The organism is Chryseobacterium sp. Y16C (genome assembly GCF_022488405.1).
GTDB classification, from domain to species: domain Bacteria; phylum Bacteroidota; class Bacteroidia; order Flavobacteriales; family Weeksellaceae; genus Chryseobacterium; species Chryseobacterium geocarposphaerae.
In genome coordinates this window covers 1,556,049-1,613,719 of sequence record NZ_CP092711.1, presented here as the reverse complement: position 1 = coordinate 1,613,719, position 57,671 = coordinate 1,556,049, and the positions used below count along the sequence as shown (strand labels likewise).

The 57,671-nt window shown below is 35.1% G+C and carries 49 protein-coding genes (2 of these 49 cut by a window edge); 41 read left to right on the top strand and 8 right to left on the bottom strand.

Going from position 1 to position 57,671, the window contains the following annotated elements; translation table 11 throughout:
* The 7 genes from MKS83_RS07080 to MKS83_RS07050 form a co-directional block, all read right to left on the bottom strand.
* Positions 1–1,004, bottom strand: partial view of a hypothetical protein gene (locus MKS83_RS07080; RefSeq protein ID WP_240582565.1) — the beginning only. It extends 1,402 nt beyond the left edge of the window; 1,004 of the gene's 2,406 nt are visible here — the first part of the coding sequence; it begins with the start codon at positions 1,002–1,004; the stop codon falls past the left edge of the window.
* 558 nt (positions 1,005–1,562) lie between these two features.
* Positions 1,563–1,982 (bottom strand): hypothetical protein, encoded by a 420-nt coding sequence (locus MKS83_RS07075; protein ID WP_240582564.1) that lies wholly within the window; start codon positions 1,980–1,982, stop codon positions 1,563–1,565.
* 2 nt (positions 1,983–1,984) lie between these two features.
* Positions 1,985–2,359: a hypothetical protein gene (locus MKS83_RS07070; RefSeq protein ID WP_240582563.1), complete on the bottom strand. Its 375-nt coding sequence runs from the start codon at positions 2,357–2,359 to the stop codon at positions 1,985–1,987.
* Between the two features lie 284 nt (positions 2,360–2,643).
* The gene (locus MKS83_RS07065; RefSeq protein ID WP_240582562.1) at positions 2,644–3,453 is read right to left on the bottom strand and encodes a hypothetical protein; all 810 of its coding nucleotides are present in this window, start codon (positions 3,451–3,453) and stop codon (positions 2,644–2,646) included.
* Between the two features lie 2 nt (positions 3,454–3,455).
* Positions 3,456–7,154, bottom strand: a complete 3,699-nt coding sequence (locus MKS83_RS07060; protein WP_240582561.1) for a hypothetical protein — start codon at positions 7,152–7,154, stop codon at positions 3,456–3,458.
* Positions 7,155–7,466: 312 nt separating this feature from the next.
* Positions 7,467–8,909, bottom strand: coding sequence for a contractile injection system tape measure protein (locus tag MKS83_RS07055; protein ID WP_240582560.1), 1,443 nt, complete (start codon positions 8,907–8,909; stop codon positions 7,467–7,469).
* A gap of 44 nt (positions 8,910–8,953) precedes the next feature.
* A complete protein-coding gene (locus MKS83_RS07050; protein WP_100376182.1) occupies positions 8,954–9,274 on the bottom strand; it encodes a hypothetical protein in 321 nt (106 codons plus the stop codon).
* Between the two features lie 533 nt (positions 9,275–9,807).
* Between MKS83_RS07050 and MKS83_RS07045 the strand changes: the two genes are divergently transcribed.
* The 17 genes from MKS83_RS07045 to MKS83_RS06965 all read left to right on the top strand — a co-directional run bounded on the left by MKS83_RS07045 (position 9,808) and on the right by MKS83_RS06965 (position 33,162).
* Complete coding sequence (locus MKS83_RS07045; RefSeq protein ID WP_240582559.1) at positions 9,808–10,389, top strand: DUF4255 domain-containing protein; 582 nt, start codon at positions 9,808–9,810, stop codon at positions 10,387–10,389.
* A 45-nt stretch (positions 10,390–10,434) separates the two neighbouring features.
* Positions 10,435–12,153, top strand: coding sequence for a phage tail sheath family protein (locus tag MKS83_RS07040; protein ID WP_240582558.1), 1,719 nt, complete (start codon positions 10,435–10,437; stop codon positions 12,151–12,153).
* Positions 12,154–12,232: 79 nt separating this feature from the next.
* A complete protein-coding gene (locus MKS83_RS07035; RefSeq protein ID WP_240582557.1) occupies positions 12,233–13,954 on the top strand; it encodes a phage tail sheath family protein in 1,722 nt (573 codons plus the stop codon).
* Positions 13,955–13,986: 32 nt separating this feature from the next.
* Positions 13,987–14,418, top strand: coding sequence for a phage tail protein (locus MKS83_RS07030; protein ID WP_100376177.1), 432 nt, complete (start codon positions 13,987–13,989; stop codon positions 14,416–14,418).
* A gap of 24 nt (positions 14,419–14,442) precedes the next feature.
* Complete coding sequence (locus MKS83_RS07025) at positions 14,443–15,783, top strand: phage tail sheath family protein (RefSeq protein ID WP_240582556.1); 1,341 nt, start codon at positions 14,443–14,445, stop codon at positions 15,781–15,783.
* 32 nt (positions 15,784–15,815) lie between these two features.
* Complete coding sequence (locus MKS83_RS07020; RefSeq protein ID WP_100376177.1) at positions 15,816–16,247, top strand: phage tail protein; 432 nt, start codon at positions 15,816–15,818, stop codon at positions 16,245–16,247.
* A 2-nt stretch (positions 16,248–16,249) separates the two neighbouring features.
* Positions 16,250–16,717, top strand: a complete 468-nt coding sequence (locus MKS83_RS07015) for a phage tail protein (protein ID WP_100376176.1) — start codon at positions 16,250–16,252, stop codon at positions 16,715–16,717.
* A gap of 202 nt (positions 16,718–16,919) precedes the next feature.
* On the top strand, positions 16,920–17,081 hold the full coding sequence (locus MKS83_RS07010) for a DUF5908 family protein (protein WP_240582555.1): 162 nt from the start codon (positions 16,920–16,922) through the stop codon (positions 17,079–17,081).
* Complete coding sequence (locus MKS83_RS07005) at positions 17,081–17,815, top strand: CIS tube protein (RefSeq protein WP_240582554.1); 735 nt, start codon at positions 17,081–17,083, stop codon at positions 17,813–17,815. The genes MKS83_RS07010 and MKS83_RS07005 overlap by 1 nt, the downstream gene beginning before the upstream one ends.
* Before the next feature lies 1 nt (position 17,816).
* Positions 17,817–19,562, top strand: a complete 1,746-nt coding sequence (gene vgrG, locus MKS83_RS07000; RefSeq protein ID WP_240582553.1) for a type VI secretion system tip protein VgrG — start codon at positions 17,817–17,819, stop codon at positions 19,560–19,562.
* 2 nt (positions 19,563–19,564) lie between these two features.
* Complete coding sequence (locus tag MKS83_RS06995; protein ID WP_240582552.1) at positions 19,565–19,855, top strand: PAAR domain-containing protein; 291 nt, start codon at positions 19,565–19,567, stop codon at positions 19,853–19,855.
* Positions 19,856–19,981: 126 nt separating this feature from the next.
* Entirely contained in the window at positions 19,982–20,395 is a 414-nt protein-coding gene (locus MKS83_RS06990; protein WP_240582551.1) for a GPW/gp25 family protein, read from the top strand.
* Between the two features lie 78 nt (positions 20,396–20,473).
* Positions 20,474–23,524 carry a baseplate J/gp47 family protein gene (locus MKS83_RS06985; protein ID WP_240582550.1) on the top strand — a complete coding sequence of 1,017 codons (3,051 nt, stop codon included), beginning with the start codon at positions 20,474–20,476 and terminating at the stop codon, positions 23,522–23,524.
* Positions 23,525–23,548: 24 nt separating this feature from the next.
* A complete protein-coding gene (locus MKS83_RS06980; RefSeq protein ID WP_240582549.1) occupies positions 23,549–26,374 on the top strand; it encodes a hypothetical protein in 2,826 nt (941 codons plus the stop codon).
* 13 nt (positions 26,375–26,387) lie between these two features.
* Entirely contained in the window at positions 26,388–29,372 is a 2,985-nt protein-coding gene (locus tag MKS83_RS06975) for a PKD domain-containing protein (RefSeq protein WP_240582548.1), read from the top strand.
* Between the two features lie 99 nt (positions 29,373–29,471).
* Positions 29,472–32,138, top strand: a complete 2,667-nt coding sequence (locus tag MKS83_RS06970; RefSeq protein WP_240582547.1) for a PKD domain-containing protein — start codon at positions 29,472–29,474, stop codon at positions 32,136–32,138.
* A 94-nt stretch (positions 32,139–32,232) separates the two neighbouring features.
* The gene (locus MKS83_RS06965) at positions 32,233–33,162 is read left to right on the top strand and encodes a hypothetical protein (protein ID WP_240582546.1); all 930 of its coding nucleotides are present in this window, start codon (positions 32,233–32,235) and stop codon (positions 33,160–33,162) included.
* A gap of 45 nt (positions 33,163–33,207) precedes the next feature.
* Here MKS83_RS06965 and MKS83_RS06960 read toward each other — a convergent pair whose 3' ends face one another.
* Positions 33,208–33,870, bottom strand: coding sequence for a S24 family peptidase (locus MKS83_RS06960; RefSeq protein ID WP_100376166.1), 663 nt, complete (start codon positions 33,868–33,870; stop codon positions 33,208–33,210).
* Between the two features lie 790 nt (positions 33,871–34,660).
* Here MKS83_RS06960 and MKS83_RS06955 point away from each other — a divergent pair.
* The 24 genes from MKS83_RS06955 to MKS83_RS06840 form a co-directional block, all read left to right on the top strand.
* On the top strand, positions 34,661–34,819 hold the full coding sequence (locus MKS83_RS06955) for a hypothetical protein (RefSeq protein ID WP_157798748.1): 159 nt from the start codon (positions 34,661–34,663) through the stop codon (positions 34,817–34,819).
* 296 nt (positions 34,820–35,115) lie between these two features.
* On the top strand, positions 35,116–35,277 hold the full coding sequence (locus tag MKS83_RS06950; protein ID WP_240582545.1) for a hypothetical protein: 162 nt from the start codon (positions 35,116–35,118) through the stop codon (positions 35,275–35,277).
* 47 nt (positions 35,278–35,324) lie between these two features.
* Positions 35,325–35,702, top strand: coding sequence for a hypothetical protein (locus MKS83_RS06945; RefSeq protein WP_100376164.1), 378 nt, complete (start codon positions 35,325–35,327; stop codon positions 35,700–35,702).
* Positions 35,703–36,107: 405 nt separating this feature from the next.
* On the top strand, positions 36,108–40,121 hold the full coding sequence (locus tag MKS83_RS06940) for a hypothetical protein (RefSeq protein WP_240582544.1): 4,014 nt from the start codon (positions 36,108–36,110) through the stop codon (positions 40,119–40,121).
* On the top strand, positions 40,118–41,242 hold the full coding sequence (locus MKS83_RS06935) for a hypothetical protein (protein ID WP_240582543.1): 1,125 nt from the start codon (positions 40,118–40,120) through the stop codon (positions 41,240–41,242). The genes MKS83_RS06940 and MKS83_RS06935 overlap by 4 nt, the downstream gene beginning before the upstream one ends.
* Positions 41,243–41,367: 125 nt before the next feature.
* Positions 41,368–41,778 (top strand): 5-fold beta-flower protein, encoded by a 411-nt coding sequence (locus MKS83_RS06930; RefSeq protein WP_240582542.1) that lies wholly within the window; start codon positions 41,368–41,370, stop codon positions 41,776–41,778.
* A gap of 266 nt (positions 41,779–42,044) precedes the next feature.
* Complete coding sequence (locus tag MKS83_RS06925) at positions 42,045–42,902, top strand: hypothetical protein (protein WP_240582541.1); 858 nt, start codon at positions 42,045–42,047, stop codon at positions 42,900–42,902.
* Between the two features lie 671 nt (positions 42,903–43,573).
* Positions 43,574–44,320: a hypothetical protein gene (locus MKS83_RS06920; protein ID WP_240582540.1), complete on the top strand. Its 747-nt coding sequence runs from the start codon at positions 43,574–43,576 to the stop codon at positions 44,318–44,320.
* A 1,490-nt stretch (positions 44,321–45,810) separates the two neighbouring features.
* Positions 45,811–46,044: a hypothetical protein gene (locus MKS83_RS06915; protein ID WP_240582539.1), complete on the top strand. Its 234-nt coding sequence runs from the start codon at positions 45,811–45,813 to the stop codon at positions 46,042–46,044.
* A gap of 11 nt (positions 46,045–46,055) precedes the next feature.
* Positions 46,056–46,970, top strand: a complete 915-nt coding sequence (locus tag MKS83_RS06910) for a hypothetical protein (RefSeq protein WP_240582538.1) — start codon at positions 46,056–46,058, stop codon at positions 46,968–46,970.
* 23 nt (positions 46,971–46,993) lie between these two features.
* On the top strand, positions 46,994–48,298 hold the full coding sequence (locus MKS83_RS06905; protein WP_240582537.1) for an ATP-binding protein: 1,305 nt from the start codon (positions 46,994–46,996) through the stop codon (positions 48,296–48,298).
* An 80-nt stretch (positions 48,299–48,378) separates the two neighbouring features.
* Positions 48,379–48,948 carry a hypothetical protein gene (locus tag MKS83_RS06900; RefSeq protein ID WP_240582536.1) on the top strand — a complete coding sequence of 190 codons (570 nt, stop codon included), beginning with the start codon at positions 48,379–48,381 and terminating at the stop codon, positions 48,946–48,948.
* Entirely contained in the window at positions 48,945–49,385 is a 441-nt protein-coding gene (locus tag MKS83_RS06895) for a lysozyme (protein ID WP_240582535.1), read from the top strand. Before MKS83_RS06900 ends, MKS83_RS06895 begins: the two co-directional genes overlap by 4 nt.
* Positions 49,386–49,516: 131 nt before the next feature.
* Positions 49,517–49,726, top strand: a complete 210-nt coding sequence (locus MKS83_RS06890) for a hypothetical protein (protein WP_240582534.1) — start codon at positions 49,517–49,519, stop codon at positions 49,724–49,726.
* Between the two features lie 367 nt (positions 49,727–50,093).
* Complete coding sequence (locus MKS83_RS06885; RefSeq protein WP_240582533.1) at positions 50,094–50,879, top strand: KGG domain-containing protein; 786 nt, start codon at positions 50,094–50,096, stop codon at positions 50,877–50,879.
* 81 nt (positions 50,880–50,960) lie between these two features.
* Positions 50,961–51,560, top strand: a complete 600-nt coding sequence (locus tag MKS83_RS06880; RefSeq protein ID WP_240582532.1) for a ferritin-like domain-containing protein — start codon at positions 50,961–50,963, stop codon at positions 51,558–51,560.
* Positions 51,561–51,624: 64 nt separating this feature from the next.
* Positions 51,625–51,930 carry a hypothetical protein gene (locus tag MKS83_RS06875; protein ID WP_240582531.1) on the top strand — a complete coding sequence of 102 codons (306 nt, stop codon included), beginning with the start codon at positions 51,625–51,627 and terminating at the stop codon, positions 51,928–51,930.
* Positions 51,931–51,938: 8 nt separating this feature from the next.
* Positions 51,939–52,310 carry a hypothetical protein gene (locus MKS83_RS06870; RefSeq protein ID WP_240582530.1) on the top strand — a complete coding sequence of 124 codons (372 nt, stop codon included), beginning with the start codon at positions 51,939–51,941 and terminating at the stop codon, positions 52,308–52,310.
* A 49-nt stretch (positions 52,311–52,359) separates the two neighbouring features.
* Complete coding sequence (locus tag MKS83_RS06865) at positions 52,360–54,495, top strand: catalase (RefSeq protein WP_240582529.1); 2,136 nt, start codon at positions 52,360–52,362, stop codon at positions 54,493–54,495.
* Positions 54,496–54,530: 35 nt separating this feature from the next.
* The gene (locus tag MKS83_RS06860) at positions 54,531–55,079 is read left to right on the top strand and encodes a CinA family protein (protein WP_240582528.1); all 549 of its coding nucleotides are present in this window, start codon (positions 54,531–54,533) and stop codon (positions 55,077–55,079) included.
* Positions 55,057–55,809, top strand: a complete 753-nt coding sequence (locus MKS83_RS06855; RefSeq protein ID WP_240582527.1) for an SDR family oxidoreductase — start codon at positions 55,057–55,059, stop codon at positions 55,807–55,809. The genes MKS83_RS06860 and MKS83_RS06855 overlap by 23 nt, the downstream gene beginning before the upstream one ends.
* Positions 55,810–55,828: 19 nt before the next feature.
* Positions 55,829–55,996 carry a hypothetical protein gene (locus tag MKS83_RS06850; RefSeq protein WP_240582526.1) on the top strand — a complete coding sequence of 56 codons (168 nt, stop codon included), beginning with the start codon at positions 55,829–55,831 and terminating at the stop codon, positions 55,994–55,996.
* Positions 55,997–56,012: 16 nt separating this feature from the next.
* Positions 56,013–57,539, top strand: a complete 1,527-nt coding sequence (locus MKS83_RS06845) for an FAD-dependent oxidoreductase (RefSeq protein ID WP_240582525.1) — start codon at positions 56,013–56,015, stop codon at positions 57,537–57,539.
* A 29-nt stretch (positions 57,540–57,568) separates the two neighbouring features.
* Positions 57,569–57,671: the 5' end (the start) of a DUF6766 family protein gene (locus MKS83_RS06840; protein ID WP_240582524.1), read on the top strand. The gene runs 551 nt beyond the window's last position; the window shows 103 of its 654 coding nt (coding positions 1–103); its start codon is at positions 57,569–57,571; its stop codon lies off the right edge, out of view.

Below are 57,671 nucleotides of genomic sequence, written 5' to 3'. Positions count from 1 at the left end.
TTATTAGGTTTGATAAAGCAAAGCCTTTGAGCGACTAGATTGTCCTGCTCATCGAAAATGGCTAATTGTAAAATACCGTTGGCTCCGTTGCTTATTTTGGTAGGAATAAGACTTGAAACTTCATTAATTAGCTGATTGATATTCGCTCTATATGCCAAATGGTTGTTGATGGTTCCTACAATTTTATAATTTTGAAGCTGCTGCTTTAAATTGACTCCTTTTAAACTGTACTTAATCCCGTCTTTAGAGCTGGAAACCTGCAGACTGACACCATTGTTTACGACTTCAGGTAAATCTATGGTTTGCTTTTTTCCTGCATTATCCTGAATGATAGCCTGGTATTTTTTTCCAGAAGCCGGAGTTATTGTAAATGAGGCAACATTTTTATCAAAAGCTGTAAAGGTAGTTACAGGGACATTCGGATTTTGTGTGTCTATTACTTTTCCGCTCCAGTTTTCCGGTAAAGAAGTATTGCTGGATAATCTTACGGCAAATTTTGTTGGTACTCCATTAATGAAAGTTCTTCCTTCCGGGAAAGCTTTTGCAGACCAGTCTGTACTTTTTGCAATTTCTAATGTTTTAGTAGAACTGGGATTGTAAACCGGAATGGTTTTAACGATCTGAAAATCTTCGTTAAAATTCGTCATATAAGGCGTATAAGCTCTTACAAAATAAATTTGCTCAGGAAGATCTTCTTTAAGTTTAAAATCTCCGCTGCCTTCACCATTCGTGAGAAGTACCGTTTTCCAGTCTATTAATTTTTTATCGACATCATATAATTCAACAAACAGAGTAGTAGACAATGCAGAACGATTGTAACCATCAAAAACAAAACTTTTGAACCATATGTGGTCACCAGCAGCATATTGTGATTTGTCGGTAAGGATGTATACTTTTTCCTGTTCATAATTATTTTCAAGACTGGCAATTGCTTTTTCCAGTTTGGTTTGTGCCAATGCAGGCTGTACCGCTGAAATGAGCAATAAAAAGAAGATGTTTTTCATAGAAAATCTTAACGCATTTTTTAATCCAATGCTAAATTACTCAATTAAAGACTTTAAAGTTTTCTAATTTCAAAAATTAAGGAGATTTTAACAATAATAACGGGAAAGCGTTACTTTAAATAAATAAACTTTGACCTTTTATAAGTAGTAAAAAATGGTAGTGACTTTTTTTATAAAAATAAACAAAACCGATTCGTAACAAAATTCGAATCGCTTTTGTTTATTTGCCATATGAAAAGATTGTCCAAATTGAATTTCACTTCGTATGATAGCTAAGCAAAAACAATTATAAAGAATTAAAATCGTTCTTTCAACTCTTCGATTATTTTGATTTTCATTAGGTAAATAGTTTTTATTTCTCCATTCACCAGTAAAACCTAAGGATTAACGCTTCCGTAAAGATAAATTTAAATCCTTTAAATTTAAAACGTTTCGCTAAAGTTTCACCTAACTCGTCTAAATTTTTAGCATGCTTACTTCAACCGATTTAAAAAAATTCCGCAATGTCAAAAACATTTGCGGAGTTTTTATGAGATTAACAACTGTATTCCCTATAATTTAATGAAAGCTCTTTACATCTTCTATCAAATCGTCATCTTCTCCTTTAATGAAAGGCAGGAAATAGGCTTGTAAAGTTATCATTGTATTTCTTAAATCTGTTTTCATATCTTCTTCATTAGGCCAAACGCTCAATCGCTTTGTCAAATTCAAATCTGCAGCCCTCAAATTTCTAACCCATAAAGCAACAGAAATATTAATCCTTAAATCCTCTCCTTTATATGATGTAAAATCTAAATCTGTTCCACCAAGACCATCATCTGATATTAGAAATGTACATTTAGGAAAAATAACCTCTGCAAAAAGGTTAAGGCCATTGTCAATTACTTTGTAAGATGTAGGCCATAGAAATTCTTTCATAATCTCTTCTACCAATGAGGCACTGAAGAATTCTTCTGTCTCAAATCGTTTTTCGTCCATTTTTATTTAATTTTTTTTGCAATATTACCTTCTATTTTATATCCATTTTTTAATAAAACATCAATTTCTTGACTAAAAATAGTGGGAATACGATTTCCTAATTCATCTAGTATAAAATCCTTATCTATCTTCACAAATAATTTATCAATTGATTTTGGATCACTAACAAATCGAACACTATTTTTACTTAAGTATTTTATAGCATTTACATTCTTCACAACACCAGTAATGGCGACAGTTGCATCAGGCTTAAGTGCTATTTTTGAACATCCAAATATCTCCTTTATTGCCTTTTTTTCAATTATTTCAAATTCTTTACCCCCTAATAAATTTGGCAACAATTTTCCTTCTGAGTAAATCCTGAGTTTTTGATTCAACAATATCATCAATCTTACCTCTTCCTAAAGGAATTTTAGGATTAATTATACCATAGAAAGTAAACCATCTTCTTTTTAATTCTAAAGAGAATTTTTTAAATTTAAAAGGTTTCGCTAAGTTTTCACCTAATTCATCTAAATTTTTAGCGCCTTTCGCTATTCTTTACTTTCATATAATGAAAAAATTATAAAAAAACTCCGCAAACGTCTTTTGACATTTGCAGAGCTTTTATGACAGTGTTTTTATAATGGTGTTTTTAACAGTACTTCTTATAAAATTTTGCTTATTCTATTTTCAAAGTTTCTAACGCTTCATCTAAGCTAAAAAAAAGTTTAGAATTTTTTACAAAACCATAAGTAGTATCTGTATCTTTATTGATTATATAGCTTACTTTAGCTGGATTACTATCAAAGTCTTGATAACTAGGCATAAAATCTTGTAAGTACTTATCTAAATATTGATACTTAAAATCTGTAATATCAATGATAACATGTTTTACCTCTGAAAATTTTAAAAATTTATTTAGAGTAGAATAAAACCTTTTTGTTTCTAATATATCGTCATCGAGATCGTTAGTAAATCCTGGATATTCTCCTTTTATTTTAAAGTAGCCTAACTCATTTTTTTTGTCGTGCATCATTTCAAAGGACAAGAAATGAATAAAATCTTTATATTTAAAGATTTTAGGAATGTCTTTTTTATAATCATAGGTTCTTATTTTCCCATCAAAATATTTTTTTCTCATTAACGAAGAACAATAATTAATACTTTCTATTGTATCATTAAAAATATGCTTAGCCTTAATATGATCAAGATCTCCAATAAAAATATATTTATCAAATGAATCATCTTTTAAATCTAAAATATAATTTTCTACTAAATTTAGTTCCAACAAATCAATAATAAAATAACTACTGTCATATAAATATGATAATTCTTCTTTTAAAAAGTGTAATAGTAAGTTTATTTCATTACTATGTAAGTTACCTTTGATTTCAATAAACAAAATACCATAATGACTCTTTGTCAATTTCCAATAATATTTCTCAATATTAAAAGGGTATTTTGGTAAATCATATGTGTGCAAACTCATATCTAAAATATTATTTCTTTACCTGTTAATACATTTTCTGATATAATACGAACAGAACTTTTTCTACCTAACTGTTTTTGAGATTCTTTAGAAAAGTCTTTAATCATTTCCAGGTATTTTTCGTCAATTTCTTTTAAATGATTTTCTTTTAATGAATTTGTAATATTATCCATTTTTTCAAATAAATTATGTTTGTTTATAAATTTAGTGTCTATGATGAAGAAATCTAAATCAGCATTAGGGTTAGAAAAGAAGTCTAATCCATTTTTGGAAGACGTTCCTGATAAGGAACTACCTCGTAAGCCTACTTTTATGTCTTCTCTTCCATAAATTTTCAATAAATTTTTTAATCTACCTAATCTTTCTACTAACTCTCCTGAAGATGTAAAGCCACGTATGATTTTTCCTTTTCCAAAGTCTATTTCTTTTGATCTTTTTTTAGCTTTTTGTAAAGCATCTTTTATTTCTTTTTCAACTGCATCATCATCAATTTTACCTTTCGCTAAAGGAATTTTAGGATTAATTATACCATACAAAGTAAACCATCTTCCTTTTAATTCCAAAGAAAATCCTTTAAATTTAAAACGTTTCGCTAAGTTTTCACCTAACTCGTCTAAGTTTTTAGCACCTTTAGCGATTCCTTTTCCTATACCTTGGACAAAGAACTTCGCTTTACCAGCCTGCTTCACAAATCCTTTTCCGGTAGCAACAAGAACATTTTTACCGGCTTTCAGAGTACTTTTAGCTCCTGCTTTGGCTAAATTGACCACTCCTTTTACTCCGCCTTTCGCTGCTGTTCTTAATACTTTAAACAATGCAGCAGAATCGAATAAAAGTATGAAAATTAATTCAACTAAAATAATCCCGATGGCTCTTGCTAAAGCTTTTCCTGCAGTAGCTGTTTTTCCTAGCCAGCCATCAGTCATAAATGTCTTGAAGAAACCACTGGCTTTTGCAACAGCTTGTGCCATCATTATAGCAGCAAAGATTTCGAGTGCAGGTGGAATCAATGCAAAAATAGCTCCTGCTGTAAGAATTGCCAATGCGGTTATCCCAAGAACAATTGCAGCTCCAATACCAATGTATTTCCATTTATTTTCTGCCCAGTTTTTCTTAATTCCTGCCCACATCTGCTCTTTTAAATAGTATAAACGAACACCCGGAGTCCATGGCCCAACCAGTTTCATTTCTTCAGGCATTGAATTTGCAGTTGCGGCCTGTTTTCCTGAGGAACTTTCTGTATCCGTACTCGGCGGGGATTGGCTGTTTTGATAATTGATAAACCAATCAGCCTGAGCATATGGATCTGCAGGAATATTTTGATTTCCTGTTGTCACTTCTTTATCTTCCGATGCTTCTGATCCAACAGCAGACTGTTTGAACATGTCAAGTGTATTTCCATTAGCTCCGAAATCAATTTCACCATTGCTGCTTTGTAATTGTGCAAGAATTTCCGGACTCAATTCCATATCATTGGCAACCGGGTCAACATGAAAATCGTCTTCATTGTAAGAGTTTCTTCCTAACAATTCAGAGTATTCTGAATCTGATCCTGAACCCGCTACCTCAGCCATTGCTGTTTTTTCAAACGGTAACGGTTGTGTTACATCCATTCCTAAAAACTCTTCAGAAATTTGCCCCATAAAGTTATCAGGCATTACCATGGCCGAACTCACTAAATTCGCTAGACCTTCCATTATTTTTAGAATTCCGGCTACAATAAAGTTGACCGCATCGAGAATTAAATTATAAAAATCCTGTAATGCACCAATCAATTTATCTACCACATCTGCCAAGAAATCAATTACTGCAATAACCGCTATTTTGAAGATTTCAAAGACTTGATTCACATATTTTTCGGCGACAGCTACATATTGGTCTATTTTGGCTTTCAGTCGGTCTCTGATACCAGGGAAAGCAGCTAGAGCAAAGTCTAAGAAACCTTTTAACAACGAAGCAAATCCTTTGATAAAACCTACAATTGCCTTTCTTGCGACCTCTAATGCTGCTAAAACTAATTTTTTGGCAGTATCAAAAATAACTTTTACAGCATCTCTTAGTTTTTTGAAAATATCATTCAAAGCGCTTTTGAGAACATCAATGAAATTTTTAGCTTTATCGGCAAGCCAACCAAAGAAGCCTCCGCTCTTTTTCTCTTCTTCATCCTTTTTTGCTTTGGCATCTTTATCTGCGACTTCTTTTTTCTTACGTGCTTCTTTATTAGCGTAATCAATATGCCCCTGAGCTGCAGATTCACCTTTACTCTTTTCTGCCTTTATATTTCCAAGAGTAGTTTTGGCCTGTTCCCCAGATTTTTTCGCAAAATCGGATTCTGTTTTATCAAGTGCATTTTGCCACTCAACTCTTGAATTGTGAACATCTGTTTGGGCATCTTTTACTGATTTTCGCTGCTTCTCTTGAGATTGGTCTTTTTCGGCTCCTATTTGTGTTTCAGCAGCTTTTTCCTGCTCAAGCACTTTTTGATCGTGTTCTAATTCAGCAGCCTGATATTTTTCATTTTCGGCACCTATTTTAGATTGAATAATTGGTTCAAACTGAGTATTGATATTTGCTTCATCCATACCTTCCAGCTTCAAAGCATCAATAGGCTGCTTTTTAATTGCTTTGGAGTTTATTTTTCGAGATGGTTTTAGCATTTCATCATTTGGCTTTTTGATAATGCTGTTTTCGCCATAATCTTTATGAATATCTTTTGCCGCCTGATTTTTTTTGATGTTCATGTCTTGTGCAACATCGTTTTGCTCAATCACCAGATGTTCTGTATCAGCTTCTCCCGTAAGATCTACTCTTGTATTCTGCTGCATTGTTGTAGGAATTGAAGAAGTATCCAGACTAATAGCTCTAAATTGCTGTGTGGCCTGTTTTTCCAGTTCACCATTTTTATTTCCTGCTGCATTGAAAGAGTAGCTTGTTTTTTTCAACGGTTCATTTTGTGGGAAGGAAATCTCTTTTTGCTTTGGTTTTAGCCCAGTAGATTTAACTGTTTTTTTACTTGATTTTGCTACCGTTTTACCCGCACCAGATTTACTTTTTGCTTTAAATCCTGAAAAAGCGCTACCTATCTTAGCATTCACTTTCGGAAGCTTTCCTGTTGCTTTTTCAGACTGACTATTTAAAAGTGAAGTACTATTATTCTGAACAGTATTAAGATGATCAGCCAGTTGTGTAGCCGGAGTAGCTGACAAATCAGCTAAAGATACATCAGCATTACCTTTACCAATCGGTTTTTGCTTTGCTTCTTGATTTTTTTTGTTTTTCTGATGAGCTACCGCTTGCTCTTGTACCGTCTGCGGAAGATACGTACCATATTTAACGTCATTATAATTATGTGCCTGATTGACATTTAAACTTGCTATATAATTTTTTTCGGTCTCTTTTGTATCAGGATGGTTGACATCATTGGTTTCGGCTAAACTTTCCTGATGTTTTTTATACATGAGCTCAGCACCTTGATCGTAAATAGTTTGAGAACCATGAACCGCTGCAATACTGCCATTAGTACCGAGACGGTTATTATCAGTGTTAGATGATCCAGGCTTAATAGGTGATGTTTCAGGATTTTGTGCCTTTACGTTGGTTATTTCTACCTCAGATAGGGGTACCACAGATTCTTGCTGCCTTTGCTTTCTGCTTGGGCTTTGGTGGGCATTGTCTTTTTCTACAGGAATTGCTGCTTTCATTGACTTAGTTTTTTAATTTCATATTGATTTTTTAAAGACATACAAAACGCAATTAATCTAATTGCGTTTTATACTACCTATTGAATGTGAAAAACAGATTGTGATGGTGGATTTTTTTAGAATCTGAGTAGCTGGGAGTAGTGTTCAGTTTTATTAGGAGAAACAGGCTGTGCTAAGCTATTTCTGGCTTTTCTTCTTACTTTTTTGATTTACAGATTCAAAGTTCAAGCTGGTAAGTTGGTTATACTTCAATAGTAAAGACATCGTTCCTGATTCAAAATCAGCCTTGAAGTATTTGAGAATAAGTGTCTATTACCAATTCACGAACATGAAATTTTCTTTCCATGGCAGTTTAACAAGACTTAATCCCCACGCAAGTTTATCAAGTAAAATATCCTGTGTTTTTCGTTCTACTGTGAGGGTATAATCCTGATCGGTAATCACTAATTTACCCGAACGTTGAAAAAATTCATTTTGTAATAGTGCTACAGATGATTTTTTCATTGGTTTCCAGTTTTGCTGAACACTTTCTATTAGATTTTTAACCTGTGTTTTGTGTTTTCGCGAAAGCTTGATATGTCTGTTAATACTTTGATTCATTGGAATATTACATAAGAATTTTTCAAAAACCATCTCATATTCCGGGGCATTTGCTTCTCCGGTAGCGATATAATGTAATAAGTGGGCGCATAATTCTGGATCTGTAAGTTGCTGGGTTTTCGGATGGACAAGATTACAATGTTCAAAAAAGGTTTTGAGGAAAGGATGTAGCATAATAAGTCCTGCATTTTGAATATACAGCCCTTCGTTCGGGCTTAAATCTTCGTGAATTGTTTTGCCCTCTTCATCAATTGTCCTAATTGAATTTTCCGCGTTTTCAGGATGGTTTATTACATTATTTTTTATGCTTTCAATAATTTCACTTTCTTTAATAAAAGGGAAAATTTTAATGATGGATTTTAAATTCTGACGGTTGGTTTTTATCTGTAAAAAATTAGCCGCTTCTAATTTTGATATTTGCTGTATAATATAATCCTGAAGGCTGTTATTTGATGAGGTCAGATATTCTGATACTACATTTAATATCAGGCTCCAAATAGTCAATCTGTTGGTATGATCCAGCTTTGATATATAATTGATGATATCGGATTCTAAGCTGATTTTTAATTCCTTATTTCTTAAGATTGTCAGACTTAACTCCGCAATCTGCTCATTGGAAAGCTGATTGATTATTCGATTTTGAACATATTGTTTTGGCAGAATATTTATTATGCTTTTTTCAAAATTAGTGGAGTGAATCATGGCATCAAAAACCTCAGGATCCAAAAAAGAAAAGCCTTTTTTATCAGGATTCCACCAGGGCATATCTCCTTTCTCTAAAAAATAGATGAAAGTCTTAACCATCTTCTCCTGATTGCTGATCCAATAAGCTTTTGAATCGTTTTCTGCTTCTTGATTTAAAATTTCAATAGGCCCGGTCATTTCTGACAGTTTTTCTTCAAAGAGCTGAACAATTTTATCTTTTAATTCGGCATTTAATGAACTGCTTTTTATATTCAGATCCAGTTCCAGCCGGGGAATTTGTAAGGTATAGTCCTCTAATTTATATTCTAAAGCATTGATATACTTTTCTATTTGTGGAAAGACATCAACAGACAAAAAGCTGTTAATACCTTCTTTGATACTCAGTGCTTTTTCTTTGTTGTTGACTGCAATTTCGACAAAAACTCTCTGAATTATATGATCCTGCTTCACATCAAATGGGTTTAATTATACAATATTTATAAATACTGAATTGCTTATTTTTTATCAAATTCACCTCCCCAAAAACCTGCAGGACAAAGACTCAGTTTTGATCTTTGTTTTGCGCTCAGTCTGCATCCGCAACCTCTTATAAACCCATCTTTTGAAGAATCCGAAACTTCCAGAGTCTCCGGATTCATCCATTTCATTGCGTTGCAATTATTACCACTTTTCAAAGGACACTGATTACAGATTTCTTCTCTTACAGAAAAAATAAATTCTTCATCCTGATTGGCCATACCCATTTTGGAGCGGAGTTCGTTGAAATGCCCGCCAATAATTTCATTACGCTTGCTAAAAAGTTTTTTGATATTCATGTGATTAAAGTTTTAAAATTATTGGGGTCAAAATTAGAAGAAGAAAAATCCTTTTACGAATTATGAGGTCTGTCTATTCAGTCTTTGCAGTAAAAGATAAAATAAAGTGTTAATATACAGGTCATAATTTAGGGTCCTCTGATTAAGGAAATATTCAAAGATATTTTGAGAACTAATATTTCACATAATACCTAATCTTGAAGTAAAATCATTGGAAATATATATTGGTTTCAAAAAACAAAAAATGACAATTAAATTATTGCCATGGGTGTACAGATATGCTTGTCTTTAATGACAAAATTAAACTTCAATAGGGAAGCTGTATTTCACTGAAATTAGATTATTTGAATATTGTATTTATTTTATTTAATTTTAAATATTTGATTTTCAGTATTTTGTTTAATTTAATTCTAATTTTTTTCATAAATATTGGAAATAATATTTACTGCAAAGACAGGTTTGACCCCTCAAAATATTTGTCTTTTGGATGGGGGCTATTGTATGTTTGCACCATAATAACAAAGAGCAAAATTATGATTAAAGAAGTATTGACGATTTTAAAAAATAAGCTGAATGATCCGTTAAAAGGCTTGATGGATGATGACGGCGAAATAGCAGTTGTTGATGACATAGCAAAACATGATGATGATACCTCAGAGCTTGATAATAAAGTAGTAATTACCCTACTAAACGTCGAGGAAGAATCAACATTGAAGAACAAATCTTGGTACACCAGAAAAACAGTAAGTGGAAATCCTCCTGTTTATGACATGAAAAAGCAGAATCCTCCGGCTTATTTGAACTTATACCTGATGATCTCCGCGAACAGAACTGCCTATGACAAAGCTTTGACAAACATATCAAAAGTCATCGAGATTTTCCAGACAAACAATGTATTGGAATATGTTGATTCTGATGTGGAAAAAAATTTCAGGTTCAGGATAGAACTGCACTCTGTTCCTTTTGATCAGCTAAGTTATATCTGGGGATTACTAGGAGGAAAAGTGATGCCTTCTGTTTTATACAAGATCAGTGTGATAAAAATCGAGGCCGTAGACGAAGTTCCTGTTAAATTAATTGATAAAGTAAATATAGAAAGTATTAAAGTCGATTAATCATAAAAAACAAAACAAATAACCATCAATTTAAATTTTCAAGACATGTTAAATCTAAAAACACCAGGTGTTTCAGTTGAAGAAATTACAAGACTTCCTTATTCAGTTGCATTAGCCGATACAGCTATACCTGCATTCATCGGGTATACAGACTTTGCAACTGTTGGCTACAATAAGCTGTACAAAATCAGTTCTTTTTTGCAATATGAAGAATATTTTGGAAAAGCCAAACAAGAAAGTATTCAGTTAAAAGATGTAGAAGGTAAAGGAGTAACTATTGTGGCACCTCCGGTACAGTTTTTAATGTACTATTCTTTACAGATGTATTTTGCGAATGGTGGCGGACCATGTTATATTGTTTCAGTAGGAAATTATACATCAGCAGAAGTAAAATATACCGATTTAAAAACAGGTTTAGATAAGATTGAAAATTCAAATGAACCTACGCTTATTGTTTTTCCTGATGCCATATCATTAACAAACCAGGAGGAATTTTATACTCTTTATAATGAAGCAATAGCTCAGGCAGAACGGGTAAAAAACAGATTTGTCATTCTGGATACCTATTACGGAGATTCTACAACGACATCGGGAGATCTTAATACGATTGCGTATTTTAGAGATAAAGTAACCTCATCCAGCTATGCAGCCGCTTATTTTCCGCATTTAAAAACCATATTGAATTATACTTTTGATGAGACTGAAACCCCTATTACCCATATAGGTTTACAAAATGCAGGACAAACCAGTGCCGATTTTTATTCGGGCGAGATTGCTGCTTTAGACGAATTAAAAAGACTGGCAAGTGAAGAAATCTCAAGCGGATCAGCAAATGGATTTGTTCTTGCAGACTTGTTAGGTCAGGCTGTTGCAATTGCAGAAGAAATTAATGAGGCAGCCGATGAAACACATGGTGAGATCCCTGATACAAAAGCTGTTTTAACGGAAGCAATTGAAGAAGCTAAAATTGTACTGGATGCTATATATGATGGAACAATAGACGATTTTATTGTCCCTGATGATTTAGACGAAAATGCACCGGTCTTCAGTGGAGAGTTTGATGCGTTAAAAGCTGCAATTCTCAACGTAAAAGACAAAAAAGGAGCTGCAGACGGAATAACACTTAAAAATTTAGAATCATCCAATTCAGAACTTTATAATCAGGTAAAAAAAGAAATAAGATCCTTACATATTGTTTTGCCACCATCATCAGCAATGGCAGGAGTATATGGAAGAGTAGACAGTGTAAGAGGAGTATGGAAAGCTCCTGCAAACGTAAGTCTTAATTATGTAACTGCTCCGACAGAAAAAGTTTCTGAAGAAGAACAGTCAGATTTAAACATCCATGATACTGGGAAATCGATCAATGCTATCAAAAACTTTACAGGAAAAGGGATTTTGGTTTGGGGAGCACGCACATTGGATGGAAAAGATAAAAACGAAGAGGAAGATAACGAATGGAAATATGTGCATGTGCGCCGATATTATGATATGGTTGAACAATCAATAAAGGAAGCTCTTAAACAGTTCATTGATCAGCCTAATATCTCCTATACATGGTTACGGGCAAAGACAATGCTGGAGAATTTTCTAAACCAACAATGGCTGGATGGTGCCTTAGCAGGAAGTATTCCGAAAGAAGCTTACCATGTTGAAGTAGATGGCAATAAAGATGAGCCTAAAACAATGGACGTAACTGTCAAAATAGCATTAGTACGCCCGGCTGAGTTTATCGTACTGAACTTTTCACACCAATTACAATAATTCTCAACATTCAACTATGAATGAACATTCGAAGGTGTACTTCGAGGAATAATTAATATTAATTTAAAATTTTTAACAAATGAATTACAAAACCCCTGGAGTCTACGTGGAGGAGAAGGAGACATTTCCGCCTTCCGTAGCGCAAGTTGAAACAGCTATTCCTGCTTTTATTGGGTATACAGAAGTAGGAGAGCAACACAAACCGACAAGAATTTCTTCCATGTTGGAGTATGAAGCTCTTTTTGGAAAAGCAAACCCTGAAGCTTTTGCTGTAGCTTTCAAAGATGGCGTTGCAACGGCAACACAAACCAAAGTCAGCGACTTCAAAATGTATTATGCTATGCAAATGTATTTTGCAAATGGAGGAGGTCCTTGTTATATTGTATCAGTAGGAAATTACTCAGATCCTGTACTTGCTAAATCTACTACATCAGATAAAACTTTATTAGCAGGTCTGGAATTATTAAAGAAAGAAGACGAGCCTACTCTTATCGTTTTCCCGGATCTTCAAGGTTTAGTTGCTACGGCTGCTGAAGTTCTTGCCGCAGATGCTGCTTTTCAAGATGCTATAAATAATGTGAATGTAGCTACTGCCGCTGAAGCTGCTGCTAAAGCTGTTCTAGATGCTATTGACGGTGTTAATGTAGCTGCTGCTGTAGCTGCCGCCGATGCTGTAGCTGCGGATTATGAAGTTACTAATCCTGATGACCTTAGTGAAGTAGCTGCTGCTCGGGCTGCGCAAGAGGTTATAGACGCTGCTAAAGTCGCTGCTACCATTGCAAATTCTAGTGTTACTACAGTTAAGGCTGCTGCTAAAATCATTGCAGATGCTTATAAGGCAGATCTTACTACTGCTTCGGTTATTTCCGGCTTTACTTCTCAAAATGCTGATAATGTTTCTGATGCTAATATAGCTTCTGCTATTACTGAGGCTTATTCTGTATATAATGCTGCTTTAGATTTGTCAGAATCAATGAAAGACAGATTCGTTATTATGGATGTATTGGGTAATGATGTTAATTTCAGAAAAGAAGTAATAGCTAAAGGTTTAAAATACGGAGCTGCTTATCATCCAAAATTAAAAACAGTTTTGAGCTATAATTATAATGAAGTTGATGTTTTAGTTACTGGTGCATCTGGTATTACAAATTTAGCAGATTTGAAATCAATCAGCTCTGACTTCTATAATCAGGCTAAAAAAGCAATTGAATCTAAAAAAGTAGTATTGGCTCCATCATCAACAATGGCAGGAGTGTATGCTAAAGTAGACAGTACTTCCGGAGTATGGAAATCACCCGCTAACTTAGGACTTAACTTTGTAGAAGCACCAACAGAAAAAATTTCTGACAGACAACAAGATGCGCTTAACGTAGATCCAACTGCCGGAAAATCAATTAACGCTATCAGATCATTCACAGGAAAAGGAAACTTGGTTTGGGGAGCAAGAACACTGGACGGAAACAGTAATGAATGGAGATATATCTCTGTACGTCGTTTCTTCAACATGGTGGAAGAATCTGTGAAAAAAGCAACAGAACGTTTCGTTTTTGAGCCGAATACAGCCAATACATGGATCCGTGTACAGACTATGATCGAGAATTTCCTGAATCAGCAGTGGCAGGATGGAGCTTTGGCGGGAAGCAAGCCTGAAGAAGCGTATTACGTGAGTGTAGGTTTAAACAAAACCATGTCTGCTCAGGATATCCTGGAAGGAAGAATGAATATCGAGATCGGTATGGCAGCAGTGCGTCCGGCTGAATTTATCGTATTACGCTTTTCACATAAACTACAGGAAGCATAAAATAAATTAATAACAATAAATATACATACATTATGAGTACATATCCATTAGTAAAGTTTGCCTTTGAAGTAGATTGGGGCGGAACAAAAGTAGGATTCCAGGAAGTATCGGGATTAAATGCCGAAGCAGCTTTAATTGAATACAGACACGGAGCAAGCCCGGACTTCAGCAAGATTAAAATGCCGGGATTGAAAACTTACAGCAACCTTACATTGAAGAGAGGAACTTTCAAAGGAGATAACGAATTTTTTGAATGGTTCCAGACAATTCAATTGAATACGGTAGAGAGAAGATCGATTACAATCTCTCTTTTGGATGAGAATGGGGAGCCTGCAGTAACCTGGAAAGTGAAAAATGCATTCGTTCTTAAAGTGAATTCAACAGATCTGAAAGCAGAAGGTAATGAAGTTGCCATTGAAACACTGGAAATTGCACACGAAGGATTAACTATCGAAAATAACTAATTATTAACTTAAAAATTAAAAAAAATGAATTACAAAACACCTGGAGTCTACGTAGAGGAAATTGCAAAATTCCCACCCTCTGTAGCACAAGTAGAAACAGCTATTCCTGCTTTTATCGGATATACTGAAAAGGGACAAAAAAATGAACCGACGAGAATCTCTTCTATATTGGAGTACGAAACGCTTTTCGGAAAAGCAAAAAATGAAGCTTTCACATTTGCTGTAGCTGCTGCAACTACAACACCTCCAATTAAGCCAAGAACTGTTACTGCGACTTTAGCAACACCTAGTCCTTTTAAAATGTATTATGCTATGCAAATGTATTTTGCCAATGGTGGAGGACCATGTTATATTGTTTCTGTAGGAGATTTGGCAACTGGTTATCCAACTTCAGTTGATAAGGGAGATTTAGAAGATGGTCTTGATACGTTAGAAAAAGAAGACGAACCAACTCTTATCGTTTTCCCGGATGCTGAAGGTTTAAGTTTAGACAACGCTTATGATTTATATGGTTTGGCTTTAGACCATGCAGGATTGATGAAAGACAGATTTGTTATCATGGATGTTGTTGGAAATACTAATACTGCAGTTGCTGATTTTAGAGATAAATTGGACAGTAGCGAAAATTTAAAATATGGTGCTGCTTATTATCCAAAATTAGAAACAGTTTTATCTTATAGCTATGATCCAGCTATTATGGTTCAAGGTCAAACTTTAGAGCATTGGAAAACTCATGATTCTGAATTGTATAACCTGGCTAAAAATGCTATCGAATCTAACAGAGTGATAATGGCTCCGTCATCAACAATGGCGGGAGTGTATGCTAAAGTAGACAGTACTTCCGGAGTATTTAAAGCTCCTGCTAATGTTGGACTTAACTATGTAGTAGCTCCTACCGTAAAAATTTCTCACGAAGATCAGGAAAGCCTTAACGTAGATCCAACTGCCGGAAAATCAATTAACGCTATCAGATCATTCACAGGAAAAGGAAATTTGGTTTGGGGAGCAAGAACACTGGACGGAAACAGCAATGAATGGAGATATATCTCTGTACGTCGTTTCTTCAACATGGTGGAAGAATCTGTGAAAAAAGCAACAGAACGTTTCGTTTTTGAGCCGAATACAGCCAATACATGGATCCGTGTACAGACTATGATCGAGAATTTCCTGAATCAGCAGTGGCAGGACGGAGCTTTGGCAGGAAGCAAGCCTGAAGAGGCGTATTACGTGAGTGTAGGTTTAAACAAAACCATGTCTGCTCAGGATATCCTGGAAGGAAGAATGAACATCGAGATCGGTATGGCAGCAGTGCGTCCGGCTGAATTTATCGTATTACGCTTTTCACATAAACTACAGGAAGCATAAAATAAATTAATAACAATAAATATACATACATTATGAGTACATATCCATTAGTAAAGTTTGCCTTTGAAGTAGATTGGGGCGGAACAAAAGTAGGATTCCAGGAAGTATCGGGATTAAATGCCGAAGCAGCTTTAATTGAATACAGACACGGAGCAAGCCCGGACTTCAGCAAGATTAAAATGCCGGGATTGAAAACTTACAGCAACCTTACATTGAAGAGAGGAACTTTCAAAGGAGATAACGAATTTTTTGAATGGTTCCAGACAATTCAATTGAATACGGTAGAGAGAAGATCGATTACAATCTCTCTTTTGGATGAGAATGGGGAGCCTGCAGTAACCTGGAAAGTGAAAAATGCATTCGTTCTTAAAGTGAATTCAACAGATCTGAAAGCAGAAGGTAATGAAGTTGCCATTGAAACACTGGAAATTGCACACGAAGGATTAACTATCGAAAATAACTAATCATGGCTCTTTTATATCCTCCAACCAGTTTCTCTTTTATTGTTAATGGGATCTCAACAACAGAGGGTATTGACTCCAGATTTCAATCGATCTCCGGCTTATCAACAGAAATTCCAACTGAAGAATATGCCGAAGGAGGCGAAAACAGATTTACTCATCAGCTTCCTTTGAGACCAAAATATCCTAATTTAGTTCTTAAACGTGGATTAATCGTAAGTTCTGGATTGATCAGCTGGTGCAGAAATGCGATGGAAAACTTCGAGTTTGAACCCAGAGATCTGATCATTACCCTTTCGGGAGGCCTGCAATCTACAGCACCTTTAATGGTTTGGAATGTAGTTGGAGCGTATCCTGTAAAATGGGAAGTCTCAGAATTCAACGCAGAAGAAAGCAAACTTGCTATTGAAACCATAGAACTGAAATACAGATATTTCACAATACCCTCATCATTAGCAAGCTTAGGCTTGTAATTTCTAAATCTAATCTAAGCACGAAAAGTGTGGTAGTTTTCAGATAACATTCAGCAAAATTTTTCAGATAAATAACAAAAGATTGGTCTATAGCAAGACTGAACGCACTCTCCATGTGCTTAGATTTTTTTTTAAATAAATATGTTAAATCATTGGTTATTAGTGTTTTTGGATATTAATAATTGATTAAAAAACAAACGAAATGCCAATAGAAATAAAAGAGCTTCACATTAAAATAAATGTGGATGAAAAAGCAGCAACAACAACAAATGCAACATCAGTTGATGAAGCAAAAATTATGCGGGCAATTAGTGAAAGCGTAGAACAAATGTCAAATATTGAAAAACGTAAAAAAGAAAGATAATGGGAGGAGAAATTATGAAAGTAAAAATAGATTCTTATGAGGATTCTAGTTATAAAAAAATAAAAACCAGAGGGGCTTTTAAAGCCCTTATTAATCCAACTGGGTTTTCTTTTACACGTAAAAACGATTTTAATAAGGAACAGGCAAGCGGAGCAAGTGATGGTGAACAAAAATTTGATAAGACTTCCGCTCCGTCTTTACAATTGGAATTTTTATTTGACGGTACAGGAGTAGTAAAAGATAACCCTGGTAATAAGCTTATAAATAAGATAAAGGAAGGTTTAGGAAAAAAAGATCCTTTTAGTAAAACATCTGTTACTCAGCAATTGTATGATTTCTACGAAGCAACTGGACAATATGATGGTACAATTCATAAACCGTATAATGTCATCATTATTTGGGGAAAATTTGAATTTAAGGGAATCCTTAACGAATTTACAATAGATTATAAATTATTTAATAATGATGGGACTCCTTTAAGAGCTATCGGAAAAGCAAATTTCGGCGGATCAATTAGTAAAGAACTTGCCGCAAAAATTGCAAAAACAACTTCTCCAGACCTTACCCATAAAAGAACTGTACAAGACGGAGATACACTTCCTCTAATGACCGAAAGAATTTATGGAGATTCTAAGTACTATCTGGAAGTCGCTAAAATAAATGACCTTATCAATTTCAGACAGTTAAAACCCGGGAGCGAGCTCTACTTTCCACCTATAGAAAAAACATCATAACATGAACAATAGCGGATACATACAAACAGCAAGGACTTCCGATTTAATAACTTTTAAGGTGATGTCCGGAGATGCCGAATTGCCTGGTAAATACGGAGTTAAAAGCATTGTTGTAGAAAAAGAAGTCAACAGAATTCCTTATGCCCGCATCGTTATTTTAGATGGAAGCGTACCGGAGCAGGATTTTGAACTAAGTAATGAAGAACTGTTAATACCCGGAAAAGAAATTGAAATTACAGCAGGATATCATTCCGAAGAAGAAACCATTTTTAAAGGGGTTGTTGTAAAGCATAATATAAAAGTCAGAAGCGGCTCTTCTTATCTGATCATCGAATGTAGAGATAAGGCTGTAAAAATGACCTTAGGAAGAAAAAGTAAATATTTCTACGACAGCAAAGACAGTGATATTATTGAAGAATTGATTGGTAATAGCGGTGCGACTGCCGATGTTGAAGCTACTTCAAATTCACACAAAGAACTGGTTCAGTATCAGTCTTCTGATTGGGATTTTATGTTAACCAGAGCACAGGCAAACGGTAAATTGTGTTTTGTTGAAGACGGAACGGTAAAAATAGCGAAACCTGATTTTAGTGGAAAAGAAGTGGAAACAGTTGTTTACGGATCTTCTGTACATGAGTTTGATGGTGAAATTGACGCCAGAGATCAATTCAACAAAATTACAGCTAAAACCTGGAGCTATACCGATCAGGAATTGACAGAAGTGGAAGCTCAGAATCCGGCTATTAATCTGAATGGAAATCTTTCATCCGGAGATTTAGCGAAAGTTTTCGGAATTGAAGATCTTCAGCTTAAACACGGCGGAAATCTTACTCAAAACGAATTACAAGATTGGAGTGATGCAAAAGCAACCTTTCAGCAATTGGCTAAAACAAGAGGAAGAGTAAAATTCCAGGGAATCCCATCTGTAAAACCAGGAGTTTCATTAACGCTCCAGGGAGTAGGGAACCGATTTAACGGAAAAATATACGTTACAGGTGTCCGTCATGAAATAGCCGATGGAAACTGGCTGGTAGATGCCCAGTTTGGACTTTCTCCAACATGGTTTTCAGAAACTTATGATGTAAGCGAAATGCCGGGCTCAGGAATTATTCCTTCCATAAGCGGATTGCATATCGGTGTTGTATCACAGTTAGAATCGGATCCGGATGGGGAAGACAGAATTTTAGTACAAATCCCAATCATTAATAACGAAGAAGAAGGAATTTGGGCAAGAGTAGCCACTCTTGATGCCGGAGAAAACAGAGGATCATTTTTCAGACCGGAAATCGGGGATGAGGTGATTATCGGTTTCATTAACGATGATCCCAATGATGCAGTGGTGCTGGGAATGTTAAACAGCAGTACCAAACCTGCTCCCCTTGTAGCTTCTGATGATAATCACGAAAAAGGATTTGTTACCCGAAGCGAAATGAAAATGATCTTTAATGACGACAAAATCTCTTACACCCTTGAAACACCAAAAGGAAAAAAAGTGATCCTGGACGAAGATGCAGACATCATTAAAATAGAAGATGAACATTCCAATATCCTTACGCTTAATAAAGACGGCATTAGTATAGAAAGTGGGAAAGATATCAAGATGAAAGCAAAAGGTGACATTAAGATGGAAGGAACTAATATCAGTATCAAAGCAAGTGCCCAGTTGAAAGCAGAGGGAAGCTCAGGTTCGGAACTAAAATCCGGAGCAGTAACAGTAATAAAAGGATCTCAGGTAAAAATTAACTAATCATGAAACCGGCAGCAAGAATTACAGATATGCATACCTGTCCTATGGTGACGGGAAATGTTCCGCATGTAGGCGGGCCCATCATTCCTGCAGGAGAACCTACCGTGCTTATCGGTGGAAAACCCGCAGCCAGAGTAGGAGACAAAGCAGTGTGTACAGGTCCCATAGATACTATTGCATCAGGTTCTTCAAGTGTTTTGATAGGCGGAAAACCTGCCGCAAGAATGGGGGATTCCACTGCTCATGGAGGAGTAATAAGCGCAGGTGAAGCTACCGTTTTAATAGGCGGATAATAAGAGAAGGGTTTCATATGAGAATAACCGTCATTTAAATAAACAACAATAATAAAACGGTTAGAACAACTAAACTCTATGCTACAGATGCAAGATGTTACAACTAAATATAATACAAAATAACGTATGAAAATAAATACAGATTTTTTAGGAATAGGCTGGGGCTTTCCGCCTGAGTTTAATGAAACTGAAGGAAAACTGGCAATGACTACGGATGTGGAAGACATCAATAATAGCCTTATTATTTTATTGTCAACACGTCCTGGAGAACGGGTAATGTTTCCGGACTACGGATGCGATTTGCAGGAAATGCTCTTTAAGCCTTTAGATTTAACACTTATTACCCAGATGAAAGGAATCATCGAACGTGCGATTTTATATCACGAACCCAGAATAAACATTTTAAGTATTGATATTGATACCCAGCAGGAACTTGAAGGTGAAGTGTTGATAAAAATTGACTACGAAGTAAGAAATACGAATACAAGAAGCAATATTGTTTTTCCTTTTTATAAAGAGGAAGCTACTGAAATATACTGATTACGGGATGTCTGTAGCCATTTTGAATACTACCAACATAAGTATTGCATCTGACCATAGAAAGATAAATATAAACAAATGAAAAAAACAGATACATTTTCACATTATCGTGAAGGAAAATCACAAATGCAGCGTTTTTTAGCAGAATTAGATCCTGGCAATCTTGAATTACACGATTTCGATTTGTTTGATTGGCTATTATTCGCAAACAATTTTGCACAGCGTGTAAACTATTTTGACAAAGGCGATCATACAACACCAAAAGGAAGATGGGGAAACTTCTTCTTAGGTGACGATGCCGATACGATTCCGCGCAGAGAAAGCGTGGAGTATAAAAGTATGAAAAAACAGGTTGCAGACCTTATTTCCCAGTTTGAACAAGACAGTAATTTAACGCCTCACCTCACTTTATTTGTTTGTTTTTTAAAATTATTGGACTTCTCAAAAAAAGCTTTCAATAATTTAACAAAAAGACATCTGGATTTCTATTATAACGAAATTCTTCAGATTGAAAAAAATGATGCTAAAGAAGACAAAGTCTATGTGATTTTTGAATTGGCCAAAAAAGCAATTCAGGAAAGAATCCCGTCCGGAACATTGTTGGATGGTGATAAAGATGCGAACGGAAAAAAACGTATTTACAAAACAGGCGAAGAACTTATTGCCAATCAGGCAAAAGTAGTCGAGATCAAAAGTTTCTTAAACGACGTTGAAAAAGGAGAACTGAAAATGGCTGCGGTTGCCAATACAGCCGATGGTCTAGGTGATAAATTGCCGGAAGACAGCAACTATTGGTGGCCATTCGGATATAATTCTGATGAAACAATTTCAGGTAAATCTATTTATAAAGAGCTTCCAACAGCTAAACTGGGCTTTTCGGTGGCATCTTCATTATTTGAATTGAAGGAAGGCGAACGAACAGTGACGCTTACCATAGACTTTAATAAAAATTCAACTCAAAAATTACAGAATATCTCAAAAGCTGATATTGAAAATAATATCAAAGTGCTTTGTAGCGGAGAAAAAGAGTGGTTATCAGGAATTGTCTTAAAATGTAACAAAAATGAAGAAGAGCGACTGGAGCTTTCCTTTACCTTGTCTAAAGAGTTTCCTGCAGTTGTAAAGTATAATAAGGAAGTACTGTTAGAAAAATTCCAAACCGATTTTCCTGTTGTACGATTTATGATTGAAGGATCAAGGTATTACGATATCTACGAAGCCCTTTCAGAAAAACTAATAAAAAACATAGAGATAGCGGTTGATGTAAAAGGGATAAAGTCTGTTCAGTTAGAAAATGATAGTGATACCCTAAATTCAGAAAAACCTTATTACCCATTTACTGCACAACCCATTAAAGGATCTAATTTTTATATTAAATGTCCTGAAATGTTTTCCAAAAAATGGCTAAATGCAAATATTACCATCAACTGGAAAAATACTCCTGATTCTATAAAAGATTTATATAATGGATACATAATCCAGCCTGGCCAAAACATTAGTTTGGGAGATTTTCAAACATTGGAAACCTCTTCAATTGTAACTTCTGATGCTTATTTTAAAGCAGATGCAGCCTTGTTGGAAAAAGAAGTATGGTATGATAAAGTTAATGATCTTGAGTTATTCAAAAAAGTAGAAGGTAGTTATAAAACTCAGTTTTCTATCAATAATACGAATAATGAAGCAGGAACGAGTGAATCTATCCGATTAACGCTGAACCAATCGTCATTGCATGATGTATATCCTAAGCTGTACACATTGGCATTATCAAGTGAGCCGAAATATAAAAAGCTTATTCCAAACGAACCCTATATTCCGTTTGCTGAAGATATAGAACTAAGCTATAGTGCCAAAGAAAATGCGTATTCATATTTGAGGAAGGACTCTAACGGGATATCTACAAAAAGTGAAGGAGTACAGGTGTATCATGAAGATGCATTCGGACAATATGAAAAAGAAACTGAAACGAAAAGCATCGTTCCCGTGCATGAAAATGGAGGCGAATTGTACATTGGCCTCGAAGCGGTACCGCAAACTACCGTTTCCCTGCTGATCCAGATGCTGGAAGGAAGTGAAAACCCTTTAGTAGATACTTTTGATGAAAAAGAGTTCATCGAATGGCATATCCTGTCCGGAAATACATGGATCGACCTTTCACAAAATATGCTGAAAAACGAAACGAGAAAGTTCCTGGAATCAGGTATTGTAAAGTTTAAAATTCCAAAAGATATCAATACCACCCACACAAGATTCACTGATGGGTTAGTCTGGATCAGGGCTAAATCAAGAAGAAGCTATGATGCCGTATGTAAAGTTCAGGGGATATATACTCAGGCTGTTTTGGCAACATTCCAGAATCAGGAGAATGATTTGTCCCACTTAAATAACGGCTTAGAAGCCAATACCATTAAGAAGCTTATTACCAGAGTACCTCAGGTAAAATCGGTTAATCAGCCTTATAATTCATTCGATGGTAAATACAAGGAAGCAGATGCAGAGTTTTACAGACGTGTAAGTGAACGGCTGAGACATAAACACAGGGCAATCACGCAATGGGATTATGAAAGTTTAGTATTGCAGGAATTTCCGGAAGTCTTTAAGGTAAAATGCTTAAACCATACTTCTGAAACCTCATATATGGCTCCCGGTCATGTTACCCTGATGGTGGTACCGAATATTAAAAATAAAAATGCTTTTGATATCTACCAGCCAAGAGTGAGTAGAGCGAGTCTGAATAGAATTCAAAATTATGTAAATGAATTAAATACCATGCATGTTACTGCTCAGGTAATCAACCCTAATTATAAAGAAGCCAAAATAGAAGCAAGGGTTAAATTCTTCGAACAATACGACGAAACATTCTATATCAGACAATTGGATGAAGATATTAAAAAATATATCTCTCCATGGGCCTTTACAGAGTCTAAAGACATTGATTTTAATGTAGAATTGAATGTCAATCAGCTGGTAAGCTACCTGGAACAGCTGTACTATGTGGATTATATCGATGAGATCAAAATACTGGTAAATAATGTTTTACAAAGACAATCTCTAATTGAAGTGGATCCGAAATCTATCCTGGTATCTGCTAAACAGCATAATATTACGATTACAGATCAGGTATGTATTTAATAATAAAAAGAAGAGAACATAATTATGTCAGAAAATAAGCACATTAGTATATCAAAAAATATAGAAACCGGAGATCAGACCGATTTTCATTTTCTACGCAGAACAGGTATTGAATACATAGAACAACTGGGAGGAAAACTTTGGACAGATTATAACTCCCACGATCCCGGTATTACCACTCTGGAAGTGTTGAGTTATGCCATAACAGATCTTGGAATGAGAATGAATCTGAATATGGAAGATATCTTAGCATCCGAAGATGTAGACAAAGATATTCATACGCAGTTTCTAAAAGCTACAGAAATTTTGCCTTCAAGACCTTTAAATGAGCTTGATTACAGAAAGCTATTTATAGATATCAGTTCAGTAGCGGGTCATAAAAGACCCATCCGCAACTGTTGGCTGGTTCCTAAAGATGAAACATTGTATGTGGATTGTAAAACAGGGCAGATAGACTTCAATCCTATCGGGGAAAAAACGCAGTACTTCAATATAAAAGGACTGTATGATCTGTATGTGGATTATGCTGAAGATATTGATAAAGTAGGTACAGGATGCGAAAAATCTAATATCAAAACTCAGATATTAGACCGCTATCACGCCAATAGAAGCCTTTGCGAAGATTTAGCTGAAATTAAAGAAGTGGAAATCCAGAAAGTCGCTGTATGCGCCCGTATCGGACTGGTAAACAAGGCTGATGAAGAGCTGGTGCATGCCAAAGTAATACGAACAATCAATAATTACTTATCTCCGGAAGTTCATTTTTATTCATTAAAACAAATGTTGGAAAAAGGACTGACTACGGATCAGATTTTTGAAGGACCGCTTTTGGATAATGGCTTTATTGATACTGAAGAACTTAAAAACAGCCAGTTGAGAAGAGAAGTCCGTATTTCCGATATCATCAGTGAAATTATGAAAATTGATGGGGTTAAGGAAATCCATGAAATCTCTATTGCAGGTTGTGATAACGTGATCAAGCAGACCAATGACTGGTTGATTTGTATTGAAAAAGGCAGAAAACCTGAATTGTGCGAGCTAAGTTCATTTAGCTACAGTAAAGGTTCTCTTCCGTTAAATATCAATGACAAAAAAGTTCAGGAGTATTTAGAAACCCTTCAAAGAGAAGAAGAGCTACTGAGAGATAATGCCAGATTAAATAAAGAATTGGCTTTACCACAGGGAACATCTTATGATATAGCAAACTATGCTACGATCTTAAATGAATTTCCGGATACTTACGGAGTAGGAATATCAGGCATTATAGGAAATAAGACTCCCGAAAGAGAAGCTTTGGCAAAGCAGCTAAAAGGATATTTATTGTTTTTTGATCAAATACTTGCGGGTTACTTCAAACATCTTGAAAAAGTGAAAGAAGTATTGAGTGTTAATGGAAGCTTAAAAAGAACATTCTTTACACAGGCTCTCAAAAATATTAAAGGTTTTGAGGAATTGGTTCCTGACTATCTTGAAAATGATGATGAACTTACTGATTCCCTGTATGAGGAACTGGATAATAGTGTAGAGCGACGAAATGAGATTTTGGATCATTTGATTTCCCGTTTTGCTGAAACATTTAGTGACTATACTTTCTTAATGAAATCATTATACGGAAAATCTACCGATGAAATTGTACTGAGCAACAAAGAAAAATTCCTGAGCGAATACAAATCATTAAGTAAAGATCGCGGATTAGGTTATAATTATACCCTGTTTGCAGATTCAGATCTTTGGAATACAAATAATATTTCCGGGGTACAGAAAAGAATAGCCCGTTTGTTGGGGATTAAAAATTATCAGCAAAGAAGTTTGTCCCAATCGCCGGTTTCGATTATCAAAACAGAAAATAGTGAAGGGAAGGCAAGTTACACCTGGAAAATAAAAGATGCAGAGAGCAATATTATCTTATCATCTGTCAATACTTATCAGATTGAGTATGCTGCAACCAAAAATCTTAATGAAGCAATTTATCAAACGATTCAGATTGATCAGGAAGATCTGGAAAATGCATTGAAGAAATTGGATGAAGATGATCCTAATACCATAGAAAAACTAAAAAACTGTCAGGATGGTTACTGTCTGATTGGCAATATTAAAATCCGTGTTTCGGCAGGAGGTAACTACTATTTTGAAATTGTAGATGATACCGTTGAGAAAAATGTGATTGCCACTCATAAAATGACCAATCCTTATTCCACGCTGCAAGAGTTGAAATATGGAATCAGAGAGATTGTAAGATATTTTAAATATGACTTTACCGAAGAGGGGATTTTTCTTGTTGAGCATTTATTGCTGAAACCAACAGCTAAAGATTATAAAATCGTGGGTGGTATTGGTTGTATGTCGATAGAAGAAACCTTCAAAGTGATGTACGATATTGAAACCGAAGATTCTGCAACGGAATCGGTAGAATATTCGGAAGCGTTCATGTCTTCGTGTGAAGAAGACTGCGAAACAGATGTTTTCGATCCTTATTCCTATCGAGTAAGTGTAGTACTTCCGGGGTTTGCTTATCGTTTTCAGGATCCTGATTTTAGACGCTATGCAGAAACAGTTATCAGACAAGAAATTCCGGCCCATGTTCTGGCAAAAATTTGCTGGGTAGGAGATCGGCTGAGCGAAAAAGAAGCGGCTCAGAATGACCTTGCGGAATTTGAAGTTACCTTTAAAAAATACCTTTCAGATAAGTCGAAAAACAATACTGCTAATCTTGGAAACAGCATTCATGATTTATTGATTGCTCTTACCAATCTGAACAATATTTACCGACCGGGAAGACTTTTGGACTGTGCAATGGAAGACGATGACGACTTAGACGAAAAAATCATATTAGGACAATCAAACATATAAAAATTGACAAACAATGAATACTAAATTAGATAATGTAACAACGCAATATAGGAAGTTCAACGAAAATCAGGTACTAACCGAGGGGCAACTCAATGAATTTATCGATTATTTCGAGGATCAGGACAGGCTGTCACGAACACGATTGAGTGGTGTAGGAGTGGTATGTGGTTTTAAATCAGAATACACGAATCTGCTGTTGCCGACTGAAATTGATATGGTGGGAAAAGCAGGATTAGATGATCCTTTCCTTCAGACTATTCTAATTGCACAGGGAGCCGGAGTTACTACAGACGGAGATCTGATAACGCTGCGTAAAAAAAGAGCGAATGCATCAGAAGTTTTAATCGACTTCAGCGATGTAAGATATAAATACTATAGAGATTATACGGATGTCGTCAGATATGAGCATTTCCGTATTGGCGGTCAGCAAATACCTCTTATAGAGCTGATCACTGAAGAAGAATATAGCGAGCTGATAGCAGGAGGCGCTAATGCGGCAGATTTTAAGCTATTCGGAACCATTCAGAATATATATGATAAAATTATTATTCTGTATTTGGAAAGCTATTCCAATGAAGAGACACCATGTCAGGATGCTGACTGTGACAATACGGGAGCAGAGCAGGTATCCAATCTTAGAGTGCTTCTGGCGGATTCGCAGTCTGTTGTTGATCTTATGGATAAAGGTGATGCAAAAGATAGCCTCTATAAACTTCACAATTCTTACGAAGAACTTTTTGATCACTTACCTAAAATAGAAGCTAAAAGAGTTATTTTAGATCCGAGTATTACAAAAGCATCCGATTTAAAATCAAGATTTCAAAATGCTATTGGAACTGTTACGGATCTGGCTGATGGTTTTGGTGCCATTGCGAAAACTTTTAATATAAGTGTTAATTTAGGAGGTGAATCATTGTTTAGCAAATTGAATTCTTTAATGTATCCTAAAACGGCAGGGGTATTAGATGAATATCAATACAGATATGACTTGCTGAAAGATTTAATCGATACATACAACGAAATAAAAGAATTGATATTGTATCTGGATGTTGATTGCTGCCCGAGTATAGCATCATTCCCTAAGCATCTCATGTTAGGTCCTGTCGGTGCAAGGTTGGAATTAGGAGATCATACTCCTTTCCGTCACAGTTTTTATAATTCACCTGTAACTACAAATGATGATGAGAACTACGAAAGAGTTATAATGCTTGCCAATCGTTTTGTACAGAAAATTAATGGATTTCAATCATTCATTGGGCCTGTTAAAATTATTCCTTCTAATCTATATGTAAGATTGGGTAATAAAGCAATACCGTATTATTACCGTGTTGATAAGCCACTATTGGTTCAGTGGAATTATGAAAAAACAAAAACTGATAGAGAAGCCTATAATTTAAGTTATCATACAGCCAATTTAGCGGGAGACGACTTTGTTCAGAATCCGTTGAATTATAATATTGATGACAATGATTTCTATAGAATTGAGGGGCATCTCGGGTTGCCATATAAAACAGCATTACAAAACATCAACGATCTTAAAACAAAATATGGATTGGCTTTTGATGTTATTGCATTGGTATTGCAAAAAGGGGAAAAACCTGGTGGAGAAGTGCCGGTGAAAGAAAAAACAGTATCAATAGAAGATCTTAGAAAGCAATTGCTATCCATTTCCAGTGATATTAGTAATCAAAAAATTAGTTCACAAAGTTTACTAAACATCTCCAAGTTAGACGATAAATTAAGATTGCTGAATCAGGTTGAATTCGCAAAAGAAACATCATCAGAAAGTGTTACGGTTGTAAGACAGGATCCTAAAAAAGACGATGTTGTAAGTGAGCTTTTAAGCGAATTTTTAGAGAGAAAGTCAGGTTTAGAGCATGTGGCTGGTGTAGAGCCGGGGGGAACTTTTGTTTTAATTTATGAATCAGAAACAAACAATCAGGTTTTAGCCGATTTCTCATTGCCATACTTGTGCTGTTCTAAAAAAGATCCTGTATTCCTGGCGTTACCGGAAAGCAAATTATGTCAAAACGATGCTCCAATGGCTATTACGACTGTTCCGTTAGATGGTCAGGTGAAAGCTTTTGTAAATGGTACTCAGATACCGGCAATTACACAATCCGGAGGTCAGAGCTTCTTAGATCCTTCTCTGGTGAATGCAGCGTATTTCGGACAGACCATTACTTTCACGGTTAATGATGATGAGGTTGAGGCACAATTGGTTGTCTACGAACAACCAAACGTATCTGTAACTACAGGAAATATAAGCTACGGAGTAGATACGTCAGATCCGGATGCTACGGTAGATTTCCATGTGAGTGTTCCTAGTGGCAGTTCAGGGCTTACTTATGTATTTAACTTTGGGGACGGAACAGCACCGTTATCTCTAAGTGCTTTACCAGGTAATGGAATTGTTCAGCATAAATACAATCTTGTTGCGGGGCAGGAGGATGTCTTCAATCCAACGCTTACTGTAACTAACGCAAATGGCTGTAGTAAAACAGTTGCTGTAGCTCCATTAAAATTAAAAGGGCAAATGACGGTTGTGTGTTTAAATGGAATGAAGGTGGTGATTCTTTATAGAGATGGTATAGATCCGGGGCATACTTGTAATGATGCTAGTTTTAATTTAAAAGGAAACGGTATTTTAATTCAAGGTGCAACTCCTTACAATGATCCAAGAGGAATTATCAAAGGAAATATCCATTTAAGTAATACATTGGGAAGCCAGGATGCAAAAAATTATTATCCTACAAATGCAACAAGTGGGTTTAGCAGACAAAATACAATTGTTATAACACAGGCGGAAGCACAGCAAATTGCGTTGCTGTCACCAGATGGTTTTGTTAAGTTCTCTCTTGAATGTGCACTAGATTATTGTCATACAGGTGTTGCCTTTACTCAGATTTTCCTGGCAAATGCTACAACACCTATTTACTCAGGTTATCCGAATGGTAACTTCTTAGAAATAAATCCTTGTACGGGAGTAACAAGATAAGAAATTCTAAAAAGGAGTAAGTGTATAACTTCATGGGCAGTCATTCTGCCTGTGAAGTTTACTAAAAGACTTTAATAAATCATTAAAAAATTAATAATAATGAATAATCAATTAAGTGATATATCATCTCTGCGTAATATATCGACTCAATACCGCAAATTCAGCAAAGGACAATATATAGAGTATACCCAGTTCAACGAGTTTTTGGATTTTTTTGAAGACCAGGACCGTTTATCAAGGGTAATGTTGCAGGGAGTGGGTGTGGTATGTGGTCTCAAGCCCAGTCTTACGTATTCAAATAGGCTGTTGAGCGGTATACAGCTTTCTCAGGGAGTGGCGCTCACTACTGATGGAGATTTACTGACACTGAATAATACGAGTGTGGTAAGTGAAGAATTGTACGTAAGTGATTTGAAAACCATCAAGATAGAAAATAAAAAATATACCCATTTTAAAATATATGATAATTTCAAAGTACACTATCCTGCATTTCATGTTAACAACGGCAGAGGAAGCCAGGTTGAGCTGTGGGAATTGGCAACGGCTCAGGAAGCTAATTCGGACTTTCAGCCCATTAGTAACCTTTCAGATTTGGATGACAAATACCTGTTGCTGTATTTAGAAAATTATGAAAAAGAAGTTAAGCCTTGTAGAGGAGTGGATTGTGATAACCATGGAGTTCAACAAATTCGCAACCTTAAAGTATTGCTTACTTCGGCGGCAGGAATTAATAATATTATTGGAGATAACTTGTTGCCATTACCTGATATAGATGGCACAATTCCGAAAAAAATAAAAGATCTTATCCATCCTCATCCTTTGTTTATAGATAAAGTATTGAAGGCTGAAAAGCAAGAACGGGTGATTGTAGAGCGGCTTATTTTAGAAAAAGGAGTTGACACACAATTTACTTCTTCAGATGTAAAGGAGCTGTATGTTGCTGCTTTGGAAAAAATTAATTATGGTGAGTTTGTATTTGATAAAATCAATAAAATCTCAGAAATAATAGGAGTTCAGGGTGCAGATCATGCATCTTTTAAAAATAGATTGCAGGAGTTTTTTGTTCAACGGTTTGGATTTCAGTATGCTTATGATGTTGTGAAAGATGTAATGGATACCTATTCTGAAATTATAAAGTTGCTTCCCAAATCTTTTACTAAAGGCTTTCCGGATTTAGATTCTTTTCCTAAACACGTTTTGCTGGGGAAATTAACATCAGATATCCACCTAGATTCGTTTAGGCATCAGTTTTATAATTCTCCTGTTTTAGATGATGAAAAAGCAATGGAAAGAGTTAAAATGCTAATCAGTCGTTTCGTTCAGCAGGCACAGAATGTTAGGTTTTCAATTAGTTATGAGGAAGAAGCAAGAATTAAAATTATTCCATCACAAAAATTAAATCCTTTAAGTAATAAAGCAGTTCCTTTCTACTATCAGGTTACAGGAGAATTGCTAAAAGCCTGGAATTTTGATAAAACAAGCAATCGATCGGCTGCAGATAATTTAGGATATGCTATTGATTTCTTTTCACCCAATACACAAATGCCTGATAGTCCTTTAAATTTTAATATAGATAAAAATTCATTTTATAATATTGAAGGTCATCAGGGAATGTTTTATGAGGATGCTCTTCAACAAATAAAAGAAATCAGGGATAAGCAGCAGCTGGAATTTGATGTTATGGTTTTGTCTCTGGAAGAATTGGTAGATAATAAAGATCTGTTTAAAGCATATTTCAATGATTATGTGGAAGAACATCCGGGATTGGAACATAAACGCGGAGTGGAGCGAGGAGGTACCTTTGTAATGGTTTATGAAACTATTGGAAGAGATTCAACAGTTATTGCAGATTTTTCACTGCCATATATATGTTGTACTCCGAAATCTGTAATTAAATTGAGTTTACCGAATACGGTTATCTGTGCCAAATCTGAACCTATACCTTTTACGGTGTTCCCTACGAATGGAATAGTAAAAGCTGTTGTGGATGCTAAATTAAACGGAGGTGTAACAGTAAGAAACGGATTGTATTTCTTTGATCCCCAATTAGTAAGTCCTGAATTATATGGTCAGGAAATTACCTTTACTGTAAACGGGAAACCTACCACTTGCAGTATAAAAGTTACTTCACAGCCAGATGTAAATATCGTTGTAGATTCTGTTTATTATCCGGAAGCCGGTTCTAATGCAACAACCATAATCCTTAAAGTTTCGGGAAAAAGCGGGCAAAATTTTGCAGACTATACGTATAGTTGGGATTTCCTGGATAATGGCGGTTGGGTTACCCAGAATCCGGATGCAAAAGGATTGGTAAGCTATACTTTTTATAATCTGTCTCCTGCAAAAATTCCGACAATAAGAATAAATGTGGGCGGAAGCGGATGCTCCCAAAGCGTAAATATCAACAATTGGTATGATGTTCCTGTTGCTCCTTCTGTTGTAATAAATAATATTGACTTCACAGGAGGTGTCCAATGTTGCGAGAGTATTCCTCCTGTTATTAAGCTTAATCTAAAAAGTCCGCAGGAATTTTATCTGTCCCAAGGTAATTCCTTTACATTAAAAGGGGAAAATCCGGGAGTGCAAACGCCTCTTTATTCATGGGTTCAGACCTATGGTCCGGTAGTAACACTTTCCGGAATAACTAAACCAGATCTATTGGTAACAGATTTTCGTATTGAAACATATAAATTCAAGCTTACGGTTGTTGATGCTGATAGCGGAGCATTTGCTACTCAGGAAGTAGAAGTACATGTGTATGAATGATAAGATACTGCATTTAAAAGGGGTGATTATGAAATTTAAATTAAAATCACCTCTTATGCATCAATAAAAATATAATAACAATAAAAATAAAATAATGGCAACAGCAGAATGCAAAATTTCATTTGGAATAGATTATACATCTTCCGTGCCAGTAACAAATACGGCTGCAACTGTGTCGTACGGAATTCAGGGATCTGGAAATCCGACAGTTATAAGTAATATAGATCCCAATAGTGTGGTAGAGCTTCCTGTCATTCAGACTCCTGGCGATTACGATTTGACAGTAGAATTGTCCGCCGGCGGAGTTCTTGCTACCAAAACTGGCTCCTTTACAATAGGAAATTGTAGTTCGTTATCCTGTAAAGAACCACAGATTAATGAAATAAAAATAAAAAACAATGGCCAGATCGTAATGGATTATTTTGTTGACCCTACGGATCTTGCTACACCGGAATATCAGATAGCAACAGATCAGTACTTCAACAATATTATTCAGATGAAAATAGACTTTGATTATACTCCAATCGAAAATGTTTTTATGAATAATGGAAATTATACTTATTCAAGAGAATTATACATTAGGGTAAGAAAGCATTGTTTCTTTAAATCTGTAGGGATTTCAGGTGTTTCCGGTTGGTCTAATGTGGTTAACTTTACATCCGGAAGATGGTCTATGCAAAAAGCTCCTTATACTTTCGATGCATATTGTGTATCGGGAAAATTTGAAGACCCGATTTACACAGATGCTAAAATTTGTTTGACAGGAAGCACATTACTCAAAACGATAAATCTTAATACAGTTACTCCGCAAGTGGGAAGTTTTATTTATTTGACTGATGGTACAACCCCTGCATTGCCCCCATACTTAAGTAGTTTTGATACAGGTGGAGCAAGTGTAGGATTCAATGAAAATGGAATCAGATGGGTGAGATTTGCAAATGATAATGAAAATAAAATCTATGAGGTAGAAAAAGATGGTCGGATCATTGGTGTTTCATCAATGTACCACTGTGAAATTAATTAAAGACTAAATAAAAATCCTCAATTTTTTTTGAGGATTTTATTCACTCTATCTTCTATTATTTTTACGCCTTGTACTTATAATATTGAAAAGCTTGGCAACATCTTTCAGGTGGATTTCAAAATCTTCATAATATTCATTTAAAGAATGAAGAGTAATAATGCCTTTCTCAACATCATGGTTGATGATTCGTTTTACTAAAATTCCTTTTTCTTTGTGAACGATCACGAAATCCCATTTATCATAATGGAGCTTACTTAGCCAATAATCTTGTCTTATATTTCTGCATAATATAATGTCACCTTCAAGATAGCTTTCGTAGGATCCGTTATCCATGCTGTCCCCTTTTACTTCAAAACACATGTATTCGCCTCGGTGCTCCACATCATCGGTAAAAGGAATAGTAGGTAAGCTCTCGATGTATTCTTCATCTGCAAAGTTATGCAAATAACCAGCCTGTGCATATTGATTCGCAAGAGGAACATTCATGATTTTTAAATCTGAAAAAACAACGGGTGAGGCACTGTTATTTAATTTCTTTTGTTGTTCCTGAAGTAGATTGGTCACAAAATAAGCAGTTGTTTCTGGTATTTTTCGTTCGCCTTTTTCCCAATATTGTACAGCTCTAGTACCAACTCCTATAGATTTTGCTATATCAGCCTGCTTCATGTTTAGCTTCTTCCTGATTTCTTTGAATTCTAAATAGTTCATTTTGATATGTTTAGGGTTACTTTAAAAAATAAATACGTAAAAAATTCGTTTTTTTATTTTGAAAAACGAACAATGTTCGTATATTTGTTTCGCTGTTAAAATGGTACAGCACAAATATACAAATTATATTTATAATTTAATATTTATTTGATTTTTAAATGTCCTGTTTATAGTTGTTTGCGATTTTTTACAGGGATTTGATAATTGGTTTGTATTGCGAGTGTCTTATATCTGGATCTTGTTTTTTTAGCTTTTTACAGCATAAATTAAAGAAATAAGAAATTTTTTAACCTATTTAAGTGTAAAAATTGCATTTTTTAAGATGGTTTTTATGTGAATTTTGTGCGTTTTTAAATATTTTTTGTTGATAAAAATGCGCTTTTTATATGGTTAAATAAGATGCTGGCTTAAAACCAGGAACGTAAAACTGCTGTTTAGAATAATATGATCAATGAATTACTATTAGCAGTAAAATTGTTAAATATCTAAGGATAAAAATAAATTAAATGTTGAGCTCTTTTAAACAAATTAAGTAGTGATGCTTAATGTTAACAAAATATCGATTTTTTGTAAACATAAGGAAGTCATCTACTAAAAAGTAACAGTAATAAGTTGGTGTGTTGTTTCTATTGAAAAACACATGATATCAACTTCTTAAAATCAAAATTAATACCTGATTAAACACCCCTTTCAAAGACTTAAATATTGTCTTTGGGGACTCGTATTGACTTAATTAAAGAATAAAAATGTAAAAAAAATAAAACATTAATATATAAAACTCCTAACCAAAATGAAACGTAGCAAAGAATTAGTAGAAAAAAGAAAAGATTTTGTTATTGAATATGTAAAACGTAATCAAAACAAACAGATGAAAGTGATTGTCACAGAGTTAACAGAAATGTTGTTTTTATCCGAAAGAACAATATATAATATTATTCTTCAGGCATAAAGTTCAGCCTTGCTGAACAATATACTCAGAAATTAGATCTTGTAATTATACATTCTAAAAAAGGTAAAAGGACCCAAAGTTATTCTCCTAACTAACCCATGCATCATAATGGACTGTTCGATACCTCCCAAATTTAAGTTTATAGGTAAATACTAAGGTAAAAACGGTTTCTGCTTTTTAAGACCTGTTGTTTCGGGTGAAATATGAACCGGAAAGCAGAAGCCGTCTAACCTGGATGATGAAAAATATCAATTACAAAAAACAGAAAGAATTGTTCATACAAAAATTTTAGAACCATGAAAAAGAAAAAAAAGAAAAAAAATAAGGAAAAACAAGAAAAGCCAACGAAGGACATTTATGATCTTATCGATGAGCTGGCTTACGTAAATAAAAATGGGAATATTCGAAAAAGCAAGAGGTTTTTAGATGATATGTACATACTGGATCAGGATATTTAGAAGTACGAAAAAATCAAAAATCTTTAATTAATAATATATAAAAAAGAATGAATCTGGATAGTATAAAAGCCCTGTTAATAGGAACTGCAATTGCATTTTCAGGCGGATTACTAAGAGTATTGGTCTCTATACAAAACAAAGAGAAAAAACAGCCATGGGAACACTTTATTACATTGTTGATCGTGATAATTGTTGGTTTTACTATGAGTTATTTAATGAACAGAGCTGAACTGCACGATAAATGGTATTCAACAGGCGTACTGTTTGTACTCGGCTATGGTTATGATAAATTTCTGAAAATGATAACAACAAACCTGCCCAATTGGATTGATAAAGCAGTGAACCTTTTTATTGAAAACCGATATGGCGTAAATACAGAAAGACAAGCTGACAAAGAAGAAAATACAGATAATCCGGCTCAATAAAAAATAAGTAAATAATGATATTGAAGGCAGTTCATACCCGGAAACGATAATTTGAAAGTGCTTGCGAAAACAAAGTCATTTAAGTAAAACAATCATGAAAAACTCTTTACTGCAACTACAGAATCCATCACTTAAAAACTAATGAATTCTTCCGAAAAAGAGTCAAATTTGAACTAGAAAAACTGAAAACTCGAAAATAGATAACAAGAGAAAAACTTGAAGTGGTTCCAGCATTACCTGTTTCTCATCACCAGCCAAATGCCACTTCCGATTACTTAAATTCTTTAAAAAATCTACCCTCACGCGGTCAGATTTTCACATTCAACAGGTAGTATAAAACGCAATTGTATTAATTGCGTTTTGTATGCCTTCAAAAAATCAATATGAAATTAAAAAACTAAGTCAATGAAAGCAGCAACTCCTGTAGAAAAAGACAATGCCCACCAAAGTCCAAGCAGAATGCAAAGGCAGCAAGAATCGGTGGTCCCTCTATCTGAGGTGGAAATAACCAATGCAAAGGCACAAAATTCTGGAGATTTAAAAGGTACGGCTGGATCGGTAAATCCGAATCAGTTTAATCTTAATAGTAATGTGATGGCTGTTCATGGTTCGCAAACGATTTATGATCAAGGTTCGCAAATGATGTATAAAAAACATCAGGATAATTTAGCTCAAACAGGGGATATCAATCATCCTGATACAAAAGAAACCGAAAAAGACTATTTAACCACATTAAATACGAATCAGGCACAGAATTATAACGATCTTAAATCGGGAACGTATTTACCGAAGACGCTGGAAGAGCAGGCAAGGGTTCATCAGCAAAGTAAAAAAATTGAAGAAACAAATCCGGCAGTAAAACCAGCAGATAAAAAAGTTACACCAATTAAATCGGATGCAAACCAGTCTCAGTCAGTCAATCCTGACAAAGCTGAAGCAGAAGAAATTGAAAAAGTATCACCAAATGCAAATAGCAATCCTGAATTTGCAGCATTAAGCGGAAAAATCAGTAATACAGCTAAGTCGCAAAAGCAGCATGAAGCATCGAGTAAAGCAAGCAACGATGCACAGGCTGCAGCACCATCACCTTCCAACGAACGCCAAAGTATGGCACAGGCGAGCCAGGTGAACACAATGGACGAGCAGAAAGCAGGGATGTTCAGCAAAAAAGATTTTAAAGCGCAGTTGACTGAAAAAATAGAGGGTATTACACTTCCGGAAAATGAAGAACAAGCAGATGAATTTGAAAAGCATAACAATATAGATGAGGTTAATCAGAAAGCAGTAGGAGATGTTAAAAAAGAAAAAAACATAGCATCTAATGATATTGCTTCCGCAACTTCTGCACAGCCGAATACTGCCGCTCAGCCAACTCGTACTGTTGCCAAAATGCCGACACCGAACATTGGTAAAGCTCCAGGGATACCAAATGCAGCGAAAGCAATGCCTGTGAAAAGAGCTGTAGAAAGTGTAGAACAGCCTATTAAGGAACAAACAGCAAGTATCGACAATGAAATGCAAGCGAATGGAGTGACTGATAATATGCTGGCAAAATCGAATGAACCTACATTTACAGATGCTTTGGCACAAAAGAATAAAGCTAAAACCCAAAGTGTTGAAGCAACTCAACAGTTTAGAGATAAAGAAAATAAGGAATTGTCAAAAACTCGTACTGATGCACAGGTACAAGCGGCAAGTCACATTAGTGGAATGCATAATGTAAGAAAAGGTGGACTAGGCAATGTACATGGTGAGCAAAAGCAAACCTCCGGAAAAGACAGCCAAAAACGAAAAGAAATTGCAGATCATATCAATAGTATTTATCAAAGTTCTAAAACGGACGTGAATTCCATTTTAAATAGTTTGGATAAAACGGTTGCGGATAAATTTGCAAGAGGTAGTGTGGATGCTAAAAAAGCATTTGAAATTCATGTTGATGAAGGAATGAAGGCTTATAAAAAGAAACGTTACGGAGATGCATATGCGAAATATGGTGTTTTAGGTTTGGCTGGTAAATGGGTGAAAGACCAGGTTGTCGGTTTACCGCCTGAAGTCAATAAATACTTTGTAAGCGGTAAGGCTCTGTATATTAAAACAATGGATAAATATATCGATGATATTGCAGGCCATGTTACAACCCAACTTAATGCAGCTAAATTAAGAATTGCCAAAGGTAAAAAAGACGTTCAGACTTATGTGAACAGTTTATCACCAAGTTTAAGAAAAATAGGAAAAGATGCCATTGCAGAGATCCAAAGTAAATTCAATGCATTGGAAGAAAGCGTAAACAATAAAAAAGATGCCTTAATTGATGTGTTGGCTAAGAAGTATGCTGATAATATTGCAAGTATTGATACAAGAATTGCAGATTTAAAAGCACAAAATAGCGGATTGGTTAATCAGGTTCTTGATGTGCTTAAAAACAGCGTGTTTGCTATTATTATTGAAATTAAAAATACGCTTACCAATTTATTGTCGGGTGTTATCAGTGCCATTCAGGCGATTATCATGGATCCGATAGGATTCTTCAAAAACCTTATTGCCGGAGTTTCGCAAGGGTTTACCAATTTCGGAGCCAATATCTGGACTCACTTTAAAACGGGCTTCTTTGGATGGTTAACCGGTGCAATGAAAGGTATTTCTTTAACAATGCCGGAAGATGTATTCTCGTTAAAAGGTATTTTCTCCATTACCACGCAGGTGCTTGGTTTAACGTGGGACGGTATCAGAAGCATTGGTGCAAGAGTGATAGGCGAACCTGTGATGAAAGTTCTTGAAACCGCTTCTGAGAAAGGTCTTGAAATAATCCCGATTGTCCGTAAAGATGGCGCTGCCGGATTATGGGAATACCTGAAAGATCAGTTTGCCGACCTTAAAGCTACGGTGATGGATACTATTATGGATATTGTCCAGACGCAGGTAATACAGGCAGGAATCAAATGGGTGATGGGCTTATTGACTCCGGTTGGAGCATTTATAAAAGCAGCAATGGCAATTATAGATGTGGTGAAATTCTTCATCCAGCGAGCTGCACAAATTATGGAACTGGTGAAAGCTTTTAGTGATAGTATCAAAGCAATTGCAAGCGGAAATGTAGGCGCAGTGGCCAAATCAATAGAAAATGCATTGGGAAGAGCGATTCCTGTACTGATTGGTTTTTTAGCTTCATTATTAGGAATTGGTGGATTGGCAGATAAAGTGGTTGGGGTTATCCGAAAAATACGCCAGCGTATTGAGAATGCGATTGTTAAGTTCTGGAATTTTATTAAAGGGAAGGCTAAAGGATTGCTTGGGAAATTTATGGGGAAAAGTAAAAAAGATAATATCCATGAGCCAGAAAAGCAGAAGAAAATTGATGCCGGATTTATCTATTTAAAGGAAGAAGAGAAAAAAGTAGATGATAACCACAATAATAAGCTTACCCTTGAACAGGCGACTATTGCTGCTAAAAGAACAAAAGCAAAATATCCTGTTTTCAGTTCTTTAAGAGCTGAAAGTAAAGATGATAAAATTATCTATAGATATACAGCGAGTCCAGAAAATATACATGAAACGGGAACTGAATTAGAAAACACAGAAAAAAAGTCTTTGCTTGTTGTTGGAGAACATCCAGTAGTAGGAGAAGGTAGACAGTCACATCACGTTCCTGAAAATAAATTTATGGAAAGAGTGCAGGAATTTTATGGACATAATGGAAAAAATCTAAAAAAAGTAGAAGATTCTAAAAAGGTTAAACACTTTGAAGATATTGGTAATAAACTTTTGCAAAGGGAAGAGGATATAAAAGCTAAGTTTAAAGATGGAAACAATTTATCTGCAATTTTGTTATATGAAAAAACTCATATACATTCTACTATAGCTGTTCATAGTAGAGAATTACAAAAGGATGTTACAGAAAATATAGAGACGAAGGCTACAGAAGACAAAGAACTTATATTTATGGGATACGACGCTTCTAAAAAAACTAAACGGGCTCAAATGAGTTTTAAACATTGGGATAATTTTATTAAAGATGTATATCTTTTTTTAAAAAATAAGAATATTAATGTTAAGAACTTTGTAGAAGAAAATGAAAATAGTTTTGTCATAAAATCATCAGGAAATAAAGATGGAGCACTTAATGTAATTTCAGAAGATATTAATAAACAAATTCAAGAATTATTTGATAATTTTGCTGAAGGAACAGTGCCAAGATCACAACTTGTAAGACAAAAAGTGGAAATTTTAGAGCAGATTAATAATACGGCAATGAAAAGCTATGAAAACGCTTTAGCCGTAGGACTTCAAACCGTAGCTACAGCACTTAGTAAAAGTGATAAAGATGGAGATAAGTCAGAGCATCCAAAGGCATTGGATAAATTGGAATCATTAGCAAGACGAATATGGGAAAATCATATTGTTAAAAAAATAAATTTATGAAATTAAATAAAATACATCAAGATTTAAAAGAAGCATACAAAGAAAAAAAACAGGTGTATCTTAGCTTAGGTTTTGAATTTGAAAATAAAAATGAGATTGAAAGATGTGTGAATATTTTTCGTTCAGGATATTGGTCTGTTGCTCCTTTCGCTTTTGAATCTTATAATAGTTTTGCTATAAAGCTAGTCCCAAATAATAAATTATTTAATTCGCAAATTGTTGCAAAAAGTAATGTTGATTTTTGGACAGTTTCACCTAATTTAAGTTCTTTTATCACAATGTCATGGCTTCGTTTTTTAAATGATATTGACATTATAAATGAGGAAATCAAAGAAAAATGGGAGTTGCTGGAAAAACTATCATTGCCATATAGAGAATATACGGATAATCTTGATTCCTTGAATTTTTTAAAGGAATATATAAGTAGAAAAGAGAATTTAATATACTTTGAAAATCCATCAGACCATTACACCAAAGTATATTTAGATTTTTGGAATCATTACTATAATACTTTACAACAGAAAGAATACGTTCAATTAATGAGTTTGATGATTGAAAATGAATCTTATCTTCCAGATTTTGAAATAAAGGATTATGGTATTTGGAATACGAGAGTTTATAATGCTATTGGTCATAGAGCTTATAATTTGATTGATATTGAAACAGAAAAAAAAGAAAATCACTTTTGGCAAAGTTTTATCCAACCACATGGCTTTGATTCCACTGAAGTTGACTTTGATTTTATACCTTATGCAACATCATCCAGTTTTCAATTAGGTGGTGTAATAAGTAAATTTAAACCTGAATTAGGTTATTTTTCAAAAATGAGTAATCATCCATTATATGAAGTAGGTCAAATTCTTAGTAAAAACAAAAGTACATACAATGGAAATGCTCATATAGAAGCCGCTAAAACAATTGATGAAGAATTAAAAGACCCTATTATGGCATGGGACGCTTTAGTAAGTGCGGGATATTGGAGTGGTGTAAATATTGGAAGTCCTAATATGAATGCTTGGAAAGCAGCTATTGATTTATCTGAAAAGCATGGCTGGACAGAAATTAATGAGGTTTTAGTAGATCAATTAGAATTTTATAATCACTATAAAGACAAAATTTAATCAGCTTATTAAAATTAAAAGCGAAGTTTCTAGAAATAGAAATTTCGCTTTTTTGTATTCAATAAAACTCACTATCTTTAGATAACGTTGAAAAGTTATAATAACACCCTGAAAATTTATAAATAATGAAAAAAACACTATTCATTTGCACCCTTCTATTCAGTTTTTCCTTCATAAGCGCCCAAACTATAGAATCAGGAAGCCATAATACAACAGGTTATATCAAATCAGACGGAACAATTGAAAACAGCAGTCATTCCACAGTAGGATATATCAAAACTGATGGTACGATAGAGAACAAAAGCCACAGTACAATTGGCTATATCAAGAGTGATGGTACGATTGAAAACAAAAGCCATTCAACTGTTGGTTATGTTAAAAAAGATGGGACAGTAGAAAACAGCAGTCATTCCACCATTGGTTATATCAAAGATGATGGAACGGTGGAAGGCAGCAGTCATGGCACGATTGGTTATGCGAGAGGAGTTAAAAAAGAATGGGCAGCGGTGGCTTTTTTCTTCTTTAAGGTGGATTAAGTATATCGAGGGAAGATTCTCGTTAAAATATATAAGTCAAAACAAAGGCTCGGATTATAAAAATCCGAGCCTTTGTTTTTGGATGAATGTGAATATATATAAAATATTCGGTGTGAATTGGGAGTTGCTTCGGCGGTTTATTCTAGTTACTGCAACTACAGGATCGGGAAGGTAAAAAGCTTTAATAAGAAAGAAAAAAGAGTGAATTTTGAGCTTTAAAATAAAAGACGATTATATTAATAAAACAGTCAGAAACAGTAAAGCATATGGAAAAAAACAGATTAACAACCCGGGATAAATTAAAAACCTATTTCGAAACAGGCAAATATCCCACACAAAGTCAATTTTCAGATCTTATTGACCTTTTAAGACTTAAGGATGATATTTTAACGAATAGAGAACTGGTAACCCTTGCCAATAGTTTGGAAGCCATTGAGAACACATTTATTTACTATTATACAAGTGAAGTCGGGGATTTAAAATTGCCGGTTGTGATCAGTTCGAAGGATGAAGAAGACCAAATGATCACTGTTGAAGAAACTTTTGGAAGTTCGGAAAGAAGATATTTATACGGAAGTCCTCCTTATACGATTAGAGTAAAAGAGTTTTCAGAAGGAAAATTAAACGAAAATGAATATTATTTTTTAGGATATCAGCTCAATTCGGCTTATATGATTACCAGACTGTTTGGAAATAACCTTCAAACAATTCCTGATGGATTTGAGCTTGGAGTACTGAATGAGAAAAAAATGCCGATACAAATTTTCAAACAAAATTTTGGGAAACAAATCAATGTTGTAAACACGGGTATTAAGTTTATTAACAATACAGAGATACCTATCCGGTACAGAATAGAGTCAGGAAACTGGAGTGATGGATTTAAAGCAGAAGATGCTGTTACCGATCATTATGATCTATGGGATTATTTATCCTTTTATTATGAGGCAGATCTTAGTGGTAGCAGTCAGTCTGTAAATTGCGAAATCTATGATGTAGATAACGATAGACTTGTATCCACTACTTCACTGCTGGCCGGACAAAGCAGTAGCTATTGGGGTGGTGGTCAAAACTTAAGGGAAATCAGAAATATAAGAATTGAATGCCATTACGCAGCTGGAAAATAAGCAAACGAGATTTTTAAAACACTGAGCTTAAATGTAGATTAAAACTTTCAGGAGCTACTGCAACTACAGAATAGCGAGATCAAAAAACTTTCATAATCAGAAAAAAAAATGAATTTTGAAATCTCAAATTAATTGCTGAATTATTTAATTCTTAAAGAAATAAAGATCACTGCAACTACAGAATGGGAAGCCTGAAAAACTTTCATAATAAGAAAAAAAACATGAATTTTGTCCCATCAAATACAAGTCAAATCCCATATATATAAAAGTTATTTGGAGATTGCAAGACGAGCAAACACAATCCATTATAACTGGAAAATATAAACCTCAATCGAGTAAGATACTCAATAATGAGAAGCCTTTTACTCTTGAAATACTGGAATTTTTTGATGCGCAAGCATGAGAATCTCTTCCACGAAGTAAAATGATAATTTATCAATGTATTGTTTTCTTTCAAGAGTAGGATTGACGCCTTAAAAAGTAGGAATTCTGATGAGTGAGAAACTTTCTTAAAACAGCTGTTGCGACAGTTGGGTAAGGTTCTCCAATGTGAGCTACTTTTCGGTTGAGGTTACTTTTCAATGACAAATCAATAGATTTTCAAACAAATTAAACCCTCAGATAATAACTTGAGTACTGAGTCCTAGAAACAAACAGAACATTAAAATATCATGGAAAAAATAAATAAATTAACCGAAAGAGAGGAATTAAAAACCTATTTTGAAACAGGTAAATATCCGACACAAAGTCAATTTGGTCGATTCATAGATAATTATGTCCATTTAAAAGAGTTTAATTTTGGATTCGATGTCAAGGCAACGGGAAGAAATAAAAGAAAATTCTATCATTTTTATGTGGCTGAAGAAGTTCAAGGAGCTGAAGGACATAGAAACATTGAAAATGAAGAAAAAAATGATCCTGAGAAGATACCTGGATACACCCATGTTTTAAGTAGATATGTGGGATATAAATGCCTACATATCAAATTAACAGATGAATTAGATATAGATAAATATCAGCCTAAGATTATCATAAAACGTTATAAGCAAAGAAAAAGGCTTAAAAGTGGTTACTTAAAACCATCAGGTTTTTATCAGGAGCTTCCGGAAGACGCAAAAAAATGGGACAGAAGATCAGAATATCCTCTTAAGTCTAATGAAATGGATATAGATATTAATCCTATTAACTATTTCAGACCTTACAAAAATAGAAAGGGAGAGGCAGAGTTCTATCCTGCCGGTACATTTAGCAGACCAGGTTCATTTCGATATACAGTTCATCATAGAAAACCATTTTCACTCATTCAAATGTGTTTGGAGATTGATGTAAACGGAACAAAAATAAGGTCGAATCCCGTTAATGTAAAAATTATTTTAGGGCGGGATGACAATGATGTAATCAACTATATCATTGATTAATAAAAATATATAACCTCAATCGAGTAAGATACTCAATGATGGGAAGCCTTTTACTCTTGAAATACTGGAATTTTCTGATGCGCAAGCATGAGAATCTCTTCCACGAAGTAAATGATAATTTATCAATGTATTGTTTTCTTTCAAGAGTAGGATTGACTCCTTAAAAAGTAGGAATTCTGATGAGTGAGAAACTTTCTTAAAACAGCTGTTGCGACAGCTGGGTAAGGTTCTCCAATGTGAGCTACTTTTCGGTTGAGGTTTATTAAAGAATAACTAAAAATACAAGTAGAACATTAATAAATAATTAAAACATGTTATTTTAAAACATATAACCATACCCTCAATCGAGTAAGATACTCAATGATGGGAAGCCTTTAGCTTTTGGAATACTGGAATTTTTTAATGTGCAAACATGAGAATCTCTTCCACGAAGTAAAATGATAATTTATCAATGTATTGTTTTCTTTCAAGAGCAGGATTGATTCCTTAAAAAGTAGGAATTCCGTTGAGAGAGAGGCTTTCTTAAAAACAGCAGCTTCGGCAGTTGGGTAAGACTCTCCAATGTGAGCTACTTTTCGGTTGAGGTTTATTAAAGAATAATTAAAAATACAAGTAGAAAATTATAAATAATTAAAATACGGTATTTTAACACATAAAACATAAAAACACTTAACCATACCCTCAATCGAGTAAGATACTCAATAATGGGAAGCCTTTAGCTTTTGGAATACTGGAATTTTTTAATGTGCAAACATGAGAATCTCTTCCACGAAGTAAAATGATGAATTATTGCTGTATTATTTTCTTCCAAGAGCAGGATTGATTCCTTAAAAAGTAGGAATTCCGTTGAGAGAGAGGCTTTCTTAAAAACAACAGCTTCGGCAGTTGGGTAAGACTCTCCAATGTGAGCTACTTTTCGGCTGAGGTTTATTAAAGAATAATTAAAAATACAAGTAGAAAATTATAAATAATTAAAATACGGTATTTTAACACATAAAACATAAAAACACTTAACCATACCCTCAATCGAGTAAGATACTCAATAATGGGAAGCCTTTAGCTTTTGGAATACTGGAATTTTTTGATGTATGAACATGAGAATCTCTTCCACGAAGTAAAATAATAAATTATCAATGGATTATTTTCTTTCAAGAGCCGGATTAACTCCTTAAAAATAGGAATTCCAATGAGAGAGAGACTTTCTTAAAACAGCAGCTACGGCAGTTGGGTAAGACTCCCCAATGTGAGCTACTTTTCGGTTGAGGTTCTTTTTAAGTGAGAAGCCAGTAGGTTTTCGAAAATTTAAAATTTCAGATAATAAGCATTAGGTTATCTTCAAAAAAGATGAACAATTTGAGAAACTGCATTTTAAATTGACAGAAGTCGATGGTGTTCAGCTTACAGCAACAACGGATGAAAGCTCTTAATCTTTACTGTTCTTAATCCATATCCAAATCATCATTTTTTCATTAAAATCAAATTTTCAATACATGACAGATTTAGAAACAATATTAAGTTGGTTTCAAACCGGCGACATGCCTACAGCAGAAGAATTTAAGCAAACATTCTCTTCTTTTAGGCATAAAAACACAAAAATTTCAATTGCAGAAATCGATGGGCTTGAGGACTTAGATTATGTCCAAAAGAAATACGTTGATGATGCTATAGCAAACATAGAAGGCGGAAATGAAGGTGGAGTTTGGATTTTTCCAATAAGTAGTTAATATAAAAAGATATGCCAAAATTTAAAGAAATAATTATACAATATGTCAATGTTTTTGACAACACCTACGTAGATTTATCGGGTAATACTCAACCTGTTCAGCCTTTGGATATTTATTTAGTTCCCAATGAAGACTTATCCCACGATCGATATGTTGTAGACAATACAGGAGTAATATCTAAACAATCCAATGGTTCCCAGGCGAACTATTTAAGAGCATCAGGAACCGATCCAGATCAGCAGATAGCTGGATCTTTCAGGACTCAGACTGCATCATTTCATGTTTATCGGGACGGTTACCCTTATGACAGTCAATTTACATTATCTCCAGGTGATATAGAGCTTTCCAGCAGGGTTATAATGGAGGATCCCAAGAATCCTATTAATAGAATCCTTGTTAGAGAGGATGGAATTAGATTCACAACTAAAAATTTTATTTGTGATAGTATACCTAATGTACAAGGAGATACAAGCTATACAAGACAATTAGTACAGAAAAACGATGGTACAGTAGGGTATGAACCTAAAACTACAATCCCCCAAATATTCAGTGTATTTTCATCAATATTGGAAAGAAATACAGAACAAGATTATGTCATATTTGATATAGATTTTCAATATTTAAAAGCTCCGGATTGGGGGAATAAACCGGTAGTAACTGTAGATACTAATAATACATATGTTACTGGTTCTAATGGTTCAGCAGGAGTTCGGTCGTCTGATGTTACCTATTCTGTAATATTTGGAGGTGGATACGGAAATGCAGTTACAAATATGAAAATACATCTTAAAATTAAGAGAGTTAGCATACATCTGGCTAATGTGTACACGTATAATACATTTGGATTTTCAATAAGTTTCAACGTAGATGGAATAGAAGTAAATAAATTATGTAGTGTGAGACCAGATCCATTACTGCCTGTTTAAAAAATAAAAAAGACTAAAAACCCATGGAACTCATTCAGATACAAAAATTATTTACACATTTAGAAGAGGTTATTACATGGCGTATAAACAATCCTTCAGAAGATTTTAGCATAGGAGCACCTGAATTTATAGCCATGGATTATGAAGGCTTTCCATTAGGAGAGTATATTTCAGCAAAAGAATTTACCCATCAGGAAGTTGTTATTCTCTTAATGGCTTTATTACCAAAGCTGGATCCATCATTGCTGAAACGGATTTATTTAGAACTCCCAACGAGTGCATTGTTTGATTATTGTGCAACCAATGAAAACGGAAGGCTCTTTTATCCGACAGTTCAGGCTGTACAGTATGTTTTAGGAGGAGAAAGTATCTCAGAACGGTTAAAAGCGCTGGATCATTTCAATCCGGATTCGGTTCTAATTAAAAATGAACTCATTGCTGTTCAGGGTTATGCATCAATAAACAGCCCGATTCATGTTTACGAGGAAGCTTTTAATACCATCATTTTTGGAGTTGAATTATTGCCAAAAATGAGTAACGATTTTCCGGCGGAACAAATAAACACCAGCCGATCCTGGACTGATCTGATACTTCCTCAGAATACACTAAATGAGCTTCAGACTATTGAAGCCTGGTATAATAGCAGCCAGATTCTTATGGAAGACTGGGGAATGCAGAAAAAACTTAAACCAGGTTTTAGAGTATTGTTTTACGGAGATCCGGGAACAGGAAAAACGCTTGCAGCCAGCCTTTTAGGAAAATATACGAAGCGACCTGTTTTCAGGGTTGATGTTTCTATGCTGGTCTCGAAATACATCGGCGAAACAGAAAAACAGTTGGCAAAATTATTTGATAAAGCGGAAAATAAAAACTGGATTTTATTTTTTGATGAGGCAGATGCTATTTTCGGAAAACGGACCAATGTGCGCGATGCTCATGATAAATATGCCAATCAGGAAGTCTCTTACTTGTTGCAAAGAATAGAAACGTTTTCTGGGCTTATTATTTTGGCTTCCAACTTTAAAAACAATATGGATAAAGCCTTTACGCGACGCTTTCACAGCTGTATCAAATTCAATAATCCAAAGCAGGAGGAGCGTCTGCGTATCTGGCAGCACAATTTGCCCGAACAATTACAGCTTGAAGATATTGATTTAGAAGAGATTGCCAGACGGTACGAACTTACCGGTTCTAATATTATGAACGTGATACAGGATGTAAGTTTAAAAGCTATTGCATCGAAAGCACCGGATTACAGGGTTAGCTTGGAAATGTTATTAGAAAGTATCAAAAAAGAGTATGTAAAGGAAGATAAGATATTTTCATAAAAACCGACATTCTTTAAAAAGACGAAAAAAACTTAGATAATAGAGAATTTACATTTTTTTAATTTCAAAAAACAAAACCTATGAAAGAGAAAATTATGCTGCTGATATTTTTGAGCAGCCTCATATTGGGCTGTCGGAGTAAACATAAAATAACGACCAGCTACAAAGAAGATAAAAAAGAAACAGTGAAAATAAAAGCTGATTCTTTAAGCATACAGAGCTTGAAATTAGTTCAGAATTCATCTGCTGATGTATTACTGAACGAAAAGAAAGATGAAACGTCAGGAGAGGTATTGATTAAAGGAAAATCTGATGTCTCCAATCCATTCGTTTTTCATAATGTGATCGGAAAAGATACCATTCAGAGTATTTCTATCATAGGAAATGCGGAATACTTAATCAATAATCATTACGCAAAGGCAGATCATCACCAGTCAGATGTTAAAAAAATTGAATCTGTTAATAGTATTCAGGATGTAACGCAGAATGTTATTTCCAAAGAAACAGATAAAGAAATTTCTTCGGCTATATCTCAAGACACCAAAAAAATACGGTCGAACGGATTTCAGGCAGGAGCCTTGATTGTTATTGTATTGGGGGCAATCATATTAATATTGGTCTTTTTCATATTTAAACGTTTTATAGAATGAAAACATCACAAAAAGGAATAAATTTAATTTTATCATTTGAAGGTTTCAGTGCTAAACCCTATCTGGATTCAGCAGGAATTCCCACCATAGGTTATGGAAATACATATTATCCTGAGGGGAAAAAAGTGACTCTGAAAGATCCTTCAATTAGTAAAGAAAAAGGAGTAGAGTTATTTTCATCTGTTTTACCAACTTATGAAAAGATTGTCAATAATAAAATTAAAGTAGCACTTACCCAAAATCAATTTGATGCTCTTGTATCTCATACCTATAATACAGGAGGATCTGACACATTATTTTCTTTTATTAATAAAAAAACAGATCCCGAAACCATTAAAAATTGGTTTGTTTCTAAATACATTACCGCAGGTGGTAAGCTATTAAATGGACTGATCCGGAGAAGAAAAGCTGAAGCTGATTTGTTCTTTTCCAAATAAAAAATCCCCACTTTAAAGTGGGGATTTTTATTTTAGAAATAATTTACTTTTTTCAGCCATTATGACTAAGATCATAACACATGGGAAAAAGAATGTTCTAAATTTGAAGTCACATCACAAAAATTTATATTATGAAATCTATAGTATTATTCTCGTGTGCACTGGCAGGTGCACTCATGAGCTGTAAAAAGCAGACAGAATATAGGAATGCATCGATTCAGGATACTCTTGTTACCCCTGATACCATAAAGGACACAATTCCTGTTCGGGATACCCTAATAAAACGACAGCCATCCGATACAATCTCTTATCCGAAAGATTCTGCGAATCGTAAAAAGTAAAAAAATAATAGGATTGGTTTTCCTCTGATTCTTTCAGGTTTTACGAAATTCTGACATCGTGTGAATTATCTTAAAAAGTTACTAAAGAAACATACTCTTTTAAAACTGGAACAGAGAAATGAAACCCTTTAAAAAGATAAAAATTAAATTAAAAATGTCTTAATAAATTTAATATGATTCAGGTCATAAATTAGTGAATTATCAAGCTGTACATTTGGTATACAAATTATTCTAACCTCGTTTTGAGGTATCATTTACGAAGCATTGCTTCGGTGTTCAATATCCATAAGATTAAACTGATTGCTGTCTAATACTAGTCACGGCCGGCAATAGCCATCACTTAATATTAATTATAAAAAATTCAGTTATGAACACTAGAAATTCAAAAAATCGTAGTTCAAGAGGAAGTTCATCAAGCAATCTTGAAGAAGTTTACCAACTAGGGTATGATCATGGTTATAATGATGCATCAAGAGATGAAGATTATGACGATGATTTCACAGAATATGAAGACTATTTCGATGAAGACTATGAAAATAGTTATGACGACGACGATGATGATTACGATAACTACGATAATGAAGATGATTATGATGACGACGACGATTATAATGATGAGTACGATGATGAAGATGACGACGATAATAGAGGCAGAGGTAGAAGCGGAAACAGAAACCAGCAAAGAGACAGCCAGGGAAGATTTACTTCCGGAGGTAGAGGTGGTTCCCGTAGCGGATCAGGGAGAAACTCCAGTTCTAATTCCGGCAGATCAGGTTCCGGTTCGGGATCAAGATCAGGGGGAAGGGGAAGGTCTTCTTCAGGATCATCAGACGATAATTACGACCACAGACATGACAATCCAGGAAGGCCAAGAGGCAGCAGAAATAGCGGCGGAAGATCTTCAAATTCAAATTCAGGCAGATCTGGTTCAGGAAATAGCAGAAGCAATTCAGGTTCTGGCTCAAGGTCAGGAAACAGCAGCGGTTCAGGTCGAGGCTCCAATTCCGGCTCAGGAACATCAAGAAGAGGTTTTGCTTCCATGAGTAAGGCAGAACGTACAAGAATTGCCCGTATGGGAGGCCAGGCTTCTCATGGTGGCGGCAGATCTTCAGGTTCAGGTAGATCAGGATTTGGCGGTAGACGAAATTCATAATTCTTTTTTCAATGATTGCCTCTTTATCGATATAAAATAAAGGGGTAATCTTTTTATTCACTTTTTAACATCATTCACATCATGGCAACAAAAACAGCAGAAAATAATAACAGCAGTACAACAACAGTATCAGAGAAAAAAAATATGAAGGTAGATAATGCATCTGTAGATGCAAAAGAGATGAAAAATGCTCCGCTTCATAAGTTTTTTGTATCCTCACTTAAGGATATTTATTATGCAGAAAATGCAATTGTTGATGCGCTGGAAAAAATGCAGGAAGCAGCAACAACCGAAGAGCTTAAAGATGCATTTGAAGATCATCAGCTGCAGACCAAAAAACACATCAGCAGATTAGAAAAGGTTTTTAAACTGATAGATGAAAAACCTGAGAAAAAAGAATGCGAAGCGATTAAAGGGATCATAAAAGAATGCGAAGAAGTTATAAAATCTACCGAAGAAGGTTCTATGACAAGAGATGCAGCACTCATTATTGCAGCGCAAAAAGTGGAACATTATGAAATAGCTACCTATGGAGGGTTAGCTCAATTGGCTATCACAATGGGACATGATAAAGCTGCAGATCTTCTGGAAAAAACACTTCAGGAAGAAGAAAAGACCGATGAAGATCTTACAGACATTGCAGAGACATTTATCAATTTTGACGCAGAACAGGAAGATTAATATTCCATTAAATATAGTAAAGCCATATAGAGGCGATCTATATGGCTTTTTAACGTTAACAATTATGAATGCTAAGAAAATTTTAAAGACGTTAAAGCAGCAATGCTTTATAAAAATTCCCAACCATGGAGAACTGTTCAATGAGGGAGCTTCAATATATGCAAAAGAAATCGATCGTAATATTTTTTTGGTATTTGTAATTGAAGAAGATGCCGATCTAGAAAACGTTCAGGCGCTTATTGCTCAGTTTGATTCTTTGGGAAATATAGGAAAAAAAGAACCGATAAAAACCATGTTTTATATGTCTTTTAAAGACAATGAAGATATGCACTATTTTGAAAAATTTATACATATATCTGAAAACCGATAAATATAAAGATGAGAGAAAATGATCTATTGAAATCTACTGTGTTGCATTATAAAAATAACTATCCCGAAAATGAAATTGTTTATCCCGAAGAGGTTGGCTCTTATGGAGCGGCTTTCCTGATAAGATCTTTGGAAAAAATAAAAAAAAATACAGGATCTGAGGTTCTTAGAAAACTGATAGATACCTATATAGAGGAATATTTATTTCATATAAAAGATAATAACCGTGATACAATAATAAATGGGATTGAAGAAACTTCGGCTAAGGGCTCTTCCTTTATTCTTTACGCAAAGACCGCTTATAATAAAGTGTTAAAAGAAGAAGAATGCCTAAGCAGATTATTGGACACTTTAGAAAAAAATAATATTGAAAAAATGTGACCTGCGAACAAAGCCTTAATTAGAAACATCAAACTCAAAAATAATAGATATGAAAGACAATAAGAACATCAACGAGAAAACAGATCAGCTGAAAGTACACACTACCCTGAATGAGAATGAAAAACTGACTACCAACCAGGGACTCAGGATCAATAACAATCAGGATTCCTTAAAAGCTGGTGACAGAGGGCCTACTTTGCTGGAAGATTTTATCCTCAGAGAAAAAATAACACACTTTGACCACGAAAGAATTCCGGAAAGAGTGGTTCATGCAAGAGGTTCCGGAGCACATGGGGTTTTCAAACTGAATAAAAGCCTTGCTCAATATACAAAAGCTAAATTTTTAACTGAAGAAGGAAAAGAGACTCCTGTTTTTGTAAGATTTTCAACAGTAGCGGGAAGCAGAGGAAGTACAGATTTGGCAAGGGATGTTCGTGGGTTTGCCGTAAAATTCTATACAGAAGAAGGAAATTATGATCTGGTTGCGAATAATATGCCCGTATTTTTTATTCAGGATGCCATCAAATTTCCTGATCTTGTGCATGCTGTAAAACCTGAACCTGACAATGAAATTCCTCAGGCTGCCTCTGCACACGACACATTTTGGGATTTTATCTCATTAATGCCCGAAAGTATGCATATGATCATGTGGCTGATGAGTGACAGGGCAATTCCGAGAAGTTTCAGCAGAATGGAAGGTTTTGGAGTTCACTCATTTAAGTTTATTAATGAAGAAGGTAAAGTACATTTTGTAAAATTTCATTTTAAACCAAAACTGGGAGTACATTCCGTAGCTTGGGATGAAGCCCAAAGGATTTCCGGGGTAGATCCTGATTTTCATAAGCGCGATCTTTGGGAATCCATCGAAAAAGGAATATTTCCCGAATGGGATTTCGGCGTACAGCTGATTCCTGAGGAAGATGAACATAAATTCGACTTCGACCTTCTGGATCCTACGAAAATTGTACCCGAAGAAGTTGTTCCTGTAGAGCTTGTGGGAACATTAACCTTAAATAAAAATCCGGATAATTTTTTTGCAGAAACGGAACAGGTAGCATTCCATCCGGGACATCTTGTTCCCGGGATTGATTTTACCAACGATCCTTTGCTGCAGGGAAGATTATTTTCTTATACCGATACTCAATTGTCAAGATTAGGATCGCCCAATTTCCATGAAATTCCTATTAACAGATCAATTAATACGGTTCATAATAACCAGAGAGACGGGCACATGAGACAGCAGATCGTAAAAGGAAAGGTGAGCTACGAACCTAATTCTATAGGAGGAGGTTGTCCGTTTCAGGCGATGATGAAAGAAGGTGGCTTCACTTCGCAGGAAGAAAGAGTTTCCGGAAAAAAAGTTCGGGAGAGAAGCAAAAGCTTTGTAGATCATTATTCTCAGGCTAAATTGTTCTACAACAGCCAGTCTACTCCGGAAAAATTCCATCTTCAGAATGCACTGATTTTTGAATTGTCAAAAGTAACGATCCCGGAAATTAGAGAAAGATTGGTAGGGCAATTAGTCTATATCGATAAATTTTTAGCTTGGCGGGTAGCAGAAAAAATAGGAGTTGAGGTAAAAGAACTGGATTTTCCGAATCAGAGCCTTCCGGCGGATGCCAATCCGATCAATCTGCAGAGTGAAGAGAAAGAGCCTGAAGTAAAAATTTCTGAAGCCTTGAGCATGCAGAACACGATTAAAAATACGATTAAAGGCAGAAAAATTGGTTTCATCGTTGCCGGTGGTGTAGATGCGGGAACCAGCAATGAGGTAAAAACAAAACTGGAAGAAAAAGGAGCAACAGTGGAACTAATCGCTCCTAGTTTGGCGTCTTTAAGAACCAGTGACGGCTCTACTCTGATTCCCAAACATTCGTTGACAAGTACAGCAAGTGTTTGCTTTGATGCTTTATATATAGCGGGAGGAGAAGATGCTGTCAAAGAACTATTAATTCCCGAAAACAAGCATCTGGTTCTGTATTTCATCAACGAAGCTTATAAACATTGTAAGGCGATTTACTTTGATGAAGGAACCCTGCCTTTGTACATGAACAGTAATGTGGGAGCAAGAGCACATGAAGATCCTGCAATCATCACCTGGGAAGATAAGAATGGTGCAGAAAAGTTCATCAATGCAATTGCTAAGCACAGAGTGTGGGAGCTGGAGCAGGAAAGGAACTCTTAATGTATAAATAATCAATCACTTAAAAATAGAATGCAATGGAATTTCATAAAAAACTTCTGGAATATATCGGTCAGTCCCTAATGACTGCAGATGAAACGGTAGCGGTTGCAGAAAGTGTAACCTCAGGATGTTTACAGCTGGCTTTCTCTCAGATGCCTAATGCATCATTGGTTTATAAAGGAGGAATGACAGCCTATACTTTACCCATGAAAGTAAAATTACTGAACGTGAATCAGGAAGAAGCAGAAAAATGCGACTGTGTTTCGGAAAATATAGCGGAAACAATGGCTCTTAATGTCGCCAAACTCTACGAAACCGATTGGTCGATTGCCACAACAGGCTATTGCACACCTATCAGAAATTCATCCTATAAAATATTCGCTTTCTTTTCATTTTCTTATAAAGGTGAAATCATCCATACCGGAAAGCTGGAACTGCACCCCAAAACCCAAGCCCTGAATGCCCAATTATATTACACTGAATTCATTTTGGGGTGCTTTAAAACAGAAGTCAGTAAAAATAGGGAAGTACAATCAAGATTACAATTGAAAATAAATGGAAATGAAAGAATTAAAGTTAGCTAATAAATCGGTTCTCATCACAGGAGCCGACAGCGGAATCGGGAAAGCGGTAGCGTTACTTTTGGCTAAAGAAGGAGCTGATGTGGCCATTATTTATCATGAAGACGATGAAGATGCTGAAAAAGTAAAAACGGAAATTGAATCATTAGGAAGAAAATGCAGGATATTTTCCGGAGATATCAATGATTATGAATTTTGTGAAGAAACAGTCCGCAATCTAATTTCTGAATGGGGTAAAATTAATATTCTGATCAACAATGCAGGGACCCAGTTTCCGGCAGAGCGTATTGAGGATCTGGAAGAAAAAAACATCCGGAAAACATTTGATACCAATATCATCGGGATGATCTTACTGTCCAAAGTAGTATTTCCGTATTTAAAAGAAGGAGACAGCATTATCAATACAACTTCGGCGGTAGCTTACCAGGGACATCCGGAATTACTGGACTATGCAGCAACAAAAGGAGCCATCGTTTCTTTTACCCGGTCTCTGGCATTACAGGCAAAACCAAAAGGAATAAGAGTAAATGCCGTTGCACCCGGACCTGTGGCAACACCGCTTACCAAGGAAACTTTTGATGAAAAAGAAGAAGATCCAAGAAAACCTCCTTTGGAAAGAAACGCGACACCGGAAGAAGTGGCGGAAAGCTTTTTATTTCTGGCGTCAGAGGGAGCAGCTCAGATTACAGGACAGGTTCTCCATCCAAACGGAGGCTTGATTGTCAACGGATAAATCACCAAAATTATAAAATATGAAAACAGCAGCTTTAATAATAGGAATAGTTAGTGTATGTACTTTCACTTCTTGCCGGTGTGATATTGATGAAAAAGACTCCAAAGAAAATACTACAGAAAGTGAAAATACCAAAAAGAAGACTTCCGGAAATAATTCGGAAAATGATACTTTGAATATCCGATAATTAAAAAAATAAAGTCATGTACAGAGATGGAGTAAGAAAAAGTATATGGCAGGAAGAAATTAAAAGGATTTCTTCAGAAGCAGATGATAAGCAGTTATTTGATGTTGTAATTGTTGGTGGGGGAATTACAGGCGTTTCTACAGCTTTAAAATTGCAGGAAAACGGCAAAAATTGCATTCTTCTGGAAGCGGCCAATATTGGTTTCGGAACCACCGGAGGAACAACAGCGCATATCAATGATTTTTTTGATACCACTTTCGATGAGGCTATTAATGATTTTGGCCTGGAACAGGCAAAATTATTTGCTGAAGTAGGAAAAGAAGCACAGGATCATATTAAAAATAATATTAAGAAATATGGACTGGAATGCGATTTTGAAGAAAAAGCGGCCGTTCTTTTTGCATTAGACGAAAGACAGGCTGAAAAGCTGAAAGATATTGTGGCTGGAGCTTCTAAAGTGGGACATGAAATGAGGTATACGGAAGAAATTTCTTTTCCGATTCCTTTTAAAGAAGCTGTGATTATTCCCAACCAGGCGCAGTTTCATCCCATCAAATATATAAAGGGATTGTGTGACGCTTTTTTACAACTAGGCGGACATATTTTGGAAGATTGTATTTGTGAGAGCCATGAGGAACAAGATGAAATCATTGTTTTGAAAACATCAAAAGGTGAAATAAGAACAAAAAATCTTGTGTATGCTACCCATATTCCTCCGGGAGTCAATATCCTTCATTTCATGACAGCTCCTTACAGAAGCTATGCAATGGCTTTTAGCCTAAACTATGATGAGTATTCGCAGCATCTCGGATATGATCTTACAGAACCATATCACTATTACAGAACTCAGAAAATAGACGGAAAAACCTTGCTGATTGCGGGAGGAGAAGATCATAAAACCGGCCATGAAGAAAATACGGGAGAATGTTTTTCAAGATTGGAAAACTATGTCCGGCAGTATTTTGATGTTGAAACAGTCTACTACAGCTGGTCGAGCCAGTATTATGAGCCGGTGGACGGATTTCCCTATATCGGAAAGCTTCCGGGAAGTAAAGGAAAAGTATTTACGGCGACAGGTTTTAGAGGAAACGGAATGATCTTCGGAACAATAACCGCACAAATTTTAACGGATATTATTGTTCATGGGAAAAGTAAATATGAAGAAATATTCAGTCCGTCAAGAATAAAACCGGTGGCAGGATTTACAGAATTTGTAAAGGAAACCGCTGAGGTTGCCTGCGATTTTGTTAAAGATAAAATAACGGCAGAAAAAATTGCTTCATGGGAAGAAATTAAAGAAGGTGAGGCTAAAGTGATAAAACACGAAGGAGAATCATTTGCAGTATATAAAGAAAAAGAAGGGAAAATTCATGTGCTGAAAAGTACCTGTCCGCATGTGCACTGTGAAGTCCGTTGGAACGGTGCCGAACTGAGCTGGGATTGTCCGTGCCATGGTTCCAGATTCAATGTTAATGGAAAAATGCTTACAGGACCTACAGTGAAAGACCTGCAAAGAATAGACATTGAAGAAAATAGCGAATAAGATTTTAAACTGTTCTAAATAGTAAAACAATGAATTCCAAAAGCTTTTTTTACCGTAATAGTTTGAGTATAGTTTTACTCTTTTTGATGCTTTCATTCCTGTTAGCACAGTTTTTAACAGGTTGGAAAACAG

Bases quoted from the DNA above. Each gene is read 5' to 3' on its own strand.
- MKS83_RS06880 (WP_240582532.1), top strand. From the start codon at position 50,961: ATGGCAACAAAAACAGCAGAAAATAATAACAGCAGTACAACAACAGTA.
- MKS83_RS07005 (WP_240582554.1), top strand. From the start codon at position 17,081: ATGGGAGGAGAAATTATGAAAGTAAAAATAGATTCTTATGAGGATTCT.
- MKS83_RS06965 (WP_240582546.1), top strand. From the start codon at position 32,233: ATGGCAACAGCAGAATGCAAAATTTCATTTGGAATAGATTATACATCT.
- vgrG (WP_240582553.1), top strand. From the start codon at position 17,817: ATGAACAATAGCGGATACATACAAACAGCAAGGACTTCCGATTTAATA.
- MKS83_RS06885 (WP_240582533.1), top strand. From the start codon at position 50,094: ATGAACACTAGAAATTCAAAAAATCGTAGTTCAAGAGGAAGTTCATCA.
- MKS83_RS07035 (WP_240582557.1), top strand. From the start codon at position 12,233: ATGAATTACAAAACCCCTGGAGTCTACGTGGAGGAGAAGGAGACATTT.
- MKS83_RS07045 (WP_240582559.1), top strand. From the start codon at position 9,808: ATGATTAAAGAAGTATTGACGATTTTAAAAAATAAGCTGAATGATCCG.
- MKS83_RS07050 (WP_100376182.1), bottom strand. From the start codon at position 9,274: ATGAATATCAAAAAACTTTTTAGCAAGCGTAATGAAATTATTGGCGGG.
- MKS83_RS06970 (WP_240582547.1), top strand. From the start codon at position 29,472: ATGAATAATCAATTAAGTGATATATCATCTCTGCGTAATATATCGACT.
- MKS83_RS07060 (WP_240582561.1), bottom strand. From the start codon at position 7,154: ATGAAAGCAGCAATTCCTGTAGAAAAAGACAATGCCCACCAAAGCCCA.
- MKS83_RS07025 (WP_240582556.1), top strand. From the start codon at position 14,443: ATGAATTACAAAACACCTGGAGTCTACGTAGAGGAAATTGCAAAATTC.
- MKS83_RS06980 (WP_240582549.1), top strand. From the start codon at position 23,549: ATGTCAGAAAATAAGCACATTAGTATATCAAAAAATATAGAAACCGGA.
- MKS83_RS06890 (WP_240582534.1), top strand. From the start codon at position 49,517: ATGAAATCTATAGTATTATTCTCGTGTGCACTGGCAGGTGCACTCATG.
- MKS83_RS07030 (WP_100376177.1), top strand. From the start codon at position 13,987: ATGAGTACATATCCATTAGTAAAGTTTGCCTTTGAAGTAGATTGGGGC.
- MKS83_RS06940 (WP_240582544.1), top strand. From the start codon at position 36,108: ATGAAAGCAGCAACTCCTGTAGAAAAAGACAATGCCCACCAAAGTCCA.
- MKS83_RS06920 (WP_240582540.1), top strand. From the start codon at position 43,574: ATGGAAAAAATAAATAAATTAACCGAAAGAGAGGAATTAAAAACCTAT.
- MKS83_RS06845 (WP_240582525.1), top strand. From the start codon at position 56,013: ATGTACAGAGATGGAGTAAGAAAAAGTATATGGCAGGAAGAAATTAAA.
- MKS83_RS06900 (WP_240582536.1), top strand. From the start codon at position 48,379: ATGAAAGAGAAAATTATGCTGCTGATATTTTTGAGCAGCCTCATATTG.
- MKS83_RS07010 (WP_240582555.1), top strand. From the start codon at position 16,920: ATGCCAATAGAAATAAAAGAGCTTCACATTAAAATAAATGTGGATGAA.
- MKS83_RS06990 (WP_240582551.1), top strand. From the start codon at position 19,982: ATGAAAATAAATACAGATTTTTTAGGAATAGGCTGGGGCTTTCCGCCT.
- MKS83_RS06860 (WP_240582528.1), top strand. From the start codon at position 54,531: ATGGAATTTCATAAAAAACTTCTGGAATATATCGGTCAGTCCCTAATG.
- MKS83_RS06875 (WP_240582531.1), top strand. From the start codon at position 51,625: ATGAATGCTAAGAAAATTTTAAAGACGTTAAAGCAGCAATGCTTTATA.
- MKS83_RS06985 (WP_240582550.1), top strand. From the start codon at position 20,474: ATGAAAAAAACAGATACATTTTCACATTATCGTGAAGGAAAATCACAA.
- MKS83_RS06855 (WP_240582527.1), top strand. From the start codon at position 55,057: ATGAAAGAATTAAAGTTAGCTAATAAATCGGTTCTCATCACAGGAGCC.
- MKS83_RS06915 (WP_240582539.1), top strand. From the start codon at position 45,811: ATGACAGATTTAGAAACAATATTAAGTTGGTTTCAAACCGGCGACATG.
- MKS83_RS06935 (WP_240582543.1), top strand. From the start codon at position 40,118: ATGAAATTAAATAAAATACATCAAGATTTAAAAGAAGCATACAAAGAA.
- MKS83_RS06925 (WP_240582541.1), top strand. From the start codon at position 42,045: ATGGAAAAAAACAGATTAACAACCCGGGATAAATTAAAAACCTATTTC.
- MKS83_RS06975 (WP_240582548.1), top strand. From the start codon at position 26,388: ATGAATACTAAATTAGATAATGTAACAACGCAATATAGGAAGTTCAAC.
- MKS83_RS06870 (WP_240582530.1), top strand. From the start codon at position 51,939: ATGAGAGAAAATGATCTATTGAAATCTACTGTGTTGCATTATAAAAAT.
- MKS83_RS06945 (WP_100376164.1), top strand. From the start codon at position 35,325: ATGAATCTGGATAGTATAAAAGCCCTGTTAATAGGAACTGCAATTGCA.
- MKS83_RS06930 (WP_240582542.1), top strand. From the start codon at position 41,368: ATGAAAAAAACACTATTCATTTGCACCCTTCTATTCAGTTTTTCCTTC.
- MKS83_RS07065 (WP_240582562.1), bottom strand. From the start codon at position 3,453: ATGAGTTTGCACACATATGATTTACCAAAATACCCTTTTAATATTGAG.
- MKS83_RS06995 (WP_240582552.1), top strand. From the start codon at position 19,565: ATGAAACCGGCAGCAAGAATTACAGATATGCATACCTGTCCTATGGTG.
- MKS83_RS06910 (WP_240582538.1), top strand. From the start codon at position 46,056: ATGCCAAAATTTAAAGAAATAATTATACAATATGTCAATGTTTTTGAC.
- MKS83_RS07040 (WP_240582558.1), top strand. From the start codon at position 10,435: ATGTTAAATCTAAAAACACCAGGTGTTTCAGTTGAAGAAATTACAAGA.
- MKS83_RS06895 (WP_240582535.1), top strand. From the start codon at position 48,945: ATGAAAACATCACAAAAAGGAATAAATTTAATTTTATCATTTGAAGGT.
- MKS83_RS07015 (WP_100376176.1), top strand. From the start codon at position 16,250: ATGGCTCTTTTATATCCTCCAACCAGTTTCTCTTTTATTGTTAATGGG.
- MKS83_RS06955 (WP_157798748.1), top strand. From the start codon at position 34,661: ATGAAACGTAGCAAAGAATTAGTAGAAAAAAGAAAAGATTTTGTTATT.
- MKS83_RS06960 (WP_100376166.1), bottom strand. From the start codon at position 33,870: ATGAACTATTTAGAATTCAAAGAAATCAGGAAGAAGCTAAACATGAAG.
- MKS83_RS06865 (WP_240582529.1), top strand. From the start codon at position 52,360: ATGAAAGACAATAAGAACATCAACGAGAAAACAGATCAGCTGAAAGTA.
- MKS83_RS07020 (WP_100376177.1), top strand. From the start codon at position 15,816: ATGAGTACATATCCATTAGTAAAGTTTGCCTTTGAAGTAGATTGGGGC.
- MKS83_RS06850 (WP_240582526.1), top strand. From the start codon at position 55,829: ATGAAAACAGCAGCTTTAATAATAGGAATAGTTAGTGTATGTACTTTC.
- MKS83_RS07075 (WP_240582564.1), bottom strand. From the start codon at position 1,982: ATGGACGAAAAACGATTTGAGACAGAAGAATTCTTCAGTGCCTCATTG.
- MKS83_RS06905 (WP_240582537.1), top strand. From the start codon at position 46,994: ATGGAACTCATTCAGATACAAAAATTATTTACACATTTAGAAGAGGTT.
- MKS83_RS06950 (WP_240582545.1), top strand. From the start codon at position 35,116: ATGAAAAAGAAAAAAAAGAAAAAAAATAAGGAAAAACAAGAAAAGCCA.